The organism is Lentzea sp. NEAU-D7, assembly GCF_026242055.1.
Classification (GTDB): Bacteria; Actinomycetota; Actinomycetes; order Mycobacteriales; family Pseudonocardiaceae; genus Lentzea.
Genome location: NZ_JAPJDL010000004.1, coordinates 56,916 through 111,944, shown reverse-complemented (window position 1 = coordinate 111,944; position 55,029 = coordinate 56,916). Strand labels below are relative to the sequence as shown.

Annotated in this window: 56 protein-coding genes (2 of these 56 running past the window's edge); 30 read left to right on the top strand and 26 right to left on the bottom strand. The window is 71.3% G+C overall.

Annotated features, from left to right (window positions below):
- Positions 1–1,081, top strand: the 3' portion of a protein-coding gene (locus ORI60_RS10460; protein ID WP_266036710.1) for a sensor histidine kinase. It extends 53 nt beyond the left edge of the window; 1,081 of the gene's 1,134 nt are visible here — the last part of the coding sequence; the start codon falls outside the window, past its left edge; its stop codon occupies positions 1,079–1,081.
- On the top strand, positions 1,078–1,737 hold the full coding sequence (locus ORI60_RS10455; RefSeq protein ID WP_266036708.1) for a response regulator: 660 nt from the start codon (positions 1,078–1,080) through the stop codon (positions 1,735–1,737). The genes ORI60_RS10460 and ORI60_RS10455 overlap by 4 nt, the downstream gene beginning before the upstream one ends.
- Positions 1,738–1,775: 38 nt before the next feature.
- Here ORI60_RS10455 and ORI60_RS10450 read toward each other — a convergent pair whose 3' ends face one another.
- The 4 genes from ORI60_RS10450 to ORI60_RS10435 form a co-directional block, all read right to left on the bottom strand.
- The gene (locus tag ORI60_RS10450) at positions 1,776–2,405 is read right to left on the bottom strand and encodes a hypothetical protein (protein WP_266036707.1); all 630 of its coding nucleotides are present in this window, start codon (positions 2,403–2,405) and stop codon (positions 1,776–1,778) included.
- Between the two features lie 94 nt (positions 2,406–2,499).
- On the bottom strand, positions 2,500–3,144 hold the full coding sequence (locus tag ORI60_RS10445; RefSeq protein ID WP_266036705.1) for a response regulator transcription factor: 645 nt from the start codon (positions 3,142–3,144) through the stop codon (positions 2,500–2,502).
- Positions 3,129–4,181 (bottom strand): hypothetical protein, encoded by a 1,053-nt coding sequence (locus ORI60_RS10440; protein ID WP_266036703.1) that lies wholly within the window; start codon positions 4,179–4,181, stop codon positions 3,129–3,131. The genes ORI60_RS10445 and ORI60_RS10440 overlap by 16 nt, the downstream gene beginning before the upstream one ends.
- Positions 4,174–5,202, bottom strand: coding sequence for a sensor histidine kinase (locus ORI60_RS10435; protein ID WP_266036702.1), 1,029 nt, complete (start codon positions 5,200–5,202; stop codon positions 4,174–4,176). Before ORI60_RS10435 ends, ORI60_RS10440 begins: the two co-directional genes overlap by 8 nt.
- Before the next feature lie 134 nt (positions 5,203–5,336).
- On the opposite strand from ORI60_RS10435, the gene ORI60_RS10430 reads away from it, so the two are divergent.
- The 3 genes from ORI60_RS10430 to ORI60_RS10420 are packed head-to-tail and all read left to right on the top strand — an operon-like array spanning position 5,337 to position 7,676.
- On the top strand, positions 5,337–5,903 hold the full coding sequence (locus tag ORI60_RS10430; RefSeq protein ID WP_266036701.1) for a VanZ family protein: 567 nt from the start codon (positions 5,337–5,339) through the stop codon (positions 5,901–5,903).
- A gap of 38 nt (positions 5,904–5,941) precedes the next feature.
- The gene (locus tag ORI60_RS10425) at positions 5,942–6,607 is read left to right on the top strand and encodes a response regulator transcription factor (RefSeq protein ID WP_266036700.1); all 666 of its coding nucleotides are present in this window, start codon (positions 5,942–5,944) and stop codon (positions 6,605–6,607) included.
- Positions 6,600–7,676, top strand: coding sequence for a sensor histidine kinase (locus ORI60_RS10420; RefSeq protein ID WP_266036699.1), 1,077 nt, complete (start codon positions 6,600–6,602; stop codon positions 7,674–7,676). The genes ORI60_RS10425 and ORI60_RS10420 overlap by 8 nt, the downstream gene beginning before the upstream one ends.
- Here the strand turns inward: ORI60_RS10420 and ORI60_RS10415 are convergent.
- Complete coding sequence (locus tag ORI60_RS10415) at positions 7,651–8,238, bottom strand: GrpB family protein (protein WP_266036698.1); 588 nt, start codon at positions 8,236–8,238, stop codon at positions 7,651–7,653. The genes ORI60_RS10420 and ORI60_RS10415 overlap by 26 nt on opposite strands.
- Before the next feature lie 169 nt (positions 8,239–8,407).
- Between ORI60_RS10415 and ORI60_RS10410 the strand changes: the two genes are divergently transcribed.
- The 4 genes from ORI60_RS10410 to ORI60_RS10395 are packed head-to-tail and all read left to right on the top strand — an operon-like array spanning position 8,408 to position 10,241.
- A complete protein-coding gene (locus tag ORI60_RS10410) occupies positions 8,408–9,454 on the top strand; it encodes a M12 family metallopeptidase (RefSeq protein WP_266036697.1) in 1,047 nt (348 codons plus the stop codon).
- Positions 9,455–9,465: 11 nt separating this feature from the next.
- Positions 9,466–9,654, top strand: a complete 189-nt coding sequence (locus ORI60_RS10405; protein ID WP_266036696.1) for a hypothetical protein — start codon at positions 9,466–9,468, stop codon at positions 9,652–9,654.
- Positions 9,655–9,667: 13 nt separating this feature from the next.
- On the top strand, positions 9,668–9,925 hold the full coding sequence (locus tag ORI60_RS10400) for a hypothetical protein (protein WP_266036695.1): 258 nt from the start codon (positions 9,668–9,670) through the stop codon (positions 9,923–9,925).
- 4 nt (positions 9,926–9,929) lie between these two features.
- A complete protein-coding gene (locus ORI60_RS10395; protein ID WP_266036694.1) occupies positions 9,930–10,241 on the top strand; it encodes a hypothetical protein in 312 nt (103 codons plus the stop codon).
- Position 10,242: 1 nt separating this feature from the next.
- Here the strand turns inward: ORI60_RS10395 and ORI60_RS10390 are convergent, their stop codons facing one another.
- On the bottom strand, positions 10,243–12,351 hold the full coding sequence (locus ORI60_RS10390) for a discoidin domain-containing protein (protein ID WP_266036693.1): 2,109 nt from the start codon (positions 12,349–12,351) through the stop codon (positions 10,243–10,245).
- A gap of 182 nt (positions 12,352–12,533) precedes the next feature.
- Between ORI60_RS10390 and ORI60_RS10385 the strand changes: the two genes are divergently transcribed.
- A complete protein-coding gene (locus tag ORI60_RS10385) occupies positions 12,534–13,442 on the top strand; it encodes a DUF1996 domain-containing protein (RefSeq protein ID WP_266036692.1) in 909 nt (302 codons plus the stop codon).
- A 53-nt stretch (positions 13,443–13,495) separates the two neighbouring features.
- Positions 13,496–13,867: a hypothetical protein gene (locus ORI60_RS10380; RefSeq protein ID WP_266036691.1), complete on the top strand. Its 372-nt coding sequence runs from the start codon at positions 13,496–13,498 to the stop codon at positions 13,865–13,867.
- Here ORI60_RS10380 and ORI60_RS10375 read toward each other — a convergent pair.
- The 7 genes from ORI60_RS10375 to ORI60_RS10345 form a co-directional block, all read right to left on the bottom strand.
- Complete coding sequence (locus ORI60_RS10375; RefSeq protein WP_266036690.1) at positions 13,858–16,056, bottom strand: discoidin domain-containing protein; 2,199 nt, start codon at positions 16,054–16,056, stop codon at positions 13,858–13,860. The two genes, ORI60_RS10380 and ORI60_RS10375, sit on opposite strands and share 10 nt — an antisense overlap.
- Positions 16,057–16,151: 95 nt before the next feature.
- Positions 16,152–17,165 carry a LacI family DNA-binding transcriptional regulator gene (locus ORI60_RS10370; protein ID WP_266036689.1) on the bottom strand — a complete coding sequence of 338 codons (1,014 nt, stop codon included), beginning with the start codon at positions 17,163–17,165 and terminating at the stop codon, positions 16,152–16,154.
- A 39-nt stretch (positions 17,166–17,204) separates the two neighbouring features.
- The gene (locus ORI60_RS10365) at positions 17,205–20,297 is read right to left on the bottom strand and encodes a PA14 domain-containing protein (protein WP_266036688.1); all 3,093 of its coding nucleotides are present in this window, start codon (positions 20,295–20,297) and stop codon (positions 17,205–17,207) included.
- Positions 20,298–20,426: 129 nt separating this feature from the next.
- Positions 20,427–21,080: an HAD-IA family hydrolase gene (locus tag ORI60_RS10360; protein WP_266036687.1), complete on the bottom strand. Its 654-nt coding sequence runs from the start codon at positions 21,078–21,080 to the stop codon at positions 20,427–20,429.
- On the bottom strand, positions 21,077–21,334 hold the full coding sequence (locus tag ORI60_RS10355) for a DUF6510 family protein (protein ID WP_266036686.1): 258 nt from the start codon (positions 21,332–21,334) through the stop codon (positions 21,077–21,079). Before ORI60_RS10355 ends, ORI60_RS10360 begins: the two co-directional genes overlap by 4 nt.
- Positions 21,335–21,347: 13 nt before the next feature.
- Complete coding sequence (locus ORI60_RS10350; protein WP_266036685.1) at positions 21,348–22,088, bottom strand: ferredoxin reductase; 741 nt, start codon at positions 22,086–22,088, stop codon at positions 21,348–21,350.
- On the bottom strand, positions 22,058–22,657 hold the full coding sequence (locus ORI60_RS10345; protein ID WP_266036684.1) for a sulfite oxidase-like oxidoreductase: 600 nt from the start codon (positions 22,655–22,657) through the stop codon (positions 22,058–22,060). The genes ORI60_RS10350 and ORI60_RS10345 overlap by 31 nt, the downstream gene beginning before the upstream one ends.
- A 55-nt stretch (positions 22,658–22,712) precedes the next feature.
- Here ORI60_RS10345 and ORI60_RS10340 point away from each other — a divergent pair, with 55 nt between their 5' ends.
- Positions 22,713–23,498 (top strand): crotonase/enoyl-CoA hydratase family protein, encoded by a 786-nt coding sequence (locus ORI60_RS10340; protein WP_266036683.1) that lies wholly within the window; start codon positions 22,713–22,715, stop codon positions 23,496–23,498.
- Positions 23,499–23,530: 32 nt separating this feature from the next.
- Here the strand turns inward: ORI60_RS10340 and ORI60_RS10335 are convergent, their stop codons facing one another.
- Positions 23,531–26,245 (bottom strand): ATP-binding protein, encoded by a 2,715-nt coding sequence (locus tag ORI60_RS10335; RefSeq protein ID WP_266036682.1) that lies wholly within the window; start codon positions 26,243–26,245, stop codon positions 23,531–23,533.
- Positions 26,246–26,354: 109 nt separating this feature from the next.
- Between ORI60_RS10335 and ORI60_RS10330 the strand changes: the two genes are divergently transcribed.
- Positions 26,355–26,675 (top strand): hypothetical protein, encoded by a 321-nt coding sequence (locus ORI60_RS10330; protein ID WP_266036681.1) that lies wholly within the window; start codon positions 26,355–26,357, stop codon positions 26,673–26,675.
- The gene (locus ORI60_RS10325; RefSeq protein WP_266036680.1) at positions 26,672–27,181 is read left to right on the top strand and encodes a YceI family protein; all 510 of its coding nucleotides are present in this window, start codon (positions 26,672–26,674) and stop codon (positions 27,179–27,181) included. Before ORI60_RS10330 ends, ORI60_RS10325 begins: the two co-directional genes overlap by 4 nt.
- Before the next feature lie 19 nt (positions 27,182–27,200).
- Here ORI60_RS10325 and lgt read toward each other — a convergent pair whose 3' ends face one another.
- From lgt to ORI60_RS10305, 4 genes are all read right to left on the bottom strand, one after another.
- A complete protein-coding gene (gene lgt / locus ORI60_RS10320; RefSeq protein ID WP_266036679.1) occupies positions 27,201–28,109 on the bottom strand; it encodes a prolipoprotein diacylglyceryl transferase in 909 nt (302 codons plus the stop codon).
- A gap of 61 nt (positions 28,110–28,170) precedes the next feature.
- A complete protein-coding gene (locus ORI60_RS10315) occupies positions 28,171–29,952 on the bottom strand; it encodes a CocE/NonD family hydrolase (RefSeq protein WP_266036678.1) in 1,782 nt (593 codons plus the stop codon).
- Between the two features lie 120 nt (positions 29,953–30,072).
- A complete protein-coding gene (locus ORI60_RS10310; RefSeq protein ID WP_266036677.1) occupies positions 30,073–31,191 on the bottom strand; it encodes a fatty acid desaturase family protein in 1,119 nt (372 codons plus the stop codon).
- 80 nt (positions 31,192–31,271) lie between these two features.
- Complete coding sequence (locus ORI60_RS10305; protein ID WP_266036676.1) at positions 31,272–32,339, bottom strand: ferredoxin reductase; 1,068 nt, start codon at positions 32,337–32,339, stop codon at positions 31,272–31,274.
- A gap of 86 nt (positions 32,340–32,425) precedes the next feature.
- Here ORI60_RS10305 and ORI60_RS10300 point away from each other — a divergent pair, with 86 nt between their 5' ends.
- From ORI60_RS10300 to ORI60_RS10265, 8 genes are all read left to right on the top strand, one after another.
- The gene (locus ORI60_RS10300) at positions 32,426–33,571 is read left to right on the top strand and encodes a helix-turn-helix domain-containing protein (RefSeq protein WP_266036675.1); all 1,146 of its coding nucleotides are present in this window, start codon (positions 32,426–32,428) and stop codon (positions 33,569–33,571) included.
- Positions 33,572–33,657: 86 nt separating this feature from the next.
- Complete coding sequence (locus ORI60_RS10295; protein ID WP_416234394.1) at positions 33,658–34,203, top strand: RNA polymerase sigma factor; 546 nt, start codon at positions 33,658–33,660, stop codon at positions 34,201–34,203.
- Positions 34,200–34,844 (top strand): hypothetical protein, encoded by a 645-nt coding sequence (locus ORI60_RS10290; RefSeq protein ID WP_266036673.1) that lies wholly within the window; start codon positions 34,200–34,202, stop codon positions 34,842–34,844. The genes ORI60_RS10295 and ORI60_RS10290 overlap by 4 nt, the downstream gene beginning before the upstream one ends.
- Positions 34,841–35,632, top strand: a complete 792-nt coding sequence (locus ORI60_RS10285; RefSeq protein ID WP_266036672.1) for an anti-sigma factor family protein — start codon at positions 34,841–34,843, stop codon at positions 35,630–35,632. Before ORI60_RS10290 ends, ORI60_RS10285 begins: the two co-directional genes overlap by 4 nt.
- Positions 35,629–36,387, top strand: coding sequence for an ABC transporter ATP-binding protein (locus ORI60_RS10280; protein WP_266036671.1), 759 nt, complete (start codon positions 35,629–35,631; stop codon positions 36,385–36,387). Before ORI60_RS10285 ends, ORI60_RS10280 begins: the two co-directional genes overlap by 4 nt.
- A gap of 83 nt (positions 36,388–36,470) precedes the next feature.
- Positions 36,471–37,232 carry an ABC transporter ATP-binding protein gene (locus tag ORI60_RS10275; protein ID WP_266036670.1) on the top strand — a complete coding sequence of 254 codons (762 nt, stop codon included), beginning with the start codon at positions 36,471–36,473 and terminating at the stop codon, positions 37,230–37,232.
- A complete protein-coding gene (locus tag ORI60_RS10270; protein ID WP_266036669.1) occupies positions 37,229–38,578 on the top strand; it encodes a hypothetical protein in 1,350 nt (449 codons plus the stop codon). The genes ORI60_RS10275 and ORI60_RS10270 overlap by 4 nt, the downstream gene beginning before the upstream one ends.
- Entirely contained in the window at positions 38,578–39,141 is a 564-nt protein-coding gene (locus ORI60_RS10265) for a hypothetical protein (protein WP_266036668.1), read from the top strand. Before ORI60_RS10270 ends, ORI60_RS10265 begins: the two co-directional genes overlap by 1 nt.
- On the opposite strand, the gene ORI60_RS10260 is transcribed toward ORI60_RS10265, so the two are convergent.
- From ORI60_RS10260 to ORI60_RS10235, 6 genes are all read right to left on the bottom strand, one after another.
- The gene (locus tag ORI60_RS10260; RefSeq protein WP_266036667.1) at positions 39,138–40,352 is read right to left on the bottom strand and encodes a GDSL-type esterase/lipase family protein; all 1,215 of its coding nucleotides are present in this window, start codon (positions 40,350–40,352) and stop codon (positions 39,138–39,140) included. The two genes, ORI60_RS10265 and ORI60_RS10260, sit on opposite strands and share 4 nt — an antisense overlap.
- 63 nt (positions 40,353–40,415) lie before the next feature.
- Complete coding sequence (locus tag ORI60_RS10255; protein ID WP_266036666.1) at positions 40,416–41,117, bottom strand: SAM-dependent methyltransferase; 702 nt, start codon at positions 41,115–41,117, stop codon at positions 40,416–40,418.
- Between the two features lie 166 nt (positions 41,118–41,283).
- Positions 41,284–41,940 carry a response regulator gene (locus tag ORI60_RS10250; RefSeq protein WP_266036665.1) on the bottom strand — a complete coding sequence of 219 codons (657 nt, stop codon included), beginning with the start codon at positions 41,938–41,940 and terminating at the stop codon, positions 41,284–41,286.
- A complete protein-coding gene (locus ORI60_RS10245) occupies positions 41,937–43,061 on the bottom strand; it encodes a sensor histidine kinase (RefSeq protein ID WP_266036664.1) in 1,125 nt (374 codons plus the stop codon). Before ORI60_RS10245 ends, ORI60_RS10250 begins: the two co-directional genes overlap by 4 nt.
- The gene (locus ORI60_RS10240; RefSeq protein ID WP_266036663.1) at positions 43,058–43,885 is read right to left on the bottom strand and encodes a CPBP family intramembrane glutamic endopeptidase; all 828 of its coding nucleotides are present in this window, start codon (positions 43,883–43,885) and stop codon (positions 43,058–43,060) included. The genes ORI60_RS10245 and ORI60_RS10240 overlap by 4 nt, the downstream gene beginning before the upstream one ends.
- A gap of 19 nt (positions 43,886–43,904) precedes the next feature.
- On the bottom strand, positions 43,905–44,942 hold the full coding sequence (locus ORI60_RS10235; protein WP_266036662.1) for a MerR family transcriptional regulator: 1,038 nt from the start codon (positions 44,940–44,942) through the stop codon (positions 43,905–43,907).
- Between the two features lie 206 nt (positions 44,943–45,148).
- Between ORI60_RS10235 and ORI60_RS10230 the strand changes: the two genes are divergently transcribed.
- The 8 genes from ORI60_RS10230 to ORI60_RS10195 all read left to right on the top strand — a co-directional run bounded on the left by ORI60_RS10230 (position 45,149) and on the right by ORI60_RS10195 (position 53,606).
- Positions 45,149–46,123, top strand: coding sequence for a TerC/Alx family metal homeostasis membrane protein (locus ORI60_RS10230; protein ID WP_266036661.1), 975 nt, complete (start codon positions 45,149–45,151; stop codon positions 46,121–46,123).
- A gap of 60 nt (positions 46,124–46,183) precedes the next feature.
- The gene (locus ORI60_RS10225; RefSeq protein ID WP_266036660.1) at positions 46,184–46,990 is read left to right on the top strand and encodes an IclR family transcriptional regulator domain-containing protein; all 807 of its coding nucleotides are present in this window, start codon (positions 46,184–46,186) and stop codon (positions 46,988–46,990) included.
- Between the two features lie 74 nt (positions 46,991–47,064).
- A complete protein-coding gene (locus tag ORI60_RS10220) occupies positions 47,065–48,483 on the top strand; it encodes an amidohydrolase family protein (protein ID WP_266036659.1) in 1,419 nt (472 codons plus the stop codon).
- The gene (locus ORI60_RS10215; RefSeq protein ID WP_266036658.1) at positions 48,483–49,619 is read left to right on the top strand and encodes a CaiB/BaiF CoA transferase family protein; all 1,137 of its coding nucleotides are present in this window, start codon (positions 48,483–48,485) and stop codon (positions 49,617–49,619) included. The genes ORI60_RS10220 and ORI60_RS10215 overlap by 1 nt, the downstream gene beginning before the upstream one ends.
- Positions 49,606–50,373 (top strand): citryl-CoA lyase, encoded by a 768-nt coding sequence (locus tag ORI60_RS10210; RefSeq protein WP_266036657.1) that lies wholly within the window; start codon positions 49,606–49,608, stop codon positions 50,371–50,373. Before ORI60_RS10215 ends, ORI60_RS10210 begins: the two co-directional genes overlap by 14 nt.
- Positions 50,374–50,376: 3 nt before the next feature.
- A complete protein-coding gene (locus ORI60_RS10205; protein ID WP_266036656.1) occupies positions 50,377–51,243 on the top strand; it encodes a dioxygenase in 867 nt (288 codons plus the stop codon).
- Complete coding sequence (locus ORI60_RS10200) at positions 51,228–52,115, top strand: quinone oxidoreductase family protein (protein ID WP_266036655.1); 888 nt, start codon at positions 51,228–51,230, stop codon at positions 52,113–52,115. The genes ORI60_RS10205 and ORI60_RS10200 overlap by 16 nt, the downstream gene beginning before the upstream one ends.
- Positions 52,116–52,160: 45 nt before the next feature.
- Complete coding sequence (locus ORI60_RS10195) at positions 52,161–53,606, top strand: FAD-binding oxidoreductase (protein WP_266036654.1); 1,446 nt, start codon at positions 52,161–52,163, stop codon at positions 53,604–53,606.
- Between the two features lie 57 nt (positions 53,607–53,663).
- Here ORI60_RS10195 and ORI60_RS10190 read toward each other — a convergent pair whose 3' ends face one another.
- The gene (locus tag ORI60_RS10190) at positions 53,664–54,566 is read right to left on the bottom strand and encodes a S1 family peptidase (protein ID WP_266036653.1); all 903 of its coding nucleotides are present in this window, start codon (positions 54,564–54,566) and stop codon (positions 53,664–53,666) included.
- Between the two features lie 94 nt (positions 54,567–54,660).
- Positions 54,661–55,029 carry the 3' portion of a GNAT family N-acetyltransferase gene (locus tag ORI60_RS10185; RefSeq protein WP_266036652.1) on the bottom strand. Its footprint extends 72 nt past the window's final position, so only the last 369 of its 441 coding nucleotides appear in the window; the start codon falls outside the window, past its right edge; its stop codon occupies positions 54,661–54,663.

The following is a 55,029-nucleotide window of genomic DNA, read 5'->3' as shown; positions in this document are numbered from 1 at the left end:
GTGCATGGTCGTGGACGGCGGGTTCGTGCTGCTCGACCGCGAACCGTTGCCGCAGACCGCGGTCGTGCTGCTGATGACGCTGGCCGTCGACGCGATGCTGGCCGGTCCGGCCCGGCTGTCTCTGTGGGTGGCGGCGGCGCAGGCGGCCGTGCCGGTGATCGTCCTCGTCGGGATGCGCAACGGGATCGACGCCAACGACGCGGGTCTGCTGATCGCCGGGTACCGGGCGGGGGCGTGGCTGCGCGGCACACCGGCGTACACCTCGCTCGGGCTGCTGTCGGCCAGCCTGATGGCGTGCATGGTCGTCAACGGCTACGGCCCGCTGTACGCGGTGCTGGTGGCGGCCAAGGGCGCGCTGCTGCCGTGGCTCGTCGGCCGCTACACGACGGCGCGCCGCGCGTACCTGGCCGAGCTGGAGAAGCGGTCGGCGATGGCGGAGAAGGACGCGAAGGCGGCGGTCACCAAGGCGATCACCGAGGAACGCGGTGCGATCGCCCGCGACCTGCACGACGTGATCATCCACCACGTGAGCGCGATCAACCTGCACGCCGGCGCCGCCCGCCTCGGTCTGCCGGAGGGCAATCCGAAGCTCACGAACTCGTTGCGCGCGGTCGAGACGTCCAGCCGCGCGGCCATGGTCGACCTCCGGCACCTACTCGACCTGTTGCACGGCGACAAGTCCGAGGGCGCGCGGCAGCCCGGGCTCGACAACCTCGACGAGCTGCTCGACGGCGTGCGCGCGGCGGGCCTGCCGGCCCGGCTGGAGGTGCGCGGGCAGCGGAGGGACGTGCCGGAGTCGTTGGACATCACGGTCTACCGGATCATCCAGGAGATGCTCACCAACGCCCTGCGGCACGGCGACGCGTCCGGCGTGACGGTGACGCTGGAGTACGCGACGGACTCGCTCACCATCGCGTCGCGGAACAAGGCGGGTTCCGGTGACGACTCCGGCTCGGTGCGCCGCGGCCTCGTCGGCATCCGCAACCGCGCGGGCATGTTCGACGGCAGGACCAGGTCCGGGCTCGACGAGGACGGCCGCACCTGGCGCACGACTGTCACGTTCCCCCTGGAGGCGTCATGACGTTGACGGTGCTGCTGGCCGACGACCACGCGATGCTGCGCTCCGGGATGCGCGCGATCTTCGACACGCAGGACGACCTCCGGTGCGTCGCGGAGGTCGCGGACGGCAGGGCCGCGGTGGCGGAGGTCGCGCGGCTGCGCCCGGACGTGGCCGTGCTCGACATCCGGATGCCCAAGCTGGACGGGCTCGGCGCGACGGAGATGATCCTGGCCGACCCGGCGAACCGCACGAAGGTGCTGCTGCTGACGACCTACGACACCGACGAGTACGTCTACCGCGCGCTCAAGGCGGGGGCCAGCGGGTTCCTGCTGAAGTCGCTGCCGCCCGAGGAGCTGATCTCGGCGGTGCGGGTGGCGGCGCGCGGGGACGCGTTGATCGACCCGTCGGTGACGCAACGGCTGATCGCGCGGTTCGCCGTCAGCCTCGCCCCTCCCCCGACGCCGCCGGAGCTCGAGCTGCTCACCGCGCGCGAACGGGAGGTGCTGCAGCTCGTCGCGGCGGCCTGCAGCAACGCCGAGATCGCCGCGCGGCTGCACGTCGGGGACGAGACCGTGAAGACGCACGTCTCACGGGTGCTGGCGAAGCTCGGGTTGCGCGACCGGGTGCACGCCGTGGCGTACGCGCACATCAACGGGCTGGTGCAGAGCGGTCGCTGAGCCGCGGGGACCCCTCGTCGACCCCGCGGGCCAGCGGCTCAGCTCTGCCAGACGATCGGCGACTTGACGTAGTCGTCGCCGCGGTTGTACTCGGCCGCCGCGACCTTGAGGCCGTCCTGCGCCGCGCTCAGCACGCACGTCTCGTACGTCTCACCGGCCGCCTTGAACGTCTTGGGCGCGCTGGTGGAGTCGCACTTCGGGGTGTCACCGCTGATGATCACGCCGGTGCCCTTGCCGTCCTCACCGAGGCCGCGCAGGCCGATCGAGGTGAAGCTCAGGTCGGTGCCGCTGAGGTTCTCGACCTTGGCCCGCAGGTAGAACGGCGTGATGTTCTTGGCCTTGTCGCCGAACTTCGCCAGGTCCTCCTTCGCGCCCGCCTCGATGGCCGTGACGGTGATGGCGATGGTGCCGGTCTTGTCCCCGGTGGCGACGGGGATCACCGCGCGGGCGCCGACCTTGAGCTTCGAGCCGGGAGCCGTGACGTCCCCACCGGCCGGGACCGGCGGCGCCTCCTTCGAGGTGGAGGTCTCCTCGGTGCTCGTCGCGGTGGACGTCGTCGTGTCCGTGGCGGGTGTCGCGGTGCCGCCGGTCTCGGAGCCGCAGGCCGACAGCAGCAGGCCCGCCGCCGCGACGGAGGCGATGAACAGGGGGCCACGGGCGTGCGTCACTGCGGAACTCCTCGGACTGCGGAACCTGGGTTGCCCTGGACGCTAGGCCGGATGCCGGAGCGGCGGTATCGGTCGTTCGCACCACACGCCGGACTCAGAGGTCGTCGAGGCCGATCAGCCCGTCCTGGATCGCCCGCGCGACGAGCGCCGCCTTGGTCGGCGCCTGCCTGCCGATCGCCGCGTACTTGACCCTGATCCGCTCCAGGTGGGAGTTCACCGTGCTGAGCGTGATGTTCAGGCGTTGCGCCACGAACTCCTTCGACTCGGACTGGAACCACTCGACCAGGACCTCGGTCTCGCGCGGCGAGAGGGCGGGCCTCGTGTCCGACCTGTCGCCCGCCAGCGCGCCCGCGAGAGCCGGCGGCGTGTACGACTGCCCTTCGGCGGCCGCCTTGACGGCCTGCACGAGGTGGTCGGCGCCCTCGGCCTTGGTCAGGTAGCTGAGCGCGCCGATCTCCAGGCACTGCAGGACGATCTCGTCGTCGGCGCGCATCGAGTAGACGACGACCCTGCGGCCGTCCTCGACGAGCTTGCGCAGCGCGGACGTGGCGGGCGCGACGCCGCCGAGGTGCAGGTCGAGCACGACGACCGCCGCGCTCGCGCCGGGACCGGTCCAGGCCACCTCGGGGTCCTCGCCGCTCGCCACGAGCTCGATGTCCGCCGTGGACAGCCAGTGCGCGACTCCCGCGCGCACGACGGGATGGTCGTCGACCACGACCGCCGTCACGTCGTCCGCCATCTCGCCTCGCTCCTCACCAGTCCGCTGTGGACGCTCGTCTCGACGACGACCGCTCCCGTCCTGCCCGGTGCCGGCAGTGCTTCCGGCGCGTCCGCCACGACCGCCACGCGCACCTCCGTCGCGGTGCGCAGCAGGCTCACCTTCGCACGTCCGTCCGCGACGGCGAGCGCCTGGGCCATCGGCGCGACCAGCTCGCGGCGCACCTCCGTCGGCACTGGCGTGGCCGTGCCGCTGACAGCGAGCGAGACGACGACACCGCGCCGTTCGGCGACGTCCACACACGCGGTCAGTTCGTGCAGCAACGGGTCGGGCACGTCGTCGTTCTCCGCGAACAACCTGCGCAGCTGCACGGCCGCGACCGAGCAGCGCAGCCTGGTCGTCTGGTCGGCCGCGCTCACGCGTTCGTCGGCGAGGTCGGCGAGCAGCGGCAGCAGGGCGCCCAGCTGGCCCTCGAACCCGGCCCGCAGGTCCTGTTCCCGCTGGCGGGCGAGCTCTTCGCGGGTGCGGGCGGCGTCGTGCTCGGCGGCGGCCTCGGCGGCCAGCCCGGCGTCGCGGTGCAGGACGCGCGTGACCACCAGGACTCCGAGCTGGAAACTCGTGCCGCTGAGGATCACGACCCCGGCCGTGCCGGCGTCACCGCCTCCCTCGCGCGCGAACCAGGCGATGCTGAAGCAGATGTGCGCGCTCAGTGCCGCCACCAGCGCCATCGGCCTTTCGACCAGCACCAGCAGCAGGTACCAGCCGACGAGCCCGAACCCCCAGTCCGCCGGGCTGAACGACGCTCCGGCGGGCAGCGCCGTCGTCGCCAGCACCGACGCGACGAGGGGTGCGACGGCGAGGAAGGCCGGTGTCGGCACCGCGGCCGCGGTGCACCCGGCCACGACCGCCAGCACGGCCGTGAGCAGCCCGTACGCGATCCACGCCGCCGTGCCGTGCGGATGGGCGACGAGCGAGGGCAGCATCAGGACGAGCTGGACGGCGAAGACGACGACCAGCAGGACCTGCCTGGTGGTCGTGGCGACGGTGTGGTCAGTCATCGGCGGTCCACTCCAGCCGCGCGGTGGTGCCCGCCGGGCTCGACTCGACCACCGCGGTGCCGCCGGTGGCCTCGAGGCGCCCGACCACGGATCCGCGCAGGCCACGCCGGTGTTCGGGCACCTCGGCGGGCACGAAGCCCCGGCCGCCGTCCTGGACGACGACCACCGCGCCCCGTCCCCGCGTCACCGTCAGCTCGGCTTCGGCAGTGCCCGCGTGACGTTCGACGTTCGTGAGCAGCTCACGCGCGGCCCGCACGAACTGCAGGGCCACCCCGGCCGGCACCGGCACGACCTCGGCCTCCACCCGCACGTGCACGGGGCTGTCCCGCGCCACGGCGGTGAGTGCGGCCCCGAGGTCCACGGTCCCCTGCGCGTTGCCCCGCTCGGCCAGCACGACCAGGTCCCGGCGAGCCTGAGCGGCGACCTCCTCCGGATCACCACCGTGCGCGGCCATCAGGAACGTGGCGGCAGCCGTGTCGTGCAGCAGGGCGAGGTACTCCCGCTCCCGCCTGCCCTGGTCGAGAGCGACGGCCGCGGCCCGGCTCCGCTCCGCGGCGCGCTCCCTCAGCGCGTCGACCCTCCGGCTCGACCTGCGCAGCAGCTCGTAGGACAGCCGGGCGAGCACCGACTCCAGCACCGCCCGCACGAGCACCCCCGGCCCGGTGGTCATGACCTGCACCGCGAGCAACGCGGCCGTCGCGGGAACGGTGACCTTCGGCGGCCACTGCCACTGCCAGGTGATCAGCGTCGTGGTGAGCACCGTCATCACCCACTGGTCGGCGTCGGCCCCCAGCACCACCGACAGCACCACGACGCGGAGGAACGCCACCGGCAACGCCACGCGGGGCAACCGGAAGTCGGCGACCGTGCTCACCGCGACCGCCGCGAACAGCGACCAGCCCAGCGGCGAGTTGAGCGAGAAGGCGCCGAAGAGGCTGATCAGGACGACACCGGCGCCGCGGATGGGACCCGCGAGACGGGACACCGTCGCAAGCAGCCTCGCCTCCAGCACGTCAGGCATTCTCCGCGAGGCCCTCCCGGACCGCCCATCCGGCCCGCCCGCTGATCCGCCTCCCGGCCGAACCGGTCCGCATATCGTCCGCGTATCGAAAAACGCGTACACCCTCGCAACGGCCGTGCGCCTTCACTGGGAGCGTGCTCAACACCTGGCAGGAGTGGGTCGGTACGGAGACCGGGGTCGTGGTCGGCGCGGTGCTGGGGATACCGGTGGCCGTGCTGGTCATGCTGCTTCTGGCGCTCTACCGGAGGTCCCAGGGCACCGCGAGGCCGTGGCGGAACTCGTTCGCCGAGGTCGGCCTCTTCTACGGGACGCTGCCGTGGGTCTGGATCATCATGCTGCCGGGCGAGACCCCGGGCGTCACGGGCGAGCTGAGCCTGGTGCCGTTCGCGGACGTCCTCGACCTCCTCGCCCACGGCGACACGGGTCAGATCGTCGGCAACATGCTGGTGTTCGCGGCGCTGGGGTTCTTCGGCCCGCTGAGGTTCGCGGGCCTGCGGTCGGTGTGGCGGGTGCTGGCGTTCGCGGCGGCCTGCTCCGCGTTCCTGGAGATCGCGCAGTTCGTGCTGCGACTGGACCGCGTGTCCTCTGTGGACGACGTGCTGCTCAACGCCGCGGGGGCGGCGCTGGCCTCGCTGGTGTCCTGGTGGTGGTGGCGTCCCCAGCACGCGCCGGTGGAAGAACGGCACCTGGCCGCGGTGTGAATATGCGGGCGATATGCCCCGCTCCCTAGGCTGGCCGCATGCGCGTGCTGATCGTGGAGGACGAGCCGTACCTGGCCGAGGCCGTCCGGGACGGGCTGCGGCTGGAGGCGATCGCCGCGGACATCGCCGGGGACGGCGACACGGCGCTGGAGATGCTGAGCGTCAACTCCTACGACCTCGCGGTGCTCGACCGCGACGTCCCCGGACCGTCCGGGGACGAGATCGCGCGGTGGATCGTCGCGTCCGGCAGCGGCATGCCGATCCTGATGCTCACCGCCGCCGACCGGATCGACGACAAGGCGTCGGGGTTCGGGCTCGGCGCCGACGACTACCTGACCAAGCCGTTCGAGCTGCGGGAGCTGGTGCTGCGGCTCCGGGCGCTCGCCCGCAGACGTGCCTACGCGCGACCGCCGGTCAGCGAGATCGGTGGCCTGCGGCTCGACCCGTTCCGGCGCGAGGTCTTCCGCGACGGGCAGTACGTCGCGCTGACCCGCAAGCAGTTCGCGGTGCTCGAGGTGCTGGTCGGTGCCCAGGGCGGGGTCGTCAGCGCCGAGGAGCTGCTGGAGCGGGCCTGGGACGAGAACGCCGACCCGTTCACGAACGCCGTCCGCATCACGGTCTCGGCGCTGCGCAAGCGACTCGGCGAACCGTGGCTCATCGCGACCGTGCCGGGCGTCGGCTACCGCATCGACGCGGATGGCTAGGCCGCCGGGTCTCAGCGCCCGCCTGAAGTTCACCCTGAGCTACGCGGGCATCGTCGTCGTGGCCGGTGCCGTCCTGATCGCGGTGGCCTGGTGGTACCTGCTGCGCTTCGTCCCCGACAACGACCAGGGCCTGCTCTTCACCAGCCCCAACCGCTACCTGCTCTCCCGCATCTTCGGCCGCGCCGCCGCCGTCGCCATGCTGTTCCTGGTGGCGTTCGGCCTCCTCGGCGGATGGCTGCTGGCCGGCCGCATGCTCTCGCCCCTCGACAAGATCGCGGACGCCGCCCGGCTGGCCGCGAAGGGGTCGTTGTCGCACCGGATCCGGCTTCCCGGCAGGGCGGACGAGTTCCGCGAGCTCTCCGACGTCTTCGACACCATGCTCGAGAAACTCGAGTCGCACGTGGGCGAGCAGCGCAGGTTCGCCGCCAACGCCTCCCACGAGCTGCGCACCCCGCTGGCGATCTCGCAGTCGCTGCTCGACGCGGCGCGCCAGGACCCGTCCCAGGTCGACGCCGAACTCCTCGACCGACTGCACACCGCGAGCCGCCGCGCGATCGACCTCACCGAGGCCCTGCTGCTGCTCAGCCGCGGCGAGCGAGGGGTGTTCACCCGGGAGCGCGTCGACCTCTCCCTGGTCGCCGAGGAAGCCGCGGAAACCCTTCTGCCCCTGGCGGAACGACGCCGGGTCGAGCTCGTGGTCACCGGGGAGGCCGCGACCACCACCGGTTCCGCGGAGCTGCTCCTGCGGATGGTGACGAACCTCGTCCAGAACGCCGTCGTGCACAACCTCCCGGCCGGTGGCACGGTCACCGTCCACACCGAACCGCAGCACCAGGCGTGCGTGGTCCAGATCGAGAACACGGGCCGCCTGCTCACAGCGGACCTGGTGCCGACGCTCACCGAGCCGTTCCAGCGCGGCGGCGAGCGCGTCCGCGACGACGACCACGCGGGTGTCGGCCTGGGACTCGCCATCGTGCACAGCGTCGTGCGCGCGCACGACGGCGCCCTCGACATCGCCCCGCGCCCGGAAGGCGGCCTGCGCGTCACGATCCGGCTGCCCAGTCCCTGACCTGTGGCTGGATCTCGTCGAAGAACGCGGTCTTGGCGCGGGTGTAGTCGTCGTAGTCCGGCTCGCCCGCGTGCTGCTCGGCGAGCGCGCGCTTGATCTGCTCGTAGCGCCGGGCCTGCGCGGGGTGGCACCGCAGCCAGTCGCGGAGGTCGACGACCCACCGCGCGAACGGCGAGTCCGCGCGGCGGACGTGCAGGATCGCGGCCTCGGCCGGGGAGTGGAACAGGCGCTTCTCGTACGCCGCGTCGTCGGCCCGGTCCCCCGGCCTCCTGGCGTCCCTGCGCACACCGGGTGAGTCCGGCCTGGCCCCGTGCGCCGGTACGAACGGCGTCGCCGCCAGGACCTCGGTCAGCCGGGCCAGTGGCGGCAGGCCGGGCATGCGCACCTGCAGGTCCACGATCGGCTTCGCACCGAGTCCGGGCACCGCGGTCGACCCGATGTGCTCGTAGTCGAACCCGTCCGCGCCGGGCAGCGCCGCGAACGCCGACCGCACCCCGCCGAGGAGGTGCCGTGCGCGATCAGGCCAGGCGGAGTCGTACTCGACGATGACAGCGGAAGGCATGTCCCCGACCCTAGTCTGATCCAGGAATTCGCCTTCCGGCGCTTTTGCGTTACACCACCACTTTGGACTCTCCATCAATTCCTCGAATGCGAGGGAGGCCTTCGACCCTAGGCGTTGTGGCAGTTCGAGGATCACGCTTGTTCGTCTTCTGCCATGACGGGAGGGCACGATGACCAAGCCGAGTGGCACGGTGACCGGCAGCGGCCAGTTCCGCGTCGGACCCGAACTCAGAACCGGTGTGATCGAGACCCGGAGCCAGGGCGTGAAAGCGGTTCTGTACACCGAGGTCGACGGCGAGCCGATGGTCGAGGGCGACATCGTGCTCACCCTCGTGCGGGAGGGCGAGCTCCACGAGAGGGGCGTCGTCATCCCAGGTCAGCAGTTCCGCTGGCCCGGTGGCCGGGTGCCGTTCGAGATCGACCCGAACCTGCCGGACCAGGCCCGCGTGCACAACGCGATCGCGCACTGGGAACGCAACACCCGCATTCGCCTGGTGCCGAGGAACGCGACGGACACGAATTTCATTCGTTTCCAGCCCGGCGGTGGCTGCAGTTCTCCCGTGGGCATGCGCGGAAACCAGCAGAACATCACGCTCGCACCCGGCTGCGGAACGGGCGCGACCATTCACGAAATCGGGCACAGCGTAGGTCTGTGGCACGAACAGAGCCGCGAGGACCGCAACAACTTCGTGACGATCGATTTCACGAACATCCAGCAGCAGAGCGCCCACAACTTCAACCAGCACATCACCGACGGCGACGACGTCGGCCCGTACGACTACCACTCGATCATGCACTACCCGCGGCGGGCGTTCGCGATCGACACCGGCTGCGACACGATGACGCCGATCCAGAACGTCGAGATCGGCCAGCGCGACGGGCTCAGTCCCGGCGACTGCGCGGCGGTGCGGTCGATGTACAGCGGCCTCGAACCGGCGGCGGTGTTCCGCGGCGTGCAGTTCACCGGGTCCGTCCCGGCCGGCACGACCAAGCGGTGGTTCACCCACAGCTGGCCCGCCCACTGGTACGTCCTGTGGACGGTCGTGCCGACGGCGCCCGCTGTCGACGGTGCGGCGCAGGTCGAGTGGACCACCCAGGTCACCCGGCAGTCCGGTGGGCTGCTCAAGTACTTCCTCGCCATCACGAACCTGACCGGCGGCCAGGTCGACGTCGAGGCCCGTTACGACGTGCTCGGCTGGTCGCCGGGCGCACTGTGAGAGGAGCCGCCATGAGCGCCGATCTCGACGGCGGGGCCGCCCCCGCGTCGCTCGACGACCTGGTCCTCGCCGAGCCGCTCGACCTCGCGGGCGACGGCGGTGCGGCACCGGATGCCGTGCAGGACACCGGGGACGCCGTGGCCGAAGAGGCCTCGCACGCGGCCGAGGACGCCGGTCCCGCGCCCGAACCGGAAGAGTGAAGGGAGAGTCCCGATGCGACTTGGTGTGCAGTTCCGGGGACAGGTGCCCGGCGGGTCGTCGCGGCGCTGGTTCACCCACAGCTGGCCCGAGGGCTGGCGGGTCGTGTGGATGGTGGTGCCGACGTGGCCGATGGTCGACGGTGGCGCGCAGATCGAGTGGAAGGTGCAGGTCGACCGGCAGGCCGCCGGGCTGATCAAGTACTTCATCGAGATCCGCAACCTCACCGGCGGCCCCGTCGACATCGAGGCCCGCTTCGCCGTGCTGAACTGATCCGGTGAACGGCACCGTGGTGGTACCGGCGGGCACGCCCGCGTTCGGCCGGGCGGTGCTGCGGGTGCGGCTGCTCGACGTCTCCCTCGCAGACGCACCCGCCGTCACGAAGGCCGAGCACGTCAGCGAGTTCCGCCGTGACGACACCGCCGAGCAGCGCCTGCCGTTCGACCTCGGCCTGGCTGATGGGCCGGTGCTGACCGTCGCCGCTCACGTGGACGTGAGCGGCGACGGGCGGGTTCGTCACGGCGACCTGGTCAGCACCAGAGCCGTCGCGCCGTCGGACGGCGTGGTCGTGCTCGTGGAACCGGTGTAGCTCAACGCCGGTAGACGCCGAACTCGTAGAGCGAGTAGCCCCAGCCGGTTCCCCGTTGCGTGGCGTGCAGACGGACGTACCGGCCGGTCGCCGTCACGTCGATCGCGTCCACGCCGCCGTCTCCGGCCGTCGTGCCGTACACGGAGCGCCAGGCGTTGCCGTCGTCGGACACCTGGATCTCGTACGCACGCCCGAAAGCGCCCTCCCACACCAGTTGCACGTGCTGGAACGTCGTCACCGCGCCGAGGTCGACCCGGATCCACTGGGGATCGGCCCAGTCGGTGGCCCAGCGCGAGGTTCCGTCGCCGTCCACCGCGTTCGACGGCGGGAACGGCGCGCCGTCACCGACCTGCTGGTACGACGAGGCGGTGACCGCCTTGCCCTGGGCCACGTTCACGCCGGACGGCTGCGGCGCCACGACGCGCACGGAGCGGGTCTCGATGCCGATGTTGCCGCGCCCGTCCTCGGCCATGACGTAGACCTTCCACACGCCGAGGCGGTCCGGGGCGGTGACGGTGAGGCGGTTTCCGGCGACCTGGACGGGTGTCGCGGCCAGACCACCGCTGTTGTCGATGTACTTGCTGTTGAACGCCGTCGACCAAGCGACGGCGTCACCGTCCGGATCGGCCGCGGCGACGTCGATGGTCAGCGGCGCACCCGCCGCCACGGTCTGCGGCACGGTCATCGCGGAGATCACCGGCGGCGTGTTGGCGGGGGTGGCGCCGCCGAACGCGCGCTGGACCGCGTAGAACGAGAGCCGCTTCTTGCCCGCGGGCGTGAGGTTGAACCAGACCGCGCCGAAGTCGTACTCCGTGCCGTAGTGGAAGAGCGTGCCGCCGAAGGACACCCCGGTGTGGCCGGTGATGCAGTTCCAGGCCTGGATGTAGCCGTCGCGCTTCTGCACGTCGGTCGGCTCGGCCGGCACGCCGTTGGCGTCGTTCGGCACCTCCCACTCCCCCGCCGGACCGGCCTCGGTGAGGATGTACGGCTTGGTGTGGCCACCGGAGATCCAGTCCTGCCGCACCTGGCAGACGTTGCCGTAGGAGTTGACGGAGTACAGGTCGAGGTCGGGCGTGTGCGCCTTGAGGTACACCCACGCACCGGTCCACGCGTCGGTGTTCGTCACCGGGTGGCCGGTGTCGATGGCGTGGATCGCCCGCGCCGCCTCGTTCAGGTAGCGGGCGTACGCGACGCGCTGGTTCTCGAGTTCGGCGCCGGAGTAGCAGTTCTGCAGCCCGAGGATGGACTCGTTGCCGACGTTCCACATCAGGACGCCGGGGTGGTCCTTGTAGGTGGTGACCCACTGGCGGATCTGACCGAGCACGTCCGCCTTGTACTGGGCGTCCGTCACGTAGTTCACGCAGCCGCCGGAACCGGGACCGCCACCGGGCTGCAACCAGAAGCCGTTGATCACGCGCAGTCCGTGGGACGCGGCCGCGTCGAGCAGCGGGCGGGTCGAGGCGTCCGTGCCCCACGTGCGCAAGGTGTTGACGCCCATGGACTTCAGCTCGGGCATGTACCGCGCGGCGTCCGCGGCGGGCGGACCCCAGGTGAGGCCTTTCACGACCCATGGCCGGCCGTCGACCGTGAGCTGCCAGTTGCCCTGCGACCCGGTGACGTGCACACCACTTCCCGGTACGACGCCGCCCTGCGTGCCGTAGACCCGGAACTCCCACAGCGAGACGCCGTACCCGTTGGCGCGCTGGGTGGCGTTCACCCGGACGTACCGGCCGGTGCCGGTGACGTCGTAGCCCTGCCTGCCGCCGGTGGACCCGGTCACCGACCGGACCGGCTGCCAGGCGACGCCGTCAGCCGAGACCTGGATCTCGAACGCCGTCGCGTAGGCACCCTCCCAGTCGAGCTCGACCCTGCTGAGCGTCGAGGAGGCACCGAGGTCGACGCGCAACCACTGCGGGGCGCTCCACTCGCTGGACCAGCGGGTGTCACCGTTGCCGTCGACCGCGGCCGACGCGGGGGTGCCGGCGTTCTCGGTCGACGAGGCGAGAGCGGGTCTGCCCTGGGAGAGCAGGGCCGGCGCGGCCTGTGCCGGGACCACCGCGATGCCGAGGAGCACGGCGACCACCGTGCAGATGGAGCGGACGCGAGCCATCGCGCCTCCTGCCACGAAGTAGGGATGCATGAGGAGAGCGCTCTCACAACCCTGCCGCCGAACGTTACGACCAGACGTCGGCGGTGTCAAAAGAACCGGTCTTGACACCTCGCACGGCAGGGCGGGAACCTGTTTGGGAGAGCGCTCTCCCAGCCGGTTCCCCACTCGGCAGGAGGACACAGGTGTCCCGAAAAATCAGCGCGTTGTCGATGACGGCCGCCCTGGTGGCGGCCGTGGTCGTGGTCGTGACCCAGTCGGCCCGGGCCGACGACCTGGTCACGCACCACGAGTTCCAGGCCAACTGCTCGGTCACGACCCACCTCCCGGACGACCCGATCGTCTTCCCGGGGCTTCCGGGCGCGTCGCACATGCACACGTTCCTCGGCAACCAGTCCACGAAAGCCAGCAGCACCAACGACTCGCTCAAGGCAGGTCAGACCAACTGCAGGACGCCCGACGACAAGTCCGCGTACTGGTTCCCGTCGGTCATCAACGGCGACCAGATCGTCCCGCCGGACTTCCCCCAGGTCATCTACTACAAGTCCGGCATCCTGCGGTACCAGGACGTCGTGCCGTTCCCGCCGGGCATCCGGTTCGTGGTCGGCAGCCCCGCGACGACGCAGGAGCAGTTCCGCACCGCGCCGGGCGCGGTCGAGGGCTGGGAGTGCGGCGACAGCTTCCACAACTGGGACATCCCGGCGTACTGCCCGCCCGGCACGCAGCTCAACATCCGTTACCAGGCACCGAGTTGCTGGAACGGCCGCGACCTCGACTCGGCGGACCACAGGTCGCACATGGCCTACCCGGACCGCGCGACGCTGGTCTGCCCGCCGAGCCACCCGGTCGCGGTGCCGATGATCGAGTTCAAGATGGCGTTCCCGGTGTCCGGTGACATGTCCCGCGTGCGGCTCTCCAGCGGTCGCGGGTACAGCTGGCACTACGACTTCATGAACGCCTGGGACGCGCCCACGCAGGCCGCGCTGGTCCGCCACTGCATCAACGGCGGGCTGCAGTGCGATCCGCGCGGGTTCGACCTGTACAAGCCGAACCGGGGCGCCGCACTGGGACCGGACTACCGGTTGCCGCGGTGAGGTTCCTCGCCTCATGCACCCCGGGGCGGCGCGTGCCCTGGGGTGTTTCCGCGTTGCCGCTGTTGGCCGGGGGTGCACCACGCCCGCTCTCCCGCGTTCAACGCCGCGGACACGGCACGGGTCCAGCGGATGATCCCGGCGAACAAGCGGTTCTGCCCGCACTCGACGGCGCGCCACCCGCGCTCGCCGGGCTCGCAGCAGCGCTCAGGACCTCGAACTCGGCCGAGCCGGTGCACCTGCGGCAGTCGCGCGAGCGGGCCGGGCTGCCGACCACCGGCGTGCACGCCGGCCACCAGCACCGGGACCAGGCCACCGAGCTCGCTCGCGGTGAACAGCGAAACGGAACGGACGCCGCGACCGAGGAGATCGCGGCGTCCGTCGAGTCATCTCGCAGGGATCAGCTCACCTGGCCCGGTCAGGGGTAGTTCACGACGTACCGGACCTGGTTCGCCAGGTCCGCCTGACCGCCCGTGCCGTTGATGACGTTGGCGATCGTGCCCACGCCGCCCAGCGACACCGTCACGAGGTGCGTGAACCGGACTCCCGGCCGGTTCGGCGCCTCGAAGCCGTTGTCCGTCACGATGCTCGGATCGGCCTGGTTGAAGGCGTACACGCCGACACCGAACGCCTCGTGCGTGGTCACCGAGTCGGCGACCTTGTAGCCGGCCCAGCCCCGCTTGGACCCGTTCATCCACGCGGCCTGGTTGGGCGGGTCGTACGGCAGCTCGTTCTGGTACAGGTAGACGCGGCCGCCGTTGCCGTTCCAGACCAGGTTGTGCTGCTGGTAGTGCTCCACGAACAACCCGTACGCGATCACGTTGTCGCCGTTGACGACCACGCCGTTCTGGCCGGGGTTCGCGGTCCAGCTGACGCCCGCGCCGTGGTCGGCACGCCACACCCAGGTGTGGTCGATGATCGTGTTGCGGCTGTTGACGCGCATGCTGACCGTCGCCTTGCCGGCCTGCGACCCGCCGACGCGCAGGTACACGTCGTGCAGCGAGGTCGGGTTGGCAGCGTGCGAGTTCGCGCTGGAGTCGCCGACCTCCAGCAGCACCGGCGAGTTCTGCACGCCTGCGTCGACCAGGAACCCGGCCAGCCTGACACCGTCCACATCGGACGTCGTCAGCGCGGCCCTGCCGGTGGTCGGCGTCAGCGTCGCGAGGCCGAGGCCCAGCACGACGGTGTTCGGGCGGGTGACCCGGATCGTGTCGTCGAGCTGGTGGATGCCCGGCGTGAGCAGCAGGTGCTTGCCCTGCGCCAGCGCGGCGTTGATCGTCGCGGCGGGGGTGCCGGGCTTGACGACGAAGAAGTCCGCGAGCGACACCGACGTGCCGGGGTTGCCGTTCTCCCAGCTCGTGCCGCGCGAGTTCTGGCGCAACGCGGGCAGGAAGACCCGGTACTCACCGGAGTTGTCGAAGTACAGGTACGGCTTCTCCCGCGTCACCGGCGAGGTGTCGACGGTCGTGTGCGACGGGTTCGGGAAGTGGTTGGGCGGGGCGCCCTGCGTGCCGGCGAACACCATGTTCCACACCGACCCCGACCAGCCGCCGGCGAGGTTGCTGTTGCGGGTCAGGAACTGCTGCTGCGAACCGGAGACGGTCACGCCGTCGATCTTGCTGTCCACGATCAGACCGCCGCTGGCCCAGCCGTCGTAGCCGTTCCACAGGTGCGCCTGGCCGCGCAGGTGCATCCGCCGGTACGCGGTGGCCTGCGAGACGGCCCAGCGCTCGATCTGGTTCGGAGGCAGCGTGACCGAGAGGTTCTCGGTGCCGCGCCAGAAGTTCTGCGTCGCGTTGCCGAGGTTGTTCGGGTCGTTGCCCTGCTGCAGCCAGTCGGCCTCGACGCGGATGTGCCCGTTGATGTTCACGTCGTCCGGCATCAGGCCGAGACCGACGATCTGCGTGTAGAACCGGAGGTTCACATCAGCGTTGTAGCTGCCCGGCTTGAACAGCACGGCGTGCCGCTGCGGACCGAACTGGTTGGTCCTCATCTGCGTCGCGATGGAGTCGAGTCGCGACTGCATCTCCGACTGCGAGGAGCCCGGACCGTAGACGTGCACGTTCGGGCCGAAGTCCGGGTTGCGCGGGTCCGTCGGCGTGACGCCGGGGGTGTCGGGCGTGGTGGTGAAGACTCCGAGCTCCCACAGGGAATAGCCGTAGCCGGTACCGCGCTGCGTGCCGAGGACGCGCAGGTAGCGGCCGGACCCGGTGACGTCGACGGACTGCGTGCCGCCGGTGCCGGTCGTGGTCGAGTAGACGTTGCGCCACGACGCGGAGTCGGCGGCGTTGTCGGTCACCTGGACCTGGAAGGCCTTGCCGTACGCGCCTTCCCAGCTCAGGGAGACGCGGCAGACCTCCTGCGTGGAGCCGAGGTCGACCTGCAGCCACTGCGGGTCGGAGAACTGCGACGACCAGCGCGTGCCCGCGTTGCCGTCGACGGCCGCCGACGCGGGCGTGCCGCCGTTCTCCGTCGAGGACGCGGTGGCGGGGCGGTTGAGGGCGGCGTTGGAGGTGCCGCACGCGGCGGCTCCCGCTTGCGAGGTGGCGCTGATCGTGGTCACGAGACACAGAGCGGCAGCGGCGAACGCGGCGGCCCTGGACAGGGTTGAGCCCATGGTCCTGCCTGACGGGGGGAAGGGCTGAAAGCCTTGGACAGGGGCGTGAGAGCGCTCTCCCAAGGGACGTTAACGCCGGGTGTCGAACAGGTCAATCAGGCAGAGGCCCGTACGACGAGTTCCGGTTCGAAGATGACGGATCTCGGCCGTTGTCCCGGTTTTTCCAGCTCCGCGAGCAACAGGTCGGCCATCTGAGCGGCCATGCGCTCCACCGGCTGCCGGATCGTGGTGAGCTGCGGGCGGCAGGCCAGCGCCGGCGCGCTGTCGTCGAACCCGACCACGGCGACGTCCTCCGGCACGCGCAGGCCGTGCTCCAGCAGCACGTCCACTGCCGCCTGCGCCATCAGGTCGTTCGCGGCGAACACGGCGTCGAGGTCGGGGCACTCGGTGAGCAGCCGGTGCATCGCGGCCGCGCCGCTCTCGGCGGTGAAGCCGCCCTCGGCGGTCGGGACGTACGGGAAGCCGTGGCGGGCCATGGCGTCGCGGAAGCCGGCGTGCCGGTCCTGGCTCGCCAGCACGTCCATCGGGCCGGAGATGGTGGCGATGTTGTACCGCCCCGCCGCGACCAGGTGGTCGGCGGCGAGCCGCCCGCCCGCGCGGTGGTCCATGTCGACGTAGCCGATCGGCATCGGCCTGCCGGGCCGCGCGTAGAGCACGGAGGGGACGCCGGCCTCCAGCAACCGCGCGGGCAGCGGGTCGGCCGGGTGGGTGGACACCAGCAGCGCGCCGTCGGCGCTGCCCTGTCTGAGGAACTCGACGACCTCGGTCCGCGCGTGGTCGGAGTCGGCGAGCATGAGCACCGGGTGCACGCTGTGGCCGCGCAGGAAGTCGACCACGCCCGCCGTCACCCGGCCGAAGAACGGGTCGGTGAACACGTCCGATCCCCCGCCCGCGCCGGAGATCACCAGCGCGACCGTGCCGGTGCGGCGCGTGACGAGAGACCGGGCCACGCGGTTGGGCGTGTACCCGGTCTGCTCGATCGCGTTGCGCACCGTCTCCTGGAGCTCAGGATCGACGTTGCGCGTCCCGTTGACGACCCGGGACACCGTCGCGCGGGACACGCCCGCGACTCGGGCGACGTCCTCCAACGTGGGTGCGACCCTGCTCATGCACCGGTTGTACCACGTGAGGAGAGCGTTCTCCCAACATCAAGAGGTGACGACCACGTCCTTGATCGCGCCTCGCCAGAAGTCCACGTTCTGGCCGTTGTACTTGGCTCGTCCCACCGCGAACGCGCCGGTGCTCTCGATGGCGGGTCCCGCCGCCGCCGTGGCGACCAGCGCACCGTCGAGGTAGAGCCGGATCTCGCCGCCCTTCCGCTCGCCCTTCAGCTCGTACCAGCGGCCGATCTCCGGCGTGATCTCGTAGCGCGCCCGGTTGCCACCGGGCGTGCTGAAGGCGAACGCGCCCTGGCCGTACTGCAGGTAGAAGGGGTTCTCCGACTGACGGCCGTCCTGGCTCACCGCGGAGGCGTAGTTGCCGGGCAGCTCGTCCAGGCGCACCTTCGCGGACACCGTGTAGTCCTTGGTCGTGTCGACGACCGGGCCGTAGGTCTCCGCCGAGCCGTTGCGCAGCTCCAGCGCGCCGTCCTTCCAGGTGGCGCCGGTCGGGCTGAGCGTGAGCGGGTTGGCGCCCTTGGAGTCCTTCGCCGTCGTTCCGCCGGTCTCGTTCAGCTTCCACTCACCGCTGCCCGCGTACGGGTACGGCTTGCCGGCGTTGGCCCCGGCCTCGATCACCCGCCGGTTGATCTCCCGGACGGGACCGGGGTCGACCTTGATGCGCTTGCGGTCGTAGGTCCAGAGGCCGTTGAGCTCGCCCTCCAGGTCGGTGACCTGCGTGTAGACCGACGCGGACATCTCCTGGCGCGCCTGCCCCAGGTAGAACGTGCGGGTGTTGTCGACGTACTTCGCCGTCAGCGCCGCCTTGTCCGGCACGCCGCTGTAGATGGCGATCGGCGCACCGGGCCACTGGTGTCCGGGCGTGCGCAGCGTGAAGCCGCCGTGCTCGCCGTCCATCACGACGCGCTTGCCGTCCGGGCGGGCCGGGTCGGTGTTGTTGTAGTCGTGGTGGTCGATGACGTCGCCCTTGCCGCTGTCGCCCTTGGAGGCGCAGCAGTTCACGCCGCTGTGCGCGCTGACGACCCGGCTCGGGTCGGCCGCCTTGACGTCGTCGGTGATCTGGCCGGTGACGGTGCGGTCCCACTCGCCCCAGCCCTCGTTGAACACGATCCACGCGTAGATCGACGGGTGGTTGTGCATCTGCTGCATCAGCTCGCGGCTCTCCTTGAGGAAAGCCTGCTGCGCCACGGGGTTGCTGCCGTCCTCGACGGACACGAAGTCCTGCCACACCAGCAGTCCGAGCCGGTCCGCGTGGTAGTACCAGCGGGCGGGTTCGGCCTTGATGTGCTTGCGGACGGAGTTGAAGCCGAGGTCCTTCTGCGCCTTGAGGTCGAACACGAGGGCCTCGTCGCTCGGCGCGGTGTTCAGGCCGTCCGGGTAGAAGCCCTGGTCGAGCTGCATCAGCGAGAAGATCGGCTGGCCGTTGAGCGTCAGCTTCGGCGTGCCGCCGACGTTCGCGATCCCGGTGGACCGCATGCCGAAGTAGCTCTTGACCTTGTCCCTGCCGAGCGTGACGTCGAGCTTGTACAGGTACGGGTCGTCCGGAGTCCACAGGTGCGGGTCGGGCACCGGCAGCGTCAGCTTGGTGTTGGCCGGTCCGGTGACGGTGCCGACCTGCTTGCCCTTGGCATCCTTCGCGACCGCGGTGACGGTGGCGTTGCCGGCGGACTTGACCTCGACGGCCAGCGAGCTGGTGGCGAGGTCCGGGGTCGTCCTGATCTCGTCGATCCCCTTGTCGGCCACCGGTTCCATCCACACGGTCTGCCAGATGCCCGACGACGGCGTGTAGAAGATGCCGCTGGGGTTGGGCGACTGCTTGCCCTTGGGCTGGTGCGGGCCGGTGGTGTCGGTGACCGCGACGACGATCTCCTGCTCACCGCGCTTGAGCACGTCGGTGATGTCCGCGCTGAACGCCGTGTAGCCGCCGGTGTGCTCGGCGACCAGCTTGCCGTTCACCCAGACCTTCGCGTGGTAGTCGACCGCGCCGAAGTTGAGCTTCAGCCGTTGCCCGGACCCGATCCGCCAGTCGTGCGGCACGCTGACCGTGCGGCGGTAGAACATGTGGTCCTCGTGCCGTTCGAGCCCGGAGAGCTGCGACTCGATCGGGTAGGGCACGACGACCTTCTCGCGCAGCTTCTTGCCGAACACCGGCTGCTCACCCGCCTTGGCGGCCGCGAACTCCCACGGGCCGTTGAGGTTGAGCCACTTGTCGCGTTCCAGCTGCGGCCTCGGGTACTCCGGCAACGGGTTGCGGGTGTCGACCTTCTCGCCCCACGGCGTCCTGAGCCGTTCCGTGGAGACGTTGCCGACCGTGCGCGCGGTCTTCTCGACCTTCTTGCCGTCGACCGCGAGGGCGCCGGCGCCGTCGTAGTAGATCCGGACCCTTTGGCCCTTCAGCACCCGCTCGGCCAGCCTGATGGTGACGCGGTCGCGGCTGGTGGTGATCACCGAGATCGGCATCGGGGTGGCGTCGACGTCCACCCGCAGGTGGTCCTTGAGGTCGTTCGCCCCTGTGACGCGGCCACCGAAGTCCGCGGTGAGGGTGCGACCGTCCTTCGAGACGCCGGCCGTGCGCGGCACGACCTGGAAGTCGGCGGGCGGCGTGAACGCGGACTCCGGCACGATCTGCTTGGGCGTGGTCGCGCTCGACCAGCGCAGGAACATGTTGGCGCCGCCGACGTCCTGGAACATCTCCAGCTTGAAGGCGTACTGGCGCCCGGCGGTGAGCGTCACCGGCGCGCTGGTCTGCTCGCGGTCCCAGTCGCCGACCCAGTGGTCGATCACGGGTTTGTCGTCGATCAGCAGCCGGAACCCGTTGTCCCCGACGGCGTGGAAGGTGTAGTCGCCGGTCTGCGGCACCGCGATCTGCCCGGTCCAGCGCGCCGTCGTGTGTTCGGTGCGACCGTTGAGGAACCCGAAGACGCCGGTCAGGTCACCCTGGTTGATGTCGGCGTCCAGCACGGTGCCACCCAGGGTCGCGAAGTCCCGCGCGCCCGGTGCCGACATGCTGAAGTACTCGCCCTTCAGGCCGTGCACCGGCTCGGCGGCACTCGCGGACGGCAGTCCGGGCGCTATCCCCAGCGCCAGCAGCAGAGCGACGAGTACGGGGGCGGCTTTCTTCATCAGCGAAGATCCCCTTCGTTTTTACAACGTTGTAAGAGCGCTCCCATACATCCACGCACACGGCTCGGAAGCCGGGCTACGGCCGAACGGAGGTATCGGGCATGTCAAACCGGACAAGTTTCCGGGACGTCAAGAGGCGCGAAGGTCCTCGGTCACCTCGATGCCGTGCCCGGTCCACCGGACGGCCCGCAGGTCAGGCACGACGACGGGCGCGGGCGTGTGCAGGGCGCCGGTGCCGACGCCGACCACGGTGGCGGCCTCGGCGGCGAGACCCGCGGCGACCCCGTTGCCGCTGTCCTCGAAGACGAGGCACTCCCCGATCGGCAGCCCGAGCTTGCCCGCGGCCTTCAGGTAGCCCTCGGGGTCGGGCTTGCCGTGCGTGACGTCGTCGCCGTTGATGACCACCGGAGGCAACGGGATCCCCACCGCGGCCAGCCGGACCGCGAGCAGCTCGGGCGGAGCGGACGTGACCAGGGCCCAGTTCCCCGGCAGGGAGTCCACCAGTTCGCGGGCTCCGGGGATCGGGGCGGTCGAGCCGGCGTCGGCGACCTCGATCTCGTTGATCCGCCGCAACGCGCCGGCCTGCTCGGAGGCGGGTACGTGCATGCGGACGGTGTCCGCCGCACGACGGCCGTGCAGGCCGCGCAGCACCTCGTCCGGGTCCACACCGAACTCGTGCGCCCACTGCGTCCACGCGCGTTCGGCGGCGACCGTCGAGTCGGTCAGCACACCGTCCATGTCGAACAGCACCGCCCGGCAGGCCAGGTTCGTCGTTCCCCTCACGGCAGCGGGATCTCCAGGCTCACCGTGCCGCGCAGGTCCAGCCACGCGCGGTCGCGTCCGCGCACCAGCCGCAGCACGACCTCCTCGCAGTGCGGGCAGCGCGCGACGGTGCCCGGAGCGCTCTGGTAGACGCGCAGGCTCGCCACCGGGCCCTTGTACCCGCAGCCCGAGCACTGCCCGGTCGCGGCGGTCAGGTCCACCGCGAAGATCTCGCGGAGGTCTCCCGCCAGCGCGTTCCCGTCCACGTGGCTCATCGGTGCTCTCCTGTCAGCCGAAGCGTTCGGTGCGGACGCGGCGGGGGTCGTGGCCCAGCGCCACGAAGATGTCGGACACCGTCTCGACGAACCCGGTCGGCCCGCACACGAAGACGTTCGGGCTGAAGTCGGCGGGCCAGGCGTGGGTGTTGAGCGTGGCCAGGCCGAGGCGCCCGGGTGGGTGCGGCGAGCCTTCCGGGGCCTGGCGGGTGTGCACGAGGTGGACGTCGAGGCCGCCGTCCTCGCGCGCACGCCGGCGCAGCTCGTCGGCGTAGTAGACGTCCTCGGGCGTGCGCACCGAGTAGATCAGCCGGAACGGCACCCTGCTGCCCTCCGCGGCCCGCGTGCGGATCATCGCCATCAGCGGTGCGATGCCCGATCCGCCCGCCACGAGCGTGACCGGCGCCTGGTCGGTCGCACGCCAGACGAACCAGCCGCCGACCGGGCCGCGCAGCTCGATCCGGTCGCCGGGTGAGAGCGCGTCGCACAGGTACGGCGACACCTCGCCGTCCTCAACTCGCTGCACGCTCAGCTCGAACCGCTCCCCGTCCGGTGCGGAGGAGATCGAGTAGCTGCGCTGCACCGAGTAGCCGTCCTCGGCGGTCAGGCGCACGTCGACGTGCTGGCCCGGCAGGTGTCCCGGCCAGCCGGGCACGTCGAACACCAGGCTGCGCGCGCTCTTCGTGATGTCGGTGGCCTCGGCCAGTTCGGCCACCCGCCAGGTCAGTCGCCCTGATACCGCTGCTCGCGCCATGGGTCTCCGTAGTCGTGGTAGCCCGCGCTTTCCCAGAAGCCGGGTTCGTCCTCGAGCAGCAGCTGGATCCCGCGGACCCACTTCGCCGACTTCCAGAAGTACAGGTGCGGCACCAGCAACCGCGCCGGCCCGCCGTGTTCGGGCGTGAGCTCGTCGCCGTCGTACCGGTACGCGATCCACGCCTGGCCGTCGACCAGGTCCTCCAGCGGCAGGTTCGTGGTGTAGCCGCCGTAGGACTGGACGAGCGCGAAGTCGGCGGCCGTCTCGACGTCCTCCAGCAGCACGTCCAGCGAGACGCCCTTCCAGCGGGTGCCCAGCTTGGACCACTTGGTGACGCAGTGGATGTCCGTCGTGATCTTCTCCGCGGGCAGCTCCACCAGCTGCTGCCACGACCAGTCGTACCGCTGACCGGCCTCGGTGTTGATCGTGAACTGCCACCGGTCGGTCGGCACGCGCGGCGTCGGTCCCGCCGTGAGGACGGGGAAGTCCTCCGCCAGGTACTGACCGGGCGGCAGCTGCACGTCCGGTGACTGGCGTCGCCCGGTGAAACCGGGAGAGACGATTGGCATCGTGTCAGTAGACGCCAGCGGCGGGCCGAACGCCACTGCTGATCACGGAGGTCACATGGACGTCATGGTGGAGATCACCGGAACGACGACGTTGATCAGGATGAATCGCCCGGACCGGCGCAATGCGGTCGACGGGCCGATGGCCGCCGAGCTGCGGGAGGCCTTCCTGGCGTTCGAGGCGGACCCGTCGCAACGAGTGGCGGTGCTCGCCGGTGAGGGCGGGACGTTCTGCGCCGGGGCGGACCTGACCTCCGTCGGCGACCCGGCGCGGCGCAACGAGCTCGATCCCTCCGGCGGCGGTGCCGGGCCGATGGGACCGACGCGGTTGCGGCTGAGCAAGCCGCTGATCGCGGCCGTCAGCGGCTACGCGGTGGCAGGCGGGCTGGAGCTGGCGCTGCTGGCGGACCTGCGGGTCGTCGAGAGCGACGCGGTGTTCGGGGTGTTCTGCCGGAGGTGGGGCGTGCCGTTGATCGACGGCGGCACCGTGCGGCTGCCCCGGGTCGTCGGGCTGGGGCGCGCGTTGGACCTGATCCTGACCGGACGTCCGGTGCACGCCGAGGAGGCGCTGGCGATCGGCCTGGCGAACCGGGTGGTCGAGCCGGGGCAGGCGGTGGCGGCGGCGCTGGAGCTGGCCGGGCAGATCGCCGGGTTCCCGTTCGAGTGCGTGCTGGCCGACCGGGCGTCGGTCTACGGCGGGCTGGACCTGCCGTTGGCGGAGGCGCTGCGGGCGGAAGGGGCGGCGGGGGTGCCGATCGTGGCCCGGGAAGGGGTGGCCGGAGCCGCCCGGTTCGCGGGCGGCGCGGGGAGGCACGGGCGGTTCAGCGGAGACGGCGAACGCTGAGACCGGATCTCATCCCGGGGCGGCGGGCCTGGTCAGGCCCGCCGGGTGAGCTCCCACGCGGTGATCTCGGTCCTGGTGCGCAGCCCCAGCTTGGCCAGGACGCTGCGCACGTGGGTCTCGACGGTGCGTTCGCTCAGGTGCAGGCGGGTCGCGATCTGGCGGTTGGTCAGGGCCTGCGCCACCAGGTCCACGACCTCGGACTCGCGCGGTGACAACGGGTCCTGCGCCTGTTCCACCGCGCCGATCCGCTTCAGCTCCCGGTCGGCCTCGGCCAGCCGGACCGGCATGTCCAGCGCGCGGAACTCGGCCGCCGCCTCGGCCGCGAGCGTGCGGGCCTGGGACAGGTCGCCCTGTTCGACGAGGGCGCGGGCGAGTCCGAGCCGGCTCAGCGCGGCGAACGGCCGGGCGCCGATGCGGGCGTTCATCTCCAGGGCCAGCCGGTAGTGGCCGGCGGCGGCCTCCGTCCGTCCGCAGGTCATCGCGAGGTCGCCGAGCAACCGCGGCACCGCGGCGGTGGAGAACACCGCGCCGGACCCGTCCGCGGCGAAGAACGGGTCCAATGTGGACAGCACGGCGTAGACGCCCTCGGCCGCCTCGGTGTCGCCGAGCATGCAGGCGACCACCCCGATCTGCGCGACCAGCGGAGCCCACGTCGGCCCGGCCTCGAGCACCGCCGGCATGGCCCGGAACTCCTCGAACGTCGCTGCGGCCTGGGCGGTCTGCCCGAGCATCGCGTGCAGGAACGGCACGTAGACGCGGGCCAGCGGGATGTCTCCGACCAGCTCGATCACCTCGAACACCTCCCGCGCCGCCGCCTCGTCGATGCCGCCGACCAGCTGCGCCATCTCGTTGCGGAACGCGTAGTACATGCCCTTGGCCGCCGCGACCCCCATCCGCTCGGCGATGGCGCGAGCCGTCTCGTTGCACTCCTCGGCCTTCTGCAACTGCCCGACCAGCGCCGCCCGCGTGGCCCTCAGCCGGTGCAGGTGCCACCACGCGACCCCGTGCTGCCGCGTCGCCGCGAACTGCTCGATCAGGTCCAGCTGCCGGTCCACCTCGACCAGGTCCCCCACCTGGAGCGCCGCGTCGACCAGCCAGACGTGACCCCACAGCTCGGCGTGCGGCTGCCGTGCGGTCTCGGCCAGCACGACGGCCCGGTTCGCGAGCTCGACCCGCTCGTCCCTGAACTGCGGCGCGCACAGGGTGAGGTGCCGCGCGTGGATGCCGTCCAGCTCCGCGTCCGGATCACCGCTGCGCACGGCGAGCTCCAGTGCCGCGGCGGACAGCTCCCGCGCCCGTTCCGCCGCACCGGTCGTGGTGGCCGCCATCGCCCGGCGCGCCAGCAGCCGGGCCCTGGTCGCGGTGGCCTCCTCCGGGAGGTGCCGCAGCGCGGCCGTGCAGAGCTGGTCGACGGCGGCCAGCAGCGAGCGGTCGCCCAGCCCGGTGATGACGAGGGCGGCCTCCGCCATCAGGTCGGGAGCGCCGGCCTGCTGCGCCAGGCGGGCGGCGGTGCGGCAGTGGCCGAGGCTGGCCTGGGTCTCTCCCGCGAGGAACTCGGCGCGGGCGAGGCCGAGGGTGAGCTCCGCCGTCTTCTCCTCGGCCGTTGCCAGGGCGAGCGCCGCGAACCCGGCCGCCTCGTCGTAGGCGAGTTCCGCGGTGGCCGCTCGCGCCGCCTCCGCCGCCCACCGCGAGCACTCCGCGGCGGCGTCCGCCCCGCTCGCCCGGTGCCACTGCGTCGCGATGCGTCCCGGCGCGCCACCAGCGGCGGCAAGGGCCAGCGCGCAACGCCGATGCAGTTCCGCGCGCACGGACGGCGCCAAGCTCTCGTACACGGCGTCCCGCACGAGCGCGTGTGTGAACGCCAGCGACCCGTCGTCGGCCTGCAGGACCCTGGCGGCGACGGCGTCGTCGAGCGGCGTGGCGGGGTCCTCGCCGGTGACGGCCGCGAGCAGCGCGGGGTCGATCCGCTCCCCCAGGACGCTGGCCACGCCGAGCACGTCGCGGGCGTGCGGGCTCAGCCGGTCCAGTGTGGACAACACCATCCGGTGCAGTTCCCGGTGCCCCGCGGCCTCCCCGCTGTCGATCAGCATGCGCACGTACAGCGGGTTGCCGCCGGTGCCGTCCACCAGCCGTGCCGCCAGCGACTCCGGGTCCGGCACGGCCGTGGCGGAGCGCACCCATCCGGCCACGTCGCCGCGCGTCAGCCCGCCCAGGTGCAGGGTGCGGGCGGCGGGAGCGCGCATCACGCCGGACAGGTCCCCGCCGGCCTCGCGACAGGTCGCGACGACGAGGATCCGGGAGGCGGGCAGTTCGGTGGCGAGGTGGGCCAGCAGGCGCAACGACGTGCGGTCGGCCCAGTGCAGGTCCTCCAGCACGAGCAGCAGCCCGCCGGGCGCGGCCTCCGCCACCAGGGCGTCCGCCGCGTCGGCGAGCAGGGCGAAGCGGGCCGAGTCGTCCTGGCCGGAGTGTCCTTCGGAGAGCACGCGGTGCAGCGCGGGCACGGAGCGGGCGAGGCGGCGCCACGGCCACAACGGAGGCATGCCGGGATCGTCGACGGCGTGGCCCCGTGCGACCGGGACGCCGTACGAACCGGCCATCGCGGACACCGCCGTGGCCAGCCTGGTCTTGCCGATGCCCGCCTCACCGACGACGAGCACGAGACGGCCCGCGCCGCCCGCCGCGGCGACGAGGCCCGCCCGCAGCGAGGCGAGCTCGCGGTCGCGGCCGAAGATCGGGGCTTCCTCCACGCCGGGAGTATCGCCGACCGGTGGCGGTTCGGTACCGGTCTCCGTACTGGCACGGATCCGTGTCGCCGCGGACGGGCCGAGACTCGGTGCACCACCCAAGGAGGCGACCATGTACGCGCAGCTCACCTACTTCGACGGACCCCGCGGCCCCGAACAGCTGGCCGCGGCCGACTTCGCGGCGAAGCAGCGGATCGCACCGGCGGCCATGGCGGTGCCGGGCAACATCAGGACCTACGTGCTCCGCCGCGCGGACGGGTCGGAGGTCGTGCTGTCGATCGCCGAGTCCGAGCAGGCGCTGATCGACACCCAGAAGGCGATCATGAGCACGCAGCTGCTGCCCGGCGAGGACCCGGCGCTGCTGCCGGGCGCGGACCGCGTCGAGATCTACCCGGTCCTCGAGGTCTTCGAGCACGACGGAGCCCGGTCATGACCACCACGCGAGCACTCGCCGCCGGTGTGTGGCGGGCGGACCTGAGCCGCAGCAGCGCGTCGTTCCAGGTCGGCAACCTCGGCCGCAAGGCGAACGGCACGGTGCCCGTCACCGCGGGCACCGTCGAGATCGGACCGGTCGGCGCGTTGCTGGCCGTGCACGGCACCCTGGACCTCGGCGCCATCGACACCGGGATCGCCAAGCGCGACCAGCACCTGCGCAAACCCGGCCTGCTCGACCTCGACCGGCACCCCGTGATGACGTTCACCGCGACGTCCGCGCGGGCCGCGGGCACCGGCTGGCACGTCACCGGCACGCTGGCCGCGCGGGGCAGGGAGGCCGAGCTCGGCGGGACGGTCGAGGTGTCCTCACTGGACGGACGCGAGGCGGTGCTGACCGCGACGGCGCGGCTGGACCGCAGGGCGCTCGGCATCCGCGCGCCGGGTTTCATGATCGGCCGGTACGTCGACGTCACCGTCACCGCGGTGATCTCCCAGTCCGCCTGACAGGTCCGGACGGTCGCGATCAGCCCTCGGCGGTCCGTCCGGACACCGCGTCCGCTGGCGGAGGCGTACGACTCGGCGCCGAAGCCGGCCCGAGGTCCTCCCTGCCGGGGTGCCGCCGTGCCGACCACAGCGTCAGCGCGGCGGCACCGACACCCAGGACCAGCGAGGTCCAGATGTTCAGGCGCAGGCCCAGGACCGTGTTCGCCTGGTCGATGCGCAGCGCCTCGATCCACAGCCTGCCCAGCGTGTAGAGCACCACGTACAGGCCGAACGCGCGGCCGTGCCCCAGCCGGAACCGGCGGTCCGCCCAGATCACCACGGCCGCCGCGGCGAAAGTCCACAGCAGTTCGTACAGGAACGCCGGGTGGAACGTCCCCAGCACCACGGGCGCTCCGTCCGGACCGATCACCGCACGGCCCGCGTCCTGGTCCCACTCGTGGATCGTGAGCCCCCAGGGCAGGTCGGTCGGGCCGCCGTACACCTCGTTGTTGAACCAGTTGCCGAGACGGCCGATCCCCTGTGCCAGGAGGATTCCGGGGGCCGCCGCGTCGGCCAGCGGAGGCAGCGCGACGCCGGCGCGCCTGGCACCGATCCAGGCTCCGAGCGCGCCGAACGCGATCGCGCCCCAGACGCCCATCCCGCCTTCCCAGATGTAGAGGGCGCGCACGGGATCGCCGTCCGGGCCGAAGTACGGCTGCCAGGACGTGGCCACGTGGTAGAGCCGGGCACCGACGACGCCGAACGGAACGCCCCACGTGGCGATCTGGTTGATGACACCGGGCCTGCCGCCGCGCTCGACGTACCGGCGTTCGGTCAGCCAGGCGGCGACGAGGACGCCGGCGATGATGCAGAACGCGTAGGCGCGGATCGGCACCGGGCCGAGGTGCCACACGCCCTGGGTGGGACTCGGTATGGCTGCCAGGAGCATCGCGCCAGGCTAGCGAGGCCGGGGCCTGCGCACTGTGAAGTCCGCGGGCCCCGGCTCGTCATCACCTGTTCAGCGCGCCACCGACGATCGGCAGCACCACCTTGCTGACGCCGAGCGACACGGACAGCGAGACACCGCTCGCCGCCGCGTCCGCGGCGATGTAGGCGTTGTGGTTCGTGACGAGCACGATCCCGATCCGGTGCCCTGCCGGGACCAACGCGTCCCTGGCGTGCAGCTTCCAGGTCACGTCCGCGGTGGACCCGTTGGTGGGCAACGGGGTCGCGGTCTCGAGCGACAGGCGGTTCTTGGCGTCGACGGCACCCTTGGTCAGCATCGTCGCCGACACCGCCTGGATCGACACGTCCGGCGGACGCGCGCAGCCGGTCTTGTCCCGCAGGTCGTTCCTGCCGCACACCTCCGTGGACAGCTGCAGCGGGCTGCGTTCGGACAGCACCGCCTGCGTGCTCGGGCCGTAGTCCACCAGCAACGCGGTGAGCGGCGTCGACGCCCGGTTCGACCCGACGCGGACGGTCAGGCTGACCTCACCGGACAACCGCGCGTCCTTCGTCAGCGGTGCCGTCAGGTAGGCCAGCCGGCTGGTGTTCGCGGTCTCCGGGTTGGCCATCATGGCCGCCTCGCTGATGTTCGCGTTCGCGCGCAGGCTCTGCGTGCCACCGGCCACCGGTGTGGTGGTCAGCGAACCGGACATGCCACCGGCCGCCGGACCGAAGTACAGCGTGGTGTCCTTGGTGTCCGGCCGCGGCCACGTGGCGGCCTGTTCCCAGCTGCCGTCCGGCTTCTGCACGTCGGCCATGGGCTCGTTCATGATCCCGTTGTCCGCGCCCTTGAGCCAGTGGTCCATCCACAGCCCCATGACGCGCTGCCACTCGGCCTGGCGGAACGAGATCGGGTCGAGGTGCCCGCCCCGGTGCAGCCAGATCTTGCGCGGCACGCCGCGGTCCGCCAGTTCCTTCCACCAGCGGCCGAACTGGGACGGCTTGACGTTCCAGTCCGCCTGGCCGTGCACGGCGAACACCGACGCGGACACGTTCTGCGCGCCCACCCGGTAGTCGCGGGCCTTCCAGAACGACGTGTAGTCGAAGGACTCGTCGCCGTCCTCGCGGGACAGCTGGTCGAACACCGGCTTGCACTTCGCCTTCTGCGCCGCGCTCACGACGTAGTTGGCGAGGAAGGTCGGGTAGTTGGACTCCCAGCCCTTGTACCCGATGCCCTGGTCACGGGCGTACTCGTACCAGCTGGAGATCGCGGCGATCGGCACGATCGTCTTCACGCCGGGGATGTTCGCCGCGGCGGCCGCGTTGGGCAGCGTGCCGTTGTAGGAGACGCCGAGCATGCCGACGTTGCCGGTGCTCCAGCTCGCCACCGCCGCCCGGCCGTCCGCGTAGAACGCCTTGGCGCGGCCGTTGAGCCAGTCCACGACCGCGCGGACGCTCGCGGTGTCCTCGGGACCACCCGTGGTCGGGCAGCCGGTCGAGCGGGAGGTGCCTTGCATCTCCATCTCGACGACGGCGTACCCGCGCGGCACGAAGTACTCGTCGTACCAGCGGCCGAAGCCGCGCGGCACGTTCGTCGCCGACGCGGCCGTCGCGCCCAGCCCGTAGTAGGGGCTGGCCTCCATCACGATCGGCACTCGGCCGGCCGTGTCGGGCCGCATGACGTCGGCGGCGATCCGGTCGAGCTTGCCGTCCGCGTCACTGTCGATCGTGGACTCGACGTAGACGGTCTCGGTGATCGCCGCGGCGGCAGGAGCCGCGTTCGAGGCAGGCGTGTAGATCGTCGCGGCCATGAGCAGGGTGGCCGCGACGAGGTAGACCCTTCGCATGAGTTCCTCCGTCGGAGGGCCCGATGAAGCAGCAGGGGTGGAACTCGGGCCCTACGAAGGAATCTCACCGGATCCGGCGGTGTCGCCGGTACGGCCGAAAGATCTGAACCATTGCCCGTCTCAGGCGGCGACCAGTTCCTTGTCCTTGGCCGGCGCCTTGACCTTGGGCTTGCGGTTCGGCAGCGACAGGCGGAAGACCTTGTGCCACGCGGAGAAGACCTGCTTGGGCAGCGGGCCGGTCACGTAGTCCAGTTCGTACTTCTCGAACAGCGCCTTCACCTTGACCGCGACCTCGGCGTACCGGTTGCTCGGCAGGTCCGGGAACAGGTGGTGCTCGATCTGGTGCGACAGGTTGCCGGTCATGAAGTGCATGGCCTTGCTGCCGCTGATGTTCGCCGAACCCATCATCTGGCGCAGGTACCACTGGCCGCGCGTCTCGCCCTTGATCGACCGGCGCTCGAAGGTCTGCACGCCCTCGGGGAAGTGACCACACATGATCACCGAGTGCGACCAGAGGTTGCGGACCAGGTTCGCGGTGAACGTCGCCGCGAGCGTGGTCAGGAACGACGGGCCCGACAGCAGCGGGTGGATCACGTAGTCCTTGAGCACCTGCTTGCGGATCTTGCGGCCCACGGCCCTGGCGCGCGCCCGGAACTCCGGGTTGTTGCGGCGGCGCTTGTGCAGGTTCTTGCCGAGCTCCAGGTCGTACGCGGCGATGCCGTACTCGAAGAAGCAGGCGTTGATGAAGTTCCACAGCGGCTGACCCAGGTGCATCGGGTGCCACTTCTGGTCCTCGTCCACGCGCATGATGCCGTAGCCGAGGTCGTTGTCCTTGCCGATCACGTTGGTGTACGTGTGGTGCAGCTCGTTGTGCGAGTGCTTCCACTGCTCGGCCGGCGAGACGTGGTCCCACTCCCAGGTCGTGGAGTGGATCTTCGGGTCGCGCATCCAGTCCCACTGGCCGTGCAGGATGTTGTGCCCGATCTCCATGTTGTCCATGATCTTCGCGACCGACAGACCGGCGGTGCCGATGATCCAGGCCGGCGGGAAGAGCGAGAACAGCAGGATGCCGCGGCTGGTCAGCTCCAGCTTGCGCTGCACCGAGATGACCTTGCGGATGTAGGCCGCGTCCTTCTCACCACGACTGGCGATCACCTCGTCGCGAATCGCGTCGAGCTCGCGGCCGAGCTCCTCGATCTGCTCGTCGGTCAGGTGGGCGGTGGGATCGATGGCGGTCATGAATCTCGCTTTCCGGGAAGCAGTGGCTGGGGGAGGGCCACTTCGCGGGGGGAAGGGAATGTCAGTGGTGGGCGCGCTGGCTAGCGTTCGAGTTCGCAGGGGCCCGCCGCGGCGGACACGCAGGTCTGGACGAGCACGTGCGCGGTGGGGCTGTCCTCGGCCTGGGTGATCTCGCCGGTGCGCAGGTCCCGCACCGCGCCGGACTTCAGCGGCGTGACGCAGCCGAAGCAGATGCCCATGCGGCAGCCGGACGGCATCAGCACGCCCGCCTCCTCGCCGACGTTCAGCAGCGGCGTGGCACCGTCGGCCTCGACGGTCTTGCCGGTCTTGCCGAACGTGACCTCGCCACCCTCGCCGGCCACGACCACGGTCGGCCGGAACCGCTCGGTGTGCAGGCGCTCAGCGATGCCGTGCTCCGCCCAGTGCGCCTCGGCGGCGTCGAGCAGGCCCGCCGGCCCGCAGGCCCAGGTCTCGCGCTCGGCCCAGTCGGGCACGAGCTTCTCCAGCTCGGCGACGTCGAGCATGCCGTCGGTGTCGGTGTGCAGCTCGACCAGCTTCAGCGCCTCGTCCGCGACCAGGTCGTGCAGGTCGTTGCGGAAGATCACGTCTTCCTTGCGCGGCGCGGAGTGCACCATCACGACGTCGGCGAGCCGCGAGTCGCGCAGCATGCCCATCGCGGGCGTGATGCCGCTGCCGGCCGTCAGGTAGAGCACCTTGGCGGGCTTGGCGGCGGGCAGGACGAACTCGCCGGTGGCCTGGTCGAGCTGGATCACCGTGCCGGGCTTCGCCTTGCGGACCAGGTGGTTGCTGACCTTGCCGTCGGGGATGGCCTTCACGGTGATCGTGATGCGGCCGTCCGCGCGGTTCGTCGGCGACGTGACCGAGTACGCGCGCCAGAGGCGCACGCCGTCGACGTCGATGCCGACCCGGACGTACTGACCGGCGACGTGACCGCGCCAGCCCTTGCCGGGCTTGATCACGATCGTCGCGGCATCGTCTGTCTCGCGGTGCACGGCCTCGATGCGGCCGCGCAGGTCAGCACCTGAGCGGAGGGGACTCACCAGGTCGAGGTAGTCGGACGGCAGCAGCGGCGTCGTGACCAGCTCAAGCAGTTTCCACGCCCTGCTGCGTAGGGCGGCACTCGTCATGACTCCAGCTTGATGCGCCCTAGGGCGTAAAGTCCTGTCCGCAGGACGTGAATATCCCCGGCTGGATTGTTCGCAGGGAACAAATCGTGACTCACGCAATGAGGAGGGCCACCGAACTGGCCCTGGATGAGAAGACCGTGACCGCGTTGCGGGAGGTCCTGAGGCCGACCGCCGACGAAGTGGTCCGCGCCATCATCACCGAGGTGCCGAGCTATGCCAATGCACTTTCCGGACGCATGGGTGGCACCATCCGCCGTGCCGTTCGCACGGCGCTAGGACACTACTTGGACCTCGCGAGCGGCACCGGCGGGGGCGGCGATGCGAGCGACGCGGCCTACGAACTGGGCCGCGGCGAGGTGCGCGACGGCCGTTCGATGGACGCGCTGCTCAGCGCATACCGCGTCGGCGCCCGCGTGGCCTGGCGAGGCCTGGCCGCAGGCGCCGTACCAGCGGGTCTGCCGGCCGCGGAGGTGGCGAAGTTCGCCGAACTGACCTTCGCCTACATCGACGAGCTGTCCGCCGCCAGCGCCGCGGGCCACGCCGACGAACTGGCCGCACGAGGCCTGGCCCACGAGCGCCACCTCGAACAACTCGCCCGCGACCTGCTCGCCGGCGCGAGCGCCGAGGTCCTGCTGGCCTCCGCCGGACGCGCCGGCTGGCAGCCGCCGTCCACGCTGACCGTGGTCCTGCTCCCCGCGTTCCAGGCCCGCCCCGCCTACCGCTCGCTCGACCCCGGCACCCTCGTCCTCGACGACCTGCCGGACTCGACCGGCGTCTTGTTCGTACCCGACGCCGACCGCTCCCACCTGCTACGACAGCTCAACCACCGCAATGCCGTCGTCGGGCCAGCACGTCCATGGATGCGTGCCTCCGCCTCGTACGAACGGACCGTACGCGCACGCTCCCTCTCCTCCGACATCCGTGACACCGAGGAGCACCTCGCCTCTCTCGTGCTGAGCGCCGATCCCGACGCGTACGCCGACCTGCGCGCCCGCGCCCTGGCCCCGCTGCTGGCACTCCCGGCCACCACGGCCCGGCGGCTGGAGGAGACGTTGCGCGCCTGGCTGCTGCACCACGGCCGGCGCGAGGAGGTGGCCGCTGCCCTGTTCGTGCACCCGCAGACCGTCCGGTACCGGATGGGCCAGCTCCGGGACCTCTTCCCTGACCTCGGGTCTCCGCAGCGGGTTTTGGAGCTGACGCTGGCCGTGGGCCTGAGTTTTGGTCAACACTGAAGTTATCGAGTGAATTGTTGTGGCTCGTGTCACGTCGCGGTGAGAACCTGAGCTTCGATCTCGACGTCTAGCGGAGTGTGAGAGCCATCCGGGGTGAGGCGGGCCTCGACGAGGAACAGCTCGTGCGCCGGGTCGCACGAGGCGACCGCCGCGCGTTCGAAGAGCTGTACCGCCGCACCTCGCCGTGGCTGACCGTGCGGCTGCGCAGACGTTGCTCGGACGAGCAGATCGTCGCCGAGGTGCTGCAGGAGACCTACCTGGCCGTGTGGCGGGCAGCGGACGCGTTCGCCGGCGCGGCGGCGGGCGGCACCGCCGTCGGCTGGCTGTGGACCATCGCCGCACGAAGGCTGATAGACGCGTTCCGCCGCCGCGCACACCACGCCACACCGCCCGCCGCGGCCGCGCCCTCCCCCGCCGCCGCGGCCGACGAGGAGGTGCTCGACGGAGTGGTCGGGGACGAGGTGGGCGACGCGCTGCGCCGCCTGGCGCCGGAACTGCGGCAGGTGCTGCAGGCGATGGTGCTCGACGGACTGACGGTGCGGGAGACGTCGGTGCTGCTCGGGGTGCCGGAGGGCACCGTCAAGACCCGTGCCCGGCGGGCTCGGATCGCGATGAGGGAGGCCCTGGCATGACCGCTCTCGGAGACGCGTCGGCCGTTGGCGGCACCGGCGGCCGATGGGTTCCGCGTGGGCGCCGGGTCGGCCTGCCTGGTCGCACCGACATGGCCGCCCGCCGAGTCAGCCAGTTCTGTCGCACGACTGCGGTCATCCACCAGGCCGACCTGCTCGGCGGCGTGGCCACAGCCACCTGCCAAGTCAGCCTGCCCGGCCACACGACCACCCACCAGGCTGACCGGCCCGGTCACACGGCCACAGCCACTCGCCGGGAGAGCCTGCCCGACAGCATCCGCGCTGCCCACCAGACCAAGCATTCCGCCTGCACCGCCATCCGGCCGCCCGGCCAACCCCGCGGCGCCACAGCCGCGGTCCGACCTGGCCCCGCCACAGCGGTCCGCCGACCAGACCCCACCAGCTACCGGCCCGTGCCCACCGACCAGCGGTGCGGCCCGCACGACAACACCGCCTTCTCTCACGAGCTCAACCCGCTCGATGGCACCACCGCGGCGCCCCGGCCCGGCGCCACCACTCTCCAGCCTGGTCCACCCGACAGCACGGCGGCCACCGTCCCCGGCCAGCCCAACGCCGCGGTCAACCACTCCCCCGCCACCCCGCCCGAGCCCCCGCACACCGCGACGCAGGAGGCGCGACCATGACCACCGACCACCCCGCAGACCACCTCCTGCACCGCTACTCCCAAGGCGACCCCGGCATCCCGGCGGACGAACTGTGGGCCGTCGAGTCGCACCTCGAAACCTGCGCCCCGTGCCGCGCGAGGCTCGCCCCCGAGCCGATCGCCGAGGCCGTCTGGGCGAGTCTCTCGCCGCTGCTCGACCGCACCCCGCAGATGCCGCGCGCGCGGGCCTGGCGGCGGGTGCACGGGTGGGTCTCGCCCGCGGCGGGGCCGTGGCTCGCGATGATCCTGCTGGTCATCGCCGCCGCGGTGGTGCTCGACCGGGCCGGGTTCGCGGTGGGTGATCGGGTGTCGCTGGTGTTGCTGGTCGCGCCGGTGCTGCCGGTGCTCGGTGTCGCCGCGTCCTGGGGGCGTTCGCTCGACCCGGCTTGGGAGCTGACCGCCGCCACGCCTCGGGCGGGGCTGCCGCTCGTGTTTCGGCGGACGGCGGCGGTGCTGGCCGTGGTGGTGCCGGGGCTGGCGGTGGCGAGTCTGCTGACGGGCGCCGGGTTCGGGCGGTGGTTGTTGCCCTGTCTGGCGTTCACCGTCGGCACGCTTGCTCTTGGGACGCTGGTCGGGGTCACGCGGGCCGCGGTCGTGCTGATCGCGGCGTGGGCCCTGGTGATCGTGGCGCCGACCATCGCGTTCAGCCGCACGTCCGTCGTGCTCGGTGCGGCCGCCGCGCCGGTCTGGGTCGCGTTGCTGGGGGCCGGGCTGGTGGTGCTCGCCTTGCGGCGGATGGCGTTCACGCGTCTGGAGGGGAACCGATGACCGCGCCCACCACCTACGCCTGGGAGATCGAGGCTCGCGACCTGCGGGTCAAGGCCGGGCGGCGGATGGCCGTCGACGGCGTCACGCTCTCCATGGGGCGTGGTGTGCACGGGTTGCTCGGGCCCAACGGCGCCGGCAAGACGACGCTCGTCCGCGCGCTCGCGACCGTGCTCGAACCGCACTCGGGCGAGCTCTCGATGCTCGGTGGCGCGGAGCTGCGTCATCTGCGCCGGCGGGTCGGGTACCTGCCGCAGGAGTTCGGGCACTACCGGCGGTTCACCGTGCGGGAGTTCGTGGCGTACGTGGCGTGGCTCAAGGAGATGCGGGACATCCCGGCGGCCGTGCAGCGCGCCGTCGAGAGGGTCGGGCTCGCCGATCGGGCCGACGACAGGATGAAGACGTTGTCCGGCGGCATGATCCGGCGCGCCGGCATCGCGCAGGCGATCGTGAACGACCCCGAGATCCTGCTGCTCGACGAACCGACGGCCGGTCTCGATCCCGCCCAGCGCCTCAGGTTCCGCGAGCTGCTCACCGAACTCGGCACCGACGCGTGCGTGGTCGTCTCGACGCACCTGGTGGAGGACGTCGCTGCCGCCTGCACGGACGTCGTGCTTCTCTCCCAGGGGAAACTCGTCTTCCAGGGCACCACCGAACGGCTCGCGGCCCACGGCACGGAACGGCACGCGGGCGACAGTCCTCTCGAACGCGGCTACAGCGCCGTGCTCGGCATCCCCGATCGGCCCGGCAGCTGGTGACCGCCGTCACAGCGTTCCGAGAACCTCGCGAGCCCCGTCGCCGTCTAGCCCGTCAAGAGCGAGAACACTTGAGGGAGAACGGGATGCAGGCGATCGAAGCCGACAACCTGGTGGTGCGCGTGGGCGGGCGCAAGGGCCGCGACGCGGTGAACGGACTCAGCCTCGGGCTCGGCCGCGGTGTGCACGGGCTGCTCGGCCCGAACGGCGCGGGCAAGACCACGCTGATCCGCACGCTGGCGACGGTGCAGTCCCCCACCTCGGGCACGTTGTCACTGCTCGGCACACCGGCGAACGGCAAGCTGAGGCCCGTCCGGCGCAGGCTGGGCTACCTGCCGCAGCACTTCGGGTTCTACAAGCGCTTCAAGGTGCGCGAGTTCGTCGAGTACCTGGCGTGGCTGAAGGAGATGCCACCGGCACGCATTCCTGCCGCCGTGCGGGAGGCACTCGAACGGGTCGGGCTGACCGACCGCGCCGAGGACCGCATGAAGTCGTTGTCCGGCGGCATGGTCCGCAGGGTCGGCATCGCGCAGGCGATCGTCAACGAACCCGAGCTCCTGCTCCTGGACGAACCGACGGTCGGCCTGGACCCCGCGCAACGGCTGCGGTTCCGCGAGCTCGTCGTCGAACTCGGCAGGGAGGCCTGCGTGCTGATCTCGACCCACCTGGTCGAGGACGTCGCGGCGGCGTGCACGGACGTGGTGCTCGTCGACCAGGGATCCCTGGTGTTCCGGGGAACTCCGGACGATCTCGCCACCGCCGGCACGGAGGCGCACGTCGGCGACAGCCCGATCGAGCGCGGCTACTCGGCACTGATCAGCGCGAAGACCGCCGGGGGTGCCTGGTGACCGGGCTGCGCATCGAGCTGCGACGCTCGACCGCGCTCTGGGCAGGGCTGCTCGTGCTGGTGTCCAGCACCGGAATGCTGCTGCTGATCACGTCCGGGAGCGAGAGGTGGCCGGCGAACTCGACGTCGGCGGTGCTCGAGCTCCGCCTGCCCCTGGCCTACGTGTGGGCGCTCGTGGTCGGATTCGCCGTCCTGCAGGGAATGCGGGACAGCCGCGCACGGGTGACCGAGCTGTTCACCTCCACCTCCCGTCCCGGCTGGGTCAGGCTCGGCACGCTGGCCTGCGCGGTGGCGGGCGCCGTCGCGGTGGCGGGCGCGGTGATGTGCGTGGCCCTGGTCGTCAAGGTCGCACTCGGCGGGGGGTTCGTCTCGGCCGGGTTCGTCCCGCTCATGGTGACCGTGGTGCTCGCCCTCGCGTCGAGCGTCCTGTTCGGACTCGCGGTGGGCCGGCTCCTGCCGCACCCGCTGACCGTGCCGGTGGCGCTGGTGGCCACGTTCATGGTCTCGACCAGCGCGGCGCGGGCGCTCGAAGCCGGCTCGCCCGACGACGAGATCTCCCGGCTGGCGCTGCTCACGCCCGTCCTCGACCCGCCGGGCTCGGACCTGGTCACGACCTCGGCGTCCGTCGACCTGGGTCAGGTGGTGTGGTTCACCGGCCTGGGCGTGACGGCGTTCCTCCTGCTCGCCGCGCGGACCCACCTCGGCCGCCTGGCCGCACTCGTGCCGGCCGGTCTGGCGGTCGTCCTCGCCCTGTCGATCATGCCGGTCAAGTACTCCGACGTGCTGGTGACCGACTCAATCGCCGGAAAGCTGGTCTGCGAGGGCACCGTGTGCGTGAGCCAGGTGCACGCCGCCAGTCTCCCCACCGTCGCCGCGGTCGGCCGCGACGTCCTGACCACGCTCTCGGTGCTGCCCGACGCGCCTTCCGAGGTCAGGGAGGACACGTCGGCGATGGCTCATCTGGCGGCGCCCCAACGCGATCGGCGCATCGTCTACGTGGAGTCGCAGCGCTTTCCCAGCCACCTGACCATGACCGGTGACCAGCTGCGGCTGGAACTGCTGGCCGGTGCGGGCGTGGCAGGATGCGCCACCCCGAACACCTTCGACACCAGCGGGAGCGCCGTCCGCTACCTGACCGCCGGCTACTTCAACGGGGAACTGGCCGAGCTGGCCTCCGACTCCTTGACGTGGAGCAACAGCCGGCTGCGGGCCGAGATCGACGAGGCCTGGCGGACGTTCCGCGGCCAGTCCGCGCGGGAGCAGCTGGACCGGGTCGTGCGGGCGCGGCAGATGTTGCTGGCGTGCGAGGACTCCGAACGCGTGCTCGACGTGCTGAAGGCGAGCTGATGAGGCCGCTCGCGCTGTACGCGCAGTCACGTGGAGTTCCGGCGGCGCTGGTCGTCCTGCCCGTCGTGGTGCTGGTCGCGTGGTCGGCGCTGCACTCGCCGTGGACGCCGCTCAGCGCGTCGCTGACGACGCTGGCCGCCGTGCTGGTGACGACGGCCGGTCTCGCGGGCCAGGACCCGGAGCTCGACAGGTCGACCGCCGTCCCGTGGCCGTGGTGGCGCCTCGGGCACCTCCTGCTCGCCGCGACGGTGGCCGCGACCTCGGTGCTGCTGGTGCAGGAGCTCGGCGACGCACCGTTCGACGCCGCCTTCGCCGTCCGCGACACCGCGGGCATGATCGGTCTGGCAGGCCTGGCCGCGACGGTGGCCGGAGCCCGGCTCGCCGCCACCGCGCCGGTGCTGTGGTGGGCGGTGGCGGCGATCATGCCGCCCGCCGGGTCGGCGCTCGGCCGCGTCGTCACGTGGCCGGTCGGCGCCCCGGACGACACGCTGACCCGGTGGACGGCGGGAGTGCTGTTCGCGGGCGGGATCGCCGCGTACAGCGCACGCGGCGCACGACGCTAGGCGATGGTCTCCAGCGCGATGTAGTCGGCGATCGCCCGCTGTCCCCTGATGTTCACGTGGACGCCGTCACCGACGTCGTACTGGGCGTTGATGCTGTTCGGCTTGATCGGGTCCTCCAGCACCTGGTCGAAGTCCTGCACCGCGGCGCAGGTGTCCGAGCAGTCGCCACCGCGCTTCACGAAGTCGTTGACGGCGTGGCGATCCACGTTGTTCTGGTCGCTGTAGCCGGGCCGGGGCGTGATCGGCGTGACGTGCACGGCGATCCCGGCCTCGCGCAGCCGCTGGAACACCGCGCGGTAGCTGGTGACGATGTCGGCTGCGGTGCAACCGTTCGCGAGGTCGTTCGTGCCGTAGTAATAGATGACATCGCTGACGCCGTGCAGGGCCAGGACATCCCTTTCGAGCCGTGACAGGGCATCCAGGCCGACGAACGGCGCCGGAGTGCGCGGGCAGACGGCACTGGTGGTGCCGCTGACGCCGGCGTTGGCGACGGCGAGCTGGGGGCCGGGCGAGGCGGCGATGCGGCGGGCCAGCACGTCGGTCCAGCGCTTGTTCGTGCCGAGCTCGGTGCAGCCGGGCCCGCAGTCCGTGCTCCCCACGCCGTCGACGACCGAGCTGCCGAACGGCACGACCGTCCCCTTCAGCCGCGGGTTGAACACGTCGACCGCGCTGACCAGGTAGGTCGACTGCACCGTCTGCGTGTACGCGGCGCCCTGGCCGGTGGTGTGGTCGCCCGAGCCGGGTGGGGTCAGGTAGTTGTCGCGGAACGCGGCGTCGTGCCGGCCGGGCACCACCTCGCCCGCGACGTGCATGCTGACCGCGAGATCGGTGTCCGGCACGGTGTTCAGCGACGTGCGGTCGCTCCACATCTCGCCGCCCGCGGGGATCGTCACCGCGCGGCGGCCCCCGAACGTCACGTCGCGCGTGCCCTCCACCGCCGCGCCGCCCGCGCTCAGCGCGACGGTGGTCCGGTCGATCGTCAACGGCTGCCTGCCGAACGTGTTCTGCACCCGGATCCGGACCGCGCTGCCGCCCTGGCTGAGACGGGTGATCATCCGCATCGACTGGTCGTGCAGCGTGACGGGAGCGAGGTTCTGCTGCGACTGCGCCCACGAGGTGAACCAGACGGGACGGTCCGCCAGCGCCGCCGGGGTCAGCAGCGCGGCCACGGCGAGGACGGTCGAGGCGATCGCGAGGTTCCGAGTTCTCATACCCGGTTCCTATCGCTTCGTGACGACCGGGTCACGTCTTGTGATCACCTGGTAAGACGGCCCTCAGGACACCTCGGTCGATGCCGCGGGAGGAGGTGTGCGCCGCAGCAAGAGGACGACGAACCCGAGAAATCCGCGGTAGCCGCCCAGCCAGCTGGTGCGGTGGGCCTCCGACATCTGCAGAGCGAGGTCGCTGTCGGGGTGTTCGGGATTGTCGAGGGCCCACCGGGCGAGGGTGCCGGTCCAGCACCACTCGTACTCGTCCCACTCCGCGATGGTGCTGATGTACCCGTAGACCGGTGTCCATCCGTCGGCGACGACCTGGGCCACGGTGGTCGGGAGATCCGCGTACTTCTGCGAACCGCCCTCCTGTTGCGCTCGGACGGCGGCGTCGGGTTCGCGCTCCCAGAAGCAGTCGCCGAGCAGGAGCATCCCGTCTTCGGCGAGATGCTCTCGAGCGGCGTTCAACGTGGGGAGCAGCCCGCCGAACGCGTAGGCGGCTCCCACGCTGAGCACCAGGTCCGCTTTCCTGGTCGACCGGTACTCGGCGACGTCCTGGCGGCGCAGTTCCAGCCGCTCTTCCAGACCGAGCCGGGCGGCCTCGCCGAGGACGTGGTCGAAGCCTGCACCCGAGATGTCGACTCCGACAGCCGTTGCGCGGTCGTGCGCCTGCAGCGCGCGTAGCAACCAGGTGCCGTCGCCGCAGCCCAGATCGAGCAGATGATCGTCCGGCCCGCGGACGGCCCGGCGGAGGAGGTGCTCCACCGTGCTGTCGCTCAACGGAGCCGAAATCGGATGGTCTGCGTGCGCGAGAGCGCTGAGTTCACGTCGGTCCACCACTGCTGTCTATCAGAATTCGATCTTGTGTCGCAGGTGTTCGGCGGTGGTGATGACGGCACTCTCGCCTGCCGACGGGCCCAGGTGACCAGGCCTAGGTGACCAGGCCGCGGCGATAGGCGTAGACGACGGCCTGCACCCGGTCGCGCAGGTCGAGCTTGGTGAGGATGCGCGACACGTACGTCTTCACCGTCTCCTGGCTGATGACCAGGGCCGCGGCGATCTCGCTGTTCGACAGGCCCTCGGCGATCAGCCGCAGGACTTCGAGCTCACGCGGTGCCAGCTGGGTCTCCGCGACCTCCCCGGCGGGCCGGATGCGCGCCGCGAACCTGCCGACGAGCTGCCGGGTCACCTCCGGCGCGAGCAGCGCGGCACCGCTCGCCACGGTCCGGATGCCGTGCAGCAGCTGGGCCGGTGGCGCGTCCTTGAGCAGGAACCCGCTCGCACCGGCCCGCAGCGCCTCGTAGACGTACTCGTCGAGGTTGAACGTCGTGACCACGAGAACCTTCACGGGGTCGGGGACGCCGGCGCCCGCCAGCAGCCGGGTCGCCCCGATGCCGTCGAGCACCGGCATCCGCACGTCCATCACGACGACGTCCGGGGTCAGCCTGCGGGCGAGGTCGACCGCCGCGCGCCCGTCCCCGCACTCCCCCACGACCTCGAGGTCCGGCTGGGCGTCGATGATCGTGGCGAACCCTGTGCGGATGAGCGCCTGGTCGTCGCACACCAGCACGCGAACCGGTGCGCTCACGCCGGGTTCCCCGCCGGGATGCGCGCCGTGACCACGAAGCCGCCGTCGCGTTGTCCCGCCGAGAACTCGCCGCCCAGCACGTCGACGCGCTCGCGCAGCCCTGCCAGGCCGCGGCCGCTGCCTCCGACCGCCGTGGCCGACCTCGCGCCCTCGGTACCGACCTCCACGGTGATTTCCCTTTCCCCGTAACGCACGTGCACGTTCGTCGGGTTGCCGTGCGCGTACTTCAACGCGTTCGTCAACGCCTCCTGCACCACCCGGTACGCGACGGCCTCGGCGCTGCCCGCGTCCCGCGCCGCCTCGCCCTCCTCCGCGAACTGCACGGGCTGCCCGGCCAGCCGGGTCTGCTCGACCAGGGTGCGCAGGTCCCCGACCGTCTCCGTGCTGTGGTCGGGGTTCAGCAGGTCGAGCAGGTGCCGCAGGTCCGACAGCGACCGCCGGCCGGTGTCGGTGATCGCCCGCAACGTCTGGTCCAGCCGGTCGGGGGCCGCGGTCAGGTACCGCGCGGCCTCGGCCTGCACCACCATCGCCGTCACGTGGTGGGTGACGACGTCGTGGAGCTCACGGGCGATCAACGTCCGTTCCGCGACACGGGTCGCCGCGGCGACGTGCCGGCGGCGTTCCTCCTCGGCGCTGCGCGCGAGCCGCAGCCACGCGCCGATCCCCCACGCGGCGGCCACCGCCAGGTAGAACGTGACGAACCCGGCCACGCCTTCCGTGGCGCCGTTCAGGTCCAGCGCGACGGACAACCCCACGTATCCGGCGGAGAGCGCGATCACGGTGCCGCGCCGGTGGTGCGACAGGTGCAGCCCGGCGCTGATCAACGCGATCGGCAGGGCCGTGCCGGCGACGGTGTGGTAACCGCGCAGCTGGTCGACGGCGAACGCCACCGACACCACAGCGAGGCAGACCAGCGGCCACTTCCGGCGGACGACCAGCGGCAGGCACTCGAACGCGATCACCGCGAGAGCCAGCGCGTCGAACGGCCGGTTCGGCAGTCCTCCGAGCTGGGTGCCCTTGTCGTGCAGGGCGGGCACCAGCGACCCCAGCGCGAGGAACAACGCCAGTGGCGCGTCCTGGACGCGAACGTCCCAGGCGCGCCACCGCTGAAGGCTGATCACGCGGCGAGAGTAGCGGCCGACGCGGCACGACCGCGGCGCGGCAGGACGTTGCCCCTGCGCTTCGCCAGCCACAGGAACGCCGCCGTGACGACCAGTCCGGCCAGCACCGAGTACACGCTCGCCTCCGGCCCGAACGCCCCACCGGTGACGAGCGCGGGACCGGACGTGACGCCGTCCAGCAGCCCCTGCGGCGCGTCCTGGCCGGAGACGCTGGTGCTGAAGATGCCACCCTGGGCGAAGTTCCACGCGAAGTGCACCCCGATCGGCACCCACAGGTTGCGCGTGGCCACGTACGCGGCGCCGAGCATGAGCCCTGCCTCGATCGCGATGGCGAGCGAGCTCCACACCGTGGCGTTCGGGTTGAAGATGTGCGCGAAGCCGAACACGAGTCCACTCAGGACCAGCGAGAGCCACGTGCCGAGGTGCTCCTCGACGATGCGGAACACGACGCCGCGGTACATCAGCTCCTCGGTCACCGCGACGGCGACCATGAACCCGAAGATCGCGATCATGCCGGACACCGAGCCCCAGCCGCGCACCTCGTACCCGCCGAGGAAGGTGATGTTCAGGATCACCGCGCCGAACATCGCGAGTCCGGCGAGGACACCGCGACCGAGAGCTCCCGCGGCGATCTTCAACGAGACCTCGGTGGGCTCCCGGCGTTCGGTCCTGCGCACCACCCAGGCGTACGCGGCCAGTGCCAGCGCCGCCGCGACGACACCGGCGACCAGCGTGAGCGGCGCGTTCCACCCCAGCGCCTGCACGCCGGTGGCACCCACGAACGAGACGGCCGCGACCAGGAGGAACTGCTTCAGAAATCGCATGGCCGGAACGTTAGGGATTTCACGCCTCTGGGACGTCACCGTGCGGTGGACATTCGCGTGTAGCCCCCAAGGGGGACACAGAGGCCTTGAGTGCCGCCGACAGCCAGGCGAACGGCATGAACTCGGCGGCCTCCTTCGCGGTCCCGTCGATGATCGCCACCAGCGACTGGTACCGGGTGTACGGATCGGTGGACGTGGTGGCCTCCTCGATCGACTCCAGGTGCAGCCGTTCGATGTCGAGCACGCCGGCCGCGAGCTTCTCGCGGTACTCAGGACTGTCCGGGGTCTCGGTGATCTCCCCCAGATAAGACGCGTAGAGACCGGCGATCTCACGCCCCAGCGACGAGTCCGCCGGTTCACCGGCCTGCTGCGCCTCCTGCGCCCGCACGAAGATCGCGCCTCCCCGTTCGAACGCGCCCACCATCTCCGCCGACGTCATCATCGCGGCGGCGGGCCCGGTGAAGGTCTCCCGCAACGCCTTCTTCACCTCACGGCGGAAGTCCGCGTCCTGCAGGAGGTTCGCCAGCTCGATCCACGCCTCCAACTGCTCGGTGGCCGGCTCGTCCGGCAGGACCAGACGGCCGTTGCGCATGAGCCCGAGGAACTCGGGGCTGACCTCGAGGCCCTCGCTGATCTCGTTCCAGAAGTCGTCGAACAGCCGATCGCGCTCCTCGTCGGACATCCCCACCAGCTTGTGCATGAGGATCACCTGCTCGGCTTCGGTGTGCTGCCGGGCGATCGTCCGCAGCACCGCTCGCCTCGACCGGATGCGGCGGGCCTGGTCGTCCAACCGGGACAGGTGCGCGGTGGCGAGCTCGGAGAGCGTCACGCGGCCGTCCAGCAGCCGCCGGATGTCGTCGAGCCCCGCGTCCAGTTCGCGCAACGTGCTGACGAACTCCAGCCGGGCGATCGCGTGGACGTCGTAGAGCCGGTGCCCGGCCGCGGTGACCTCGGCGGGGGCGACGATGCCCTCGTCGGAGTAGAACCGGATGGCGCTGACGCTCAGCCCGGTGCGGCGAGCCACCTCTCCGATCGCGTACAGCCTGGTGTCGTTCATGAGGCCACTATCGGACCTCAAGCGGCTTGAGATGCAACCCACACGATCGACTTACTTGAGCATTACCATCTCTTTACCTATGCTGACCGACGAGGGGAGTACTTCCCAAGCGTCTGCCCGGTCAGTACGGACACCCCGAGGTGTCCTCGGGAGACCGCCCGCGCCGGGTGAAGGAGACCTCGAACGATCCTGTTCGAGGAGGCTTTGTGCCCGTGCACTCCGTGGCGTCGCCCGGTCTGTGGTTCGTGAGCATCGCCGTGCTGGTCGCCCTGCTGGTGGTCGACTTCCTGGTGACCCGCCGCCCGCACGAGGTGTCGGTCAAAGAAGCGGCGGGCTGGTCGGTCTTCTACCTGACGCTGCCGCTGCTGTTCGGGCTCTGGCTGTGGTTCGAGTTCGGCAGCGGTCAGTCGCTGGAGTTCGTCACCGGGTTCGTGGTGGAGAAGTCCCTCTCGGTGGACAACCTCTTCGTCTTCATGCTGCTGCTCGCCGCGTTCAGCGTGCCGTCGGAGATCCAGCAGCGCGTGCTGCTCTACGGCATCATCGGCGCACTGGTGCTGCGCGGCATCTTCATCGCGGCCGGTGCCGCGATGCTGTCGGCCGGGACCTGGGCGTTCCTGGTGTTCGGTCTCGTCCTGTTCGCCTCCGCGCTGAAGATCCTGCACTCGGCCCTCGCCGGTGAGCCGGAGGCGAAGGACACCTCAAAGATGCTGTCGGTGCGGTTGCTGCGCAGGCTGATGCCGGTCACCGACGACTACCGCGGCACCAGGATGACCGTCCGCGAGAACGGCCGGAGGGCTCTCACCCCGCTCGCGATCGTGGTGGTGGCGGTCTTCGCGACCGACGTCGTGTTCGCGATCGACTCGGTGCCGGCGGTGTACGGCATCACCGAGGACCCGTACCTCGTGTTCACCACCAACGCGTTCGCGCTGCTCGGCCTGCGGGCGCTGTACTTCGTGCTGCAGTCGTTGCTCGCCAAGCTCGTGCACCTCAACCACGGTCTCGCGATCATCCTGGCGTTCATCGGGGTGAAGCTGGTGCTGCACTGGGCGCACGGCGTGTGGCCCGGCGTGCCGACGATCCCGACCCCGGTCTCGCTGGCCGTCATCGTCGCGACGCTGGGCGTCGTCACCCTGACCAGCCTGCGGTCCCGCCGAAAGGAGGAAGCGGTCCCCCAGCCGTGAGTTCCACGGGCAGGAAGCTGGTCGCCCGCTGAACGGACAGGTGTCCGATATCGTGGGCACATGCCTGCTCGCCCTGACACCGGCCCCGACTTCATCGAGGCGCTCGCCCGCGGCCTGGACGTGATCCGCGCGTTCCGGCCGCTGCGCCCGGTGATGACGCTCAGCGAGGTCGCCTCGGCCACCGGGCTCGCACGGCCGACCACGCGCCGCATCCTGCTCACGCTCGCCGAGCTCGGCTACGTGCGGCAGAGCGAGGCCGGCTTCGCGCTCACGCCGCGGGTGCTCGACCTCGGCGTCGCGTACGTGCGGTCGATGGGCCTGTGGGACGTCGCCCGCCCGCACATGGAACGGCTGTGCGCCCGCACCAACGAGTCCGTGTCGATCGCACAGCTCGACGGGCCGGACATCGTCTACGTCGCGCGGGTCGCCGTGCCGAAGATCGTCACGCTGTCCGTGCAGATCGGCACGCGGTTCCCGGCACTGCCGACGTCGCTGGGGAAGGTGCAGCTCGCCGCCCTGCCGCCGGACGAGCTGGAGGCCGTGCTCGCGCAGCCGACCCGGTCCGGACTGACGTCGCGCTGGCAGCCGGACGCGGCCGAGCGGGACGCCGAGCTGCGGGACGTCCGGGCGCGCGGCTGGGCGCTGACCGACGAGCAGCTCGCGCTGGGCATCCGGTCGGTCGCGGCGCCGTTGCGCGACGGCAGCGGCAGGGTCGTGGCCGGGATCAACGTCAACTGCCACGCGTCCGAGACGTCGGTCGAGCACATGGTCGAGCACCACCTGCCCCTCCTGCTGCAGGTCGCGGGCGAGATCAGCGCCGACTTCGCCCGGCTCGGCGCGGTGCCGCACGAGGTCGTCGCGTCCTGAGGGGTTGACCCGCGGCCGTCGAAGGTTGACGATTCAACGGACACCTGTCCGCCAGACGGTCAAGGGAGTTCCCGATGAGTTCCGTCGTCCTGAGAAACGGCACTGTCCTGACCATGGACGGCCGCCAGCCGCTCGTCGATCACGACGTCCTCGTCGCCGGCGACCGGATCGCCGCGATCGGGCCGCGGCTGGAGGTGCCGGAGGGGACCGTCGAGATCGACGCCACAAACGGCATCGTCATGCCGGGCATGATCGACACGCACCGGCACCTGTGGCAGACGGCGATGCGCGGCTACGGGGCCGACTGGACGCTCACGCAGTACTTCGTCTGGTACTACCTGGAGTGGGGCAAGGTCTTCCGGCCGGAGGACGTCCACGCCGGCAACCTCCTGGGCGCGGCCGAGGCGCTCGACGCCGGTGTCACCACGACCGTCGACTGGTCGCACGGCCTGCGGACCACCGACCACGCCGACGCCGCCGTCGACGCGTTGCAGGCGGTGCCGGGCCGGTTCGTCCTGGCCTACGGCAACATCCAGGACAGCCCCGCCTCCTGGACCGCCACGCCCGAGTTCCGGGACTTCGTCTCCCGCCGCATCACCGGCGACGACATGCTGGGATTCCAGCTCGCGTTCGACGTCACGGGCGACCCGTCGTTCCCCGAGAAGGCCGCCTTCGAGGTCGCGCGGGAGCTCGGCGTCCCCGTCACGACGCACGCGGGTGTCTGGGGCGCGACGAACGACGACGGCATCAGGCTGATGTACGACAACGGCTTCATGACGCCCCAGTCGATCTACGTGCACGCGGCGACGCTGTCCGCCGACTCCTACCACCGCATCGCGGCGACCGGCGGCTCGATCTCCGTGTCGACCGAGAGCGAGCAGAGCGCGGGCCAGGGGTACCCGCCCACCTGGGCGATCCGCGAGCACGGCATCCCGGTGTCGCTGTCGATGGACACGTCGGTGTGGTGGAGCGGCGACCTGTTCTCCGCGATGCGCGCGACGCTCGGTGCCGACAGGGCCCGCGAGCACATGGCCGCGCACGCCAGGAACGACACCGTCACGCACTCGTCGTTGCGCGCCGAGCAGGTCGTGCAGTGGGCCACGACGGGCGGCGCACGGGCGTTGGGACGCGATGCGGACCTCGGCAGCCTCGAAGTCGGAAAGAAGGCCGACATCGTGCTGCTGCGCAACGAGGACTCCCCCGCGATGTTCCCGATCCTCAACCCGTACGGGCACGTGGCCTTCCAGGCACAACGGTCCGATGTGGACACCGTGCTCGTCGACGGCCGGATCGTGAAGCGCGACCACAAGCTCGTCGGGGTCGACCTCGGCGCCATCCGCGCCCGGGTGTCGAACACCGTCGAGCACCTGCGGACGCAGCTCGGCGAGGAGGCGTGGGCGAAGGGCATGAACCCGGACATCCCGGAGTCCAAGGTGCTGGACAACCCCTACACCTACACCGAGTACCGCGGCGACACCCGGACGTCGGTCTGATGGGCCCTCTCGAAGGCCTGCTCGTCGCCGACTTCTCGCGCGTGCTCGCGGGCCCGTACGCGACCATGCTGCTGGCCGACATGGGCGCCTCGGTCGTCAAGGTCGAGGGCCCGGCCGGCGACGAGACCCGCACGTGGATGCCGCCGGTCCGCGACGACGTCTCGACCTACTACCTGGGCGTCAACCGGGGCAAGCGGTCGATCGCCCTCGACCTGCGCTCCGAGGACGACGCCGCGCTGGGACGGGAGCTCGCCCGGCGCGCGGACATCGTGATCGAGAACTTCAAACCGGGCGGCCTCGCCAAGTACGGGCTCGACCACGCCTCGGTCAGCGCCGCGAACCCGCGGGTGGTCTACGCGTCCATCACGGGGTTCGGTTCCGGGGAGGGCAGCCACGTTCCCGGCTACGACCTGATGGTGCAGGCGATCTCCGGGTTGATGAGCCTGACCGGTGACCCGGACGGGCCGCCGTACCGCGCGGGCATCTCGGTGTTCGACGTGATGGCGGGCAACCACGCCGTCATCGGCATCCTCGCCGCGCTGCGCCACCGCGACGCGACGGGACAGGGCCAGCTCGTCGAGGTGAACCTGCTGTCGTCGGCGCTGACGGGTCTGGTCAACCACAGCTCGGCGTTCGCCGCGGGCGGTGTCGTGCCGTTCCGCATGGGCAACGCGCACCCCAGCGTGTTCCCGTACGAGCCGTTGCCGACCGCCGACAACGACCTGATCGTCGCGGCGGCCAACGACGGCCAGTTCCGGCGGCTGTGCGAGGTCCTGGAGCTGCCCGAGGTGCCGGACGACCCCCGGTTCGCCCGCAACGCCGACCGCACGCGGCACCGCGAGGAGCTCCGGCCGGTCCTGGTGGACCGGCTGCGGACCCGTGGCGCCGTCGAGTGGTTCGACCTGCTCGTGGCGGCCGGGGTGCCGTGCGGGCCGATCAACACGATCGACGGCGGGTTCGCGATGGCCGAGCGGTTCGGGCTCGACCCCGTCGTGGTGGTCGGGGACGTGCCGACGACCCGGCACCCGATCCGCTTCTCGGAGACACCGGCGGTCTACCGGCTGCCTCCACCGGATCTCGACGAGCACGGCGAGGAGCTGCGCGCATGGCTGAAGGAGGACCGTGACGGTCTATGAAACGGCGCTCGGCGCGTCCACGCCCGACACCATCACGTTGCTGGGACAGGACCTCGCGCGAGACGTGATGGGCACCGTCGGGTTCGGTGAGCTGGCGTTCTGGCTCGCGACCCAGCGCAGGCCGAGCCCCGGCGAGACGCGGCTGTTCGAGGCGGTGCTGGCCGCCCTCGCCGACCACGGGTTCACGCCGACCGCCATCGTCAGCCGCCTGACCTTCCTGTCCGCCCCCGACTCCGTGCAGGGCGCGCTGGCGGCGGGTCTGCTCGGTGGCGGCTCGCGGTTCCTCGGCGTCACCGAGGACGCCGGACGGTTCCTCAACTCCGTCGTGCGCGCCAGTGGGACACCCGGCGACTGGGACGCGCTCGCGCTGGAAACCGTTCGAGCGCAGGGGAAGTCGCGCATCCCCGGGCTCGGGCACCACGTGCACAAGAACGGCGATCCCCGCACCCCGCGCCTGTTCGAGATCGCCGAGGAGGAAGGCCTGGTCGGGCCGCACCTCTCGCTGTTCGCCGCGATCGGGCGGGTACACCCGCAGGTGCTCGGCAAGACGTTGCCGCTCAACGGCGCCGGCACGTGCGGCGCGGTGCTCGCCGACCTCGGTCTGCCGCTGGAGCTGTTGCGGGGCTTCGCGTTGCTGGCCCGCACCGCCGGGCTGATCGGGCAGCTCGCCGAGGAGCTGCGCAACCCCGTGGCCAACCAGATCTTCCTTTCCGTCGACACGAACACCAGGTCTGTCGCGCCTGTCGAGGAGTGAGCAATGCAGCTCGTCACCGAGGACAACATCACCGCGCTCGCCGAGCAGCGCTGGGCCACCGCGAAGGACCCGCGGACCGCGCAGCTCATGACCGCGCTCGTCCGGCACCTGCACGACTTCGCCCGCGAGGTGCGGCTCACCGAGGCCGAGTGGATGGCCGCGATCGGGTGGCTCACCGCGACCGGGCAGATCAGCGACTCCAAGCGCGAGGAGTTCATCCTGGCCTCGGACGTGCTCGGCCTGAGCATGCTGGTCGTGCAGATGAACCACCGGTTCGACGCGGGTGCGACACCGGCGACCGTGCTCGGGCCGTTCCACATCGACGGCTCCCCCGAGCTCGGCTTCGGCGGCGACATGTCCGACGACGTGGACGGAACTCCGCTCTACCTCACCGGAAGCGTGCGCTCGCTGGACGGTTCGCCGGTTCCCGGAGCCGTGCTGGACGTCTGGCAGGCCGACGCCGAGGGCGCGTACGAGGCACAGCTCGAAGTCGACGAGGCCCGACTGCGCGCGAAGTACCGGGCCGAGGCGGACGGCACCTACTGCGTCCGCACGATCACGCCGAAGGGGTACTCGATCCCGATGGACGGGCCGGTCGGCGCGTTGATCGGGCAGACCGCGATCAGCCACTTCCGCCCGGCGCACGTGCACTTCCTGCTCACCGCCGAGGGGTACGAGCCGCTGATCACGCACCTGTTCGAGGAGGGTGCCGAGTACCTCGACAGCGACGTCGTGTTCGGCACCAAGCAGGAGCTCGTGGTCAGGTTCGAGCCGCGCGAGCCCGGTCCGACCCCGGACGGCGGCACGTCCGCGGTGCCGTGGGTGCTCGCCGAGTTCGACTTCGTGTTGCAGCCGTGCGCGCCGCGGTAGTCGTTCGTCCCGGTCAGCCTCCGTCGCTCGTTGACCGGGACGAGCCCTCCGGCGAGGTCGTCGTGGACGTCCTCGCCGCGCCCATCACCCCGTTGGACCGCCTGTGCGCCAGCGGCACGTCCTACTTCGGCGTCCCCGCGACGCCCTACGTGCCCGGCGTGCAGGGGATCGGGACCGTCAGCGGGCGGACGGTGTGGTTCCCCACCAGCGCCGGGATGGCTCCCGGTGACGGGAGCATGGCCGCGAAGGCGTTGGTGCGCGAGGAAGACCTCGTCTTCCTGCCCGACGTCGACCCCGTCGTCATGGCCGCGCTCGGGCTGTCCGCCGTCGCCGCGTACGAGGCGTTGAGCAGCCTGTCGCCCGGCGAGTCCGTGGTCGTGCTCGGCTGCGGAGCCGTCGGTCAGGCCGCGATCCAGCTCGCCCGGCTCGCCGGTGCCGGACGGGTGGCGGCCGCCGCGCGTTCGGCGGAGGGCCGTGCACGCGCGGTGCGGGCGGGAGCCGACGTCGTGGTGCCGCTGGAGGACGTGGCGGAGGCGGCCCAGGGCGCCGACCTGCTGATCGACCCGTTGTTCGGGGAGCCCGCCGCCGCGGCCGCCCGGGCGTTGCGTCCCGGTGCCCGGTGGGTGAACCTCGGCGGATCGGCGGGCGAGACGAGCCCGATCACGTCGTCCACGTTGCGCAGCCGGTCGTTGCGCCTGTCCGGCTACACCAACAACGAGCTGACCGCGCGGCAGCGGGCCGAGGCCATCTCCGCGATCGCCGGGCACGCGGCGGCGGGTGCGCTCGCCGTCGACCACGAGGTGGTGCCGCTGGCCGATGTCACCGATGCGTGGGACCGCACCGCTCACGGCCGGGTCGTGCTGGCCATGTAGTTCCTGCACCGCCACGGAGTGCGGAGCTGATCATGGCGTGCCAGCATGCATCATGTGGATCGACGCGGATTTCTGAAGGTCGCGGGCCTGGCCGGTGCGAGCGCGGCGCTCGCCGCCTGTTCCTCCCCCACCTCCAACCCCACCCCGGTTCCGCCACCGTCCAGTTCGTCCGTTCCGAGTGGACCTCCGGACTGGACCGCGTTGCGCTCCAGGCTGTCCGGGCAGCTCGTGCTCGCCGGCGACGACGGGTTCGCCTACCAGGGCTTCAACCCCGTGTGGGACGCTCAGAAGCCCGCCGCCGTCGCCAAGGTCGTCTCCGACGCGGACGTGCAGGCGTGCGTCGAGGCGGCACGGGGACGCGTGGCCATCGCCGCCCGCAGCGGAGGTCACAGCTACGCCGGGTACTCGTCACCGTCCGGTGGCCTGCAGGTCGACGTGCGCGGACTGGCCGGCGTCGAGGTGCTGCCGGGTGATCAGGTCCGCGTCGGGTCCGGCGCCGCTCTCGGCGAGGTGTCGAAGGCCCTGGCGGCCTCCGGGCGGTGCCTGCCGACCGGCACGTGCCCGACCGTCGGCGTCGCCGGCCTCACGCTCGGCGGCGGTATCGGCGTGCTGTCCCGCAAGTACGGGCTGACCTGCGACCACCTGGTGTCGGCGACGGTGGTGACCGCCTCCGGGAAACTGGTCACCACGTCCGCCCAGCAGGAGCCCGACCTGTTCTGGGCGTTGCGGGGCGGTGGCGGTGGCAACTTCGGGATCGTCACCGAGTTCGTGTTCGCCACGGTGCCCGCGCCCGAGGTCACCGTGTTCTCGCTGTCGTACCCGGCCGGTGCCGCGGCGGACGCGCTGGACGCGTGGCAGACCTGGATCGCCGGGGCGCCGAACGAACTGTGGTCGAACGTCGTGGTGCGTGGTGGCGCCCAGCCGAGCTGCAAGATCGGCGGGTGCTTCATCGGCTCCGTCGGTGGGCTCGCCGCGCTGGTGAACGAGCTGCCCGCGCCGGCGCAGCGGTTCATCCAGCCCCAGACCTACGCGGAGGCCACGCGGTACTTCGCCGGTGGCCCGATCGCCCGTGAGTCGGCCGTGGCGTCGTCGCGCATCGTGCGCGAGCCGATGAGCGACCCCGCGAAGGCCGTGGACCTGCTGGCGGGCCAGTCGGACGAGACCTACCTGATCTTCGACGGGCTCCGCGGCGCGGTGGCCGACGTCGCGCCGGACGCGACCGCGTTCCCGCACCGCACGGCTCTCGCGAACGTGCAGATCTACCTCAAGACGCCGCCCGAGGCCGCCGGCCAGGCGCGCGGCACGCTGGCGACGATCCGCGACGGGCTCGGCGCGCTGGTCGGCGACGCCGGGTACGTCAACTACATCGACCCGCAGATGCCGCAGTGGGCTCAGGCGTACTACGGCGGCAACCTCGCGCGTCTGAAGGAGGTCGCCGCCAAGTACGACCCGGACCACGTCTTCGCCTTCGCGCAGGCGGTGTCCGCGTGACGCCCGTGGAGCCGGATCAGGCGGCGTCCCGTGAGCAGGCGGGACGCCGCCTGAAGATCAGGGGATGCGGGCGCCCACCGCGGCGAGCGCGCGGGTGACGGGCTGGAAGAACGTCACGCCGCCCCTGCGGCAGTCGCCACTGCCGCCCGAGGTCAGCCCGATCGCGTTGCCGTTGGCGGTGAAGAGCGGTCCGCCGCTGTCGCCGCCCTCCGCGCACACGGTGGTCTGGATGAGACCGGTGACGCGGCCCTCCGGGTAGTTCACCGTGGCGTCGAGACCGGTGACACGGCCGGCGCGCAGTCCCGTCGTGCTGCCCATCCGCTGGACCTGCGTGCCGACCCGCGCCTCGGCGGCCCGCTGGATCCGCACCTTGCGGCCGTTGCCGGTGTCGACCTCGCTGGGCGCGTCGGCGTTGCGGTTGTTGTAGGTGAGCAGGGCGAAGTCGCCGTTGCCGGGGAAGGTCGAGCGCGCGACGGTCGCGGCGGCCCGGCCACCGGGGGTCAGGGAGAACTGCCTGCCTGCGGCCGTGCAGTGCCCGGCGGTGAGGATGCCGGGACTGCCGTCGCCGGTGACGACGTTGAAGCCGAGCGAACAGCGGCTGCCGCCGGCGAAGATCGCGTCACCGCCCTCGGCGAACAGCTTGAACGTGCCCTCGGTGCGCCGCAGCCTCACCCCGGCGCCCATGGCGTTCACCGTGGACACCAGGTTGTCCCACTTGGCGCCGGTCACGGTGCTGTCGGCGGTGACGAGGACCTCGTTCGTCGCCGGGTCGACGGCCCACGCGGTGCCCGTCACGGAAGCCTTCTCCCGCAACGTCTCGACGGCCTGCGCGGGCGCCGTGCGCTGCTCCGGCGCCGCCTGGCTCGCGGTGAACGTCGAGGCGGTGATCGCCACGGCGACGAGCCCGACGGCACCCGCGATCACCTTGGCCCGGCGGTGGTCATCGTGGTGTTTGCCCATGTGGCGCCCTCTCGTTACCGGATTGAGATCCGCTCCTGTCTGGGCATACGTACAGCGCCGCGGTCCGGTTGAGGTGAATCGCCGGGCTCGCCCTTCACAGGCTCTTGGCGAAGTGGAACGCGGGGATGACGTAGCCCGACGCCAGGTAGAGGCGGTGCGCGTCGTGCCTCTGCGTGCCCGAGTCGAGGTGCACGCCCGCACAGCCCAGGCGGCGGGCCTCGTCGTCCACCCACCGCAGCAGGGCGCTCGCGTGGCCCTGCCCGCGGGCGGCCGGCAGCGTGCTCAGGTCGTCGACGTAGAGGTGCGACCCGGCGTAGAGGTTGGTCATGTGCCGGAACCCCGCCACCGCGACGACCCGGCCGTCCGCGTCGAACGAGGCGGCGATCCGGTAGCCCTCCCGCCGCTGGGCGCGCACGAGCTCGACGAACTCGCCGGCATCGGTGAGGTGCGGCCGGAGCTCGCG

What these genes read in the sequence shown, in the direction of transcription:
- ORI60_RS10405 (WP_266036696.1), top strand. Translation starts at nt 9,466, where the DNA reads ATGAGCGCCGATCTCGACGGCGGGGCCGCCCCCGCGTCGCTCGACGAC.
- ORI60_RS10260 (WP_266036667.1), bottom strand. Translation starts at nt 40,352, where the DNA reads ATGAGAACTCGGAACCTCGCGATCGCCTCGACCGTCCTCGCCGTGGCC.
- ORI60_RS10195 (WP_266036654.1), top strand. Translation starts at nt 52,161, where the DNA reads ATGCATCATGTGGATCGACGCGGATTTCTGAAGGTCGCGGGCCTGGCC.
- ORI60_RS10390 (WP_266036693.1), bottom strand. Translation starts at nt 12,351, where the DNA reads ATGGCTCGCGTCCGCTCCATCTGCACGGTGGTCGCCGTGCTCCTCGGC.
- ORI60_RS10310 (WP_266036677.1), bottom strand. Translation starts at nt 31,191, where the DNA reads ATGACCGCCATCGATCCCACCGCCCACCTGACCGACGAGCAGATCGAG.
- ORI60_RS10215 (WP_266036658.1), top strand. Translation starts at nt 48,483, where the DNA reads ATGGGCCCTCTCGAAGGCCTGCTCGTCGCCGACTTCTCGCGCGTGCTC.
- ORI60_RS10365 (WP_266036688.1), bottom strand. Translation starts at nt 20,297, where the DNA reads ATGAAGAAAGCCGCCCCCGTACTCGTCGCTCTGCTGCTGGCGCTGGGG.
- ORI60_RS10315 (WP_266036678.1), bottom strand. Translation starts at nt 29,952, where the DNA reads ATGCGAAGGGTCTACCTCGTCGCGGCCACCCTGCTCATGGCCGCGACG.
- ORI60_RS10265 (WP_266036668.1), top strand. Translation starts at nt 38,578, where the DNA reads ATGAGGCCGCTCGCGCTGTACGCGCAGTCACGTGGAGTTCCGGCGGCG.
- ORI60_RS10190 (WP_266036653.1), bottom strand. Translation starts at nt 54,566, where the DNA reads ATGGGCAAACACCACGATGACCACCGCCGGGCCAAGGTGATCGCGGGT.
- ORI60_RS10235 (WP_266036662.1), bottom strand. Translation starts at nt 44,942, where the DNA reads ATGAACGACACCAGGCTGTACGCGATCGGAGAGGTGGCTCGCCGCACC.
- ORI60_RS10305 (WP_266036676.1), bottom strand. Translation starts at nt 32,339, where the DNA reads ATGACGAGTGCCGCCCTACGCAGCAGGGCGTGGAAACTGCTTGAGCTG.
- ORI60_RS10445 (WP_266036705.1), bottom strand. Translation starts at nt 3,144, where the DNA reads ATGGCGGACGACGTGACGGCGGTCGTGGTCGACGACCATCCCGTCGTG.
- ORI60_RS10325 (WP_266036680.1), top strand. Translation starts at nt 26,672, where the DNA reads ATGACCACCACGCGAGCACTCGCCGCCGGTGTGTGGCGGGCGGACCTG.
- ORI60_RS10205 (WP_266036656.1), top strand. Translation starts at nt 50,377, where the DNA reads ATGCAGCTCGTCACCGAGGACAACATCACCGCGCTCGCCGAGCAGCGC.
- ORI60_RS10410 (WP_266036697.1), top strand. Translation starts at nt 8,408, where the DNA reads ATGACCAAGCCGAGTGGCACGGTGACCGGCAGCGGCCAGTTCCGCGTC.
- ORI60_RS10455 (WP_266036708.1), top strand. Translation starts at nt 1,078, where the DNA reads ATGACGTTGACGGTGCTGCTGGCCGACGACCACGCGATGCTGCGCTCC.
- ORI60_RS10420 (WP_266036699.1), top strand. Translation starts at nt 6,600, where the DNA reads ATGGCTAGGCCGCCGGGTCTCAGCGCCCGCCTGAAGTTCACCCTGAGC.
- ORI60_RS10290 (WP_266036673.1), top strand. Translation starts at nt 34,200, where the DNA reads ATGACCGCTCTCGGAGACGCGTCGGCCGTTGGCGGCACCGGCGGCCGA.
- ORI60_RS10285 (WP_266036672.1), top strand. Translation starts at nt 34,841, where the DNA reads ATGACCACCGACCACCCCGCAGACCACCTCCTGCACCGCTACTCCCAA.
- ORI60_RS10345 (WP_266036684.1), bottom strand. Translation starts at nt 22,657, where the DNA reads ATGCCAATCGTCTCTCCCGGTTTCACCGGGCGACGCCAGTCACCGGAC.
- ORI60_RS10340 (WP_266036683.1), top strand. Translation starts at nt 22,713, where the DNA reads ATGGACGTCATGGTGGAGATCACCGGAACGACGACGTTGATCAGGATG.
- ORI60_RS10435 (WP_266036702.1), bottom strand. Translation starts at nt 5,202, where the DNA reads ATGCCTGACGTGCTGGAGGCGAGGCTGCTTGCGACGGTGTCCCGTCTC.
- ORI60_RS10400 (WP_266036695.1), top strand. Translation starts at nt 9,668, where the DNA reads ATGCGACTTGGTGTGCAGTTCCGGGGACAGGTGCCCGGCGGGTCGTCG.
- ORI60_RS10240 (WP_266036663.1), bottom strand. Translation starts at nt 43,885, where the DNA reads ATGCGATTTCTGAAGCAGTTCCTCCTGGTCGCGGCCGTCTCGTTCGTG.
- ORI60_RS10425 (WP_266036700.1), top strand. Translation starts at nt 5,942, where the DNA reads ATGCGCGTGCTGATCGTGGAGGACGAGCCGTACCTGGCCGAGGCCGTC.
- ORI60_RS10375 (WP_266036690.1), bottom strand. Translation starts at nt 16,056, where the DNA reads ATGGGCTCAACCCTGTCCAGGGCCGCCGCGTTCGCCGCTGCCGCTCTG.
- ORI60_RS10440 (WP_266036703.1), bottom strand. Translation starts at nt 4,181, where the DNA reads ATGACTGACCACACCGTCGCCACGACCACCAGGCAGGTCCTGCTGGTC.
- ORI60_RS10370 (WP_266036689.1), bottom strand. Translation starts at nt 17,165, where the DNA reads ATGAGCAGGGTCGCACCCACGTTGGAGGACGTCGCCCGAGTCGCGGGC.
- ORI60_RS10355 (WP_266036686.1), bottom strand. Translation starts at nt 21,334, where the DNA reads ATGAGCCACGTGGACGGGAACGCGCTGGCGGGAGACCTCCGCGAGATC.
- ORI60_RS10225 (WP_266036660.1), top strand. Translation starts at nt 46,184, where the DNA reads ATGCCTGCTCGCCCTGACACCGGCCCCGACTTCATCGAGGCGCTCGCC.
- ORI60_RS10275 (WP_266036670.1), top strand. Translation starts at nt 36,471, where the DNA reads ATGCAGGCGATCGAAGCCGACAACCTGGTGGTGCGCGTGGGCGGGCGC.
- lgt (WP_266036679.1), bottom strand. Translation starts at nt 28,109, where the DNA reads ATGCTCCTGGCAGCCATACCGAGTCCCACCCAGGGCGTGTGGCACCTC.
- ORI60_RS10350 (WP_266036685.1), bottom strand. Translation starts at nt 22,088, where the DNA reads ATGGCGCGAGCAGCGGTATCAGGGCGACTGACCTGGCGGGTGGCCGAA.
- ORI60_RS10220 (WP_266036659.1), top strand. Translation starts at nt 47,065, where the DNA reads ATGAGTTCCGTCGTCCTGAGAAACGGCACTGTCCTGACCATGGACGGC.
- ORI60_RS10330 (WP_266036681.1), top strand. Translation starts at nt 26,355, where the DNA reads ATGTACGCGCAGCTCACCTACTTCGACGGACCCCGCGGCCCCGAACAG.
- ORI60_RS10415 (WP_266036698.1), bottom strand. Translation starts at nt 8,238, where the DNA reads ATGCCTTCCGCTGTCATCGTCGAGTACGACTCCGCCTGGCCTGATCGC.
- ORI60_RS10280 (WP_266036671.1), top strand. Translation starts at nt 35,629, where the DNA reads ATGACCGCGCCCACCACCTACGCCTGGGAGATCGAGGCTCGCGACCTG.